We start from the raw sequence: 57,671 nt of genomic DNA on the forward strand, positions 1-57,671 counted from the left end.
TCAATAAATAAATGTCTATTTTTTTCCAAATCAAGAATCATTTCATTTTCGATTATTTTAACTAACGGCCTAGTTGAAACATTACCTTCTATAAATAAAACTTCAGCTTTTTCGCCATTAGATAGTCTAACTTTACTTCCCGTTGTAAATTGCGTAATAGCGTTGCTTAATGCTTGTAATATAGTTAAATCAAACTTTCCGAAATGATCCTGATGCATTTGCTCAATGACACGAAAAGGAGAATGTTTCTTCCGATACAAACGTTCCGATGTCATCGCATGGAATGTATCAGCCACTGCTATAATTTTAGCAAAGACATGTATCTTTGTATCTACATTCCCCATCGGATACCCGCTTCCATCTATTCTTTCATGATGCTGAAAAATTGCGAGTCTAGTTTCATTTTTTAATAAAGTATGTTCAGGAATCATTTCCAAGCTGTACCTAGTATGTTTTTTCACTTCATTAAATTCTTCCTCTGTTAATGGCTCTGTTTTATGCAATAATCGTTGTTCGATTTTAGCCATCCCAGCATCACTTAAACAGCCTGCCAACGCTACTTGAATTGTATCTCGATAGTTATAGTTCAATTTTTGAGCTATAAGAGCACTAATAATTGCTACAGCAATTGAATGCTGATATATATATTCTTTTTTATTCGATAAGTGATAAAGAGAAAATATTTCTGTTGAGCCATCCTTTAACTGTTCTAACAAGGGGAGAAGTATATTTCTAATATTCGCTATATTTACAGATAACCCAGATTGCCAAGAGATAAACTCCTTTTTGTACAATTGAACTGTATGTAAAAAAAGATCTATAAAATCACTTTTAATTTCTTTCTGGTCTTTATTATGAATAGATGTATTAGACTGGATCATCTTTGTACCATCTATTTGTGTGTTTTGAACGGGAATTTTCTCTACTAAGAAAGCTTTTAATATCTCGATATGTTCTTCTGCTAAAACTGTTTTTGCTGTAATAATTGGTCTATTAGTTCGCATATATATATCTTCTGCTAAAATACTTCCTGCCTTTAACTCTTCTACATTAACGATCATTTGAAATCACCTTTCAAAAACGGACTTTTTTACTATTTTAATGTATTTTTTTTGAAATGTAACCCATTTTATTCAGACTTTTCACCTAAATACTAAGAATTTCTTCACTTATTTACGGAAAATATAGAAGATGGAGGAATTAAATTTTCCTTACTTATAAAAAAGCTGTTTTCTAAAGGATTGTTGTTTTTTCAATAGAAAAAAAAGAATTAGTTGGAAAAATGGAGCAACCGGAATACACGAAGACTTATGCGGGATTAGCGAGACAGCCTAAGCCCCCGGAGGAGTGAAGCTGAGGAGGCTTAAGCTTAGCCCCACGGAAAGCGAAGGAGGCCACTGAAAAAGTCCTTTTTTCGTGCGAAATTAAGAGCAAGCATATTTGAAAGTGAAAATAAGGTTGGTTTGGAGAGGCGTCCGTTCGACTCCTATGGGAGCTGCGAGAAAGTCCGAGACCCCGCAGGAACGTAGTGACGAGGAGGCTTGGCGCTCGCCCCATGGAAAGCGAGCGGACGCCTCGGAAAACAAATCGATCATCTTATGTTTAAAAAGTGGCTATCGTCCATCATCATTAACTGGCCAGTTTTTCAGTGCCCTCAAGCGGAGTTTATTCCGGCTGCGGGTAATCGCAACAAACTTTACGAAAACAACCTAAAAAAAGATGCCTTTATGGTTTCCCTTAAAGACATCCTCAAAATATTATTCGTTTGAATCCGCGTCATTTTCTGAAGACTCTTGTTGCGTTTCTTCATACAGTTCTGCTTCTTCCTCTTCTTCTTTCTCAACGATAGCAACAGTAGCTACAAATTCATTTTCATTTTCGTTTAATTTGATTAATCGAACACCTTGAGTGCTTCTACCCATTGTAGAAATATCACTTACAGCCATTCTGATTAAAACACCACCTGTTGTGATAATCATTAAATCTTCTTCCCCATTAACTACCTTCATGGATACAAGATTTCCATTTTTATCGGTGATATTACATGTTTTAATCCCTTTTCCGCCTCTGCCTTGAACTCTGTATTCATCTATCGGCGTTCTTTTTCCGTACCCATATTGTGTGACAACTAGTATTTCTGAATTTTCTTCTAGAACTTCCATCCCTACCACTTCATCATCAGATGAAAGCGTAATTCCTTTTACCCCAGTTGCTGTTCTGCCCATAGAGCGTACATCTGTTTCTGGGAAACGAATAAGTAAACCCTTTTTCGTTCCAATTATCATTTCCTTTGAACCATCTGTTAAACGTACAGAGATTAACTCATCGCCCTCTCTTAAATTAACAGCGATCAATCCATTGTTTCGGATATTGGCAAAAGATGATAATGGAGAACGTTTAGATATCCCTTCTTTTGTAGTAAAGAATAGATACCAATCATCTACAAATTCAGAAACTGGTATGATGGCATTTACCCACTCGTCTTTTTCCACACCTAAAAGGTTAATAATTGGAATACCTTTTGCTGTTCGACTGAATTCTGGAATTTCATACCCTTTTAATCTGTATACTTTCCCTTTATTCGTAAAGAATAGAATAGTATCATGGGTAGATGTTGAGCTTAACTGTTCGACAAAATCGTCCTCATTCGTACCCATACCTTGAATTCCGCGTCCACCACGTCTTTGCGCTCGGTAAGTAGAAGCTGGTAGTCTCTTAATGTAGCCATTATGAGTTAAGGTAATAATAATATTTTCTTCAGGAATCAAATCTTCATCTTCGATATTTTCAATTCCGCCAGCAATAATTTCAGTACGACGATCGTCGTTAAAGCGCTCCTTCACTTCTAAAAGCTCTTCACGAATAATATCTAAGATTTTTTCATCATCTGCTAGAATAGCTTTTAATTCAGCGATTAACTTAACTAACTCTCGATATTCATCTTCAATTTTTTCTCTTTCTAATCCTGTTAATCTTTGTAAACGCATATCCAGAATAGCTTGAGCTTGTTTCTCAGAAAGATTAAAATTCGTCATTAATCCTTCACGTGCTATATCTGTTGTACGGGAACTACGGATTAAACTAATTACTTCGTCTAAATGATCTAGGGCAATACGAAGACCTTCGAGTATATGAGCTCTAGCTTCTGCTTTTCTTAATTCAAATTCTGTTCTTCTACGAATAATTACCTTTTGGTGATCAAGATAATGTACCAAACATTGTTTTAGATTAAGTACCTTTGGTTGGCCATCTACTAGTGCAAGTAGATTGATACCAAAACTTGTCTGCATTGCCGTATGCTTATATAGATTATTTAAGAGAACATTAGCATTTGCATCTTTCCGAACTTCAATTACAATACGCATTCCAGTACGGTCAGACTCATCTCGCAAATCAGTGATTCCATCAATTTTCTTATCACGGACCAGTTCTGCAATACGCTCTACTAGTCTTGCCTTATTGACTTGATAAGGAATTTCTTTAACGATAATAACTTCCTTACCACTAGGCTTCACTTCAATTTCAACCCTTGCTCTTAATATAATAGAGCCTCTACCAGTCTCATAGGCTTTTCTAATCCCGCTTCTCCCAACAATCATTCCATATGTAGGAAAATCTGGTCCTGGTATAATTTCCATTAATTCAGGAACAGTAATATCTGGGTTTTTACTTACAGCGAGAACCCCATCAATTACCTCACCTAATTGATGAGGAGGGATATTGGTAGCCATCCCAACCGCTATCCCGCTTGTACCATTTACAAGTAAATTAGGAAAACGAGAAGGTAAAACTACTGGTTCCTTTTCTTCGCCATCAAAGTTGGGTCTATAGTCAATCGTATCTTTATTAATATCGCGCAATAACTCCATCGCTATTTTAGACATTCTTGCTTCCGTATAACGCATTGCTGCAGCTGAATCACCATCAACAGATCCAAAGTTACCATGTCCGTCTACAAGCATATAACGATAGTTAAAATCTTGAGCCATACGAACCATTGTCTCATAAACAGCACTATCACCATGTGGATGGTACTTCCCGATAACTTCCCCTACGATACGTGCGGACTTCTTAAATGGTTTATCGGAATGCATTCCAAGATCATGCATTGCGTATAAAATACGTCTGTGTACAGGTTTTAATCCATCACGTACATCCGGAAGAGCACGCGAAACAATAACACTCATTGCATAATCTAAGAATGAATCTCGCATTTCTTTACTTATATTTCTATCTTTAATTTGAGAATTTGGCATATCAGCCATGGAAAGGAACCTCCTTAAGAAACAATTAGATAATCTTCTCTCTTACTAAACTAATACGAGAATAAATAAATCTAATCGAATTCCTTATGATTAATAGGAATAACTAACTTCTAAAGAAACACACAAGGTGCCAATCTAATCAGCACCAAATTTCTTTTCCTATCTTTTAAACATCTAGATTTTTTACATAGGTAGCATTTTCTTCGATAAAGTTTCTACGCGGCTCTACTTTATCACCCATTAGCATTTCAAACGTCTCATCTGCTTCAATGGCATCATCTAAACTTACCTGCAAGAGCACTCTTTTTTCGGGATCCATTGTTGTATCCCATAATTGCTCTGCATTCATTTCTCCTAATCCTTTATACCGTTGAATATTTGGCTTAGGATTAGCTGACAATGTAGCTAGCACTTCCTGTAATTGTTTATCACTATATGCATATTCAAGTTTTTTCCCTTGCTTAACGCTATATAAAGGCGGCTGCGCAATGTAGATATAACCAGCTTCTACTATTTTTCTCATATAGCGATAAAAGAAGGTTAACAATAATGTTCGAATATGAGCACCATCGACATCTGCATCTGTCATAATAACAATTTTATGATATCTCGCTTTTGAAATATCATAATCATCACCGATTCCAGTGCCAATTGCAGTAATCATTGAACGAACCTCGTTATTCGATAAGATTCGGTCTAGTCTTGCTTTTTCAACATTAAGAATTTTACCTCTTAATGGCAGAATTGCTTGGAAATGACGATCTCGTCCTGATTTTGCCGAACCACCTGCCGAGTCACCCTCTACAATAAATAGTTCACTAATCTTGGGATCCCTGGAAGAACAATCCGCTAATTTCCCTGGTAAGCTTGAAACTTCAAGAGCACTTTTTCGTCTTGTTAATTCTCTCGCTTTTTTCGCTGCAATTCTTGCTCTTAAAGCCATTTGCCCTTTATCTACAATCTTACGAGCTACAGTAGGATTTTCCAATAGGAATTTCTCTAGATGTTCGGAAAAAACTGTATCTGTTATCGCACGAACTTCCGAATTTCCTAATTTTGTTTTCGTTTGTCCTTCAAATTGCGGGTCTGGATGCTTAACGGAAACAATTGCAACAAGTCCTTCTCTAACATCTTCACCAGAAAGATTTGCATCTGATTCTTTTAGCAAATTATTTTTTCTTGAGTAATCATTAATAACACGAGTGAGAGCTGTCTTAAATCCAGACTCATGTGTTCCCCCTTCATGTGTATTAATATTATTCGCAAATGAATGAATGTTGCCTGTATAGCCGTCATTATATTGGAAAGAGATTTCAACAGTGATCCCATCTTTTTCTCCTTCAATATAAATCGGTTCTTCAAAAAGCACCTCTTTGTTACGGTTTAAGTGCTCAACGTATGATTTTATACCACCTTCATAATGGTACTCTTTTCTTTTTTCCATGCCTTCACGTGTATCCTCAATCGTGATGCGAATATTACGGTTTAAGAAAGCAAGCTCTCGGACGCGATTAGCTAAAGTTTCATAATCATACTCTAATGTTTCCTTGAAAATCTCATCATCTGGCTTAAAGTGTGTAGTAGTTCCCGTATTATCTGTTTCACCGATAATTTCTAAATCAGCAACTGGAACTCCTTTTTGATATTTTTGGTAATAGATATTTCCATCCCGATGAACAAAAACCTCTAGCTCGGTTGACAGAGCATTAACTACGGAAGCCCCTACACCATGAAGTCCACCAGATACTTTATAGCCCCCGCCACCAAATTTTCCTCCGGCATGAAGTACAGTCATAATTACTTCTACAGCTGGTCTTCCCATTTTCTCCTGAATACCAACTGGAATACCGCGTCCATTATCTTTAACAGTAATACTATTATCTTTTTCTATAATGATATTTATCTCATTACAAAAACCGGCTAAAGCTTCGTCAATGCTGTTATCAACGATTTCCCACACCAAATGATGCAAACCTCGTCCACTTGTTGACCCAATATACATCCCTGGTCTTTTTCTTACAGCCTCTAAGCCCTCTAAAACCTGTATCTGACTTTCATCATAAGATTGTTGTTCAACTGGATTTTGTTCCGTTGACATATTGATCACCTAACTTTCATTGACATCAAAAAATTTTTTATTTCATTTTGCATCCATTAGTATTCTTAAACCGTTAACTGGACTGTTCTCTTTTTTAACGTATTAGAAGCAATCGGCGAAAAATAGATAGTATCCTTCGTAATAACAATAGATTTATAAGATGAACTGTTCCCATTAATCATTGCTTTTTGCTGTTCTAAAAATTCTTTTGAAATAGGAGATGACTCTACTGTCTGTCTATCTAATATAGTTATAATTTCAAAAGTTCGCACAAGAATATTTTCCCCAATATGAACGTACACTCTTTCACCTCAAAGCTATTGAATCTTTTTTATTGTTCCTGATTCAACCTGAAAAGTAGCGGCTTCTTTTAATGTCTGATGGTCTATTCCATCGACATTTGTTGTTGTAACAAAGGTTTGGACTTTTCCTTGAATGGTATTTAATAAATGAGATTGACGGTAATCATCTAATTCAGACAAAACATCATCTAGAAGCAGGATTGGATATTCACGTATTTCTGAATAGATTAATTCAATCTCTGCCATTTTTATTGATAAAGCGGTCGTTCTTTGCTGTCCTTGTGAACCAAAGGTTTGTACATCTCTATTATTCACATAAAACATCATATCATCACGATGAGGACCAAATAAGGTCATTCCTCGATCGATTTCCCGTTTTTTCAGATTTTGGAATTTTTCTTCGTATATACCTTTCATTTTCGACAATTCCTGGTCTTCTGATACATCAACTGAAGGTTTATAGCGAATTTCCAGGGTTTCTAATCCACGAGATATCCCTTTATGAACTGGAACTGCCCACTTTTCCAGCAAATGCAGGAATTCAAAACGCTTTGCTACGATTTTAACGGCCATATCTATAAATTGTTCTGTTAAAATCTCAAGCATAGTATGATCGGTTTGCTTATTTGTTTGTAGTTGTTTTAGGTAGGTATTTCGCTGATGTAGAATTTTTTGATATTGTCCCATATCATGCAAATATACAGGGGATATTTGCCCTATCTCCATATCAATAAATCTTCTTCTTATTTGCGGGCTGCCTTTTACTAAATTTAAATCCTCAGGCGCAAACATAACTACGTTCATATTACCGATATATTGACTCAATTTTCGTTGCTCTATATGATTAAATTTTGCTTTTTTCCCTTTTTTAGCCACAACTAACTGCATGGGAATTTTCCCATGTGTTTTTACTAATCTACCTTCTATTTTAGCATACTCTTTATCCCAGCGAATAAGTTCTTTATCATTTGACGTACGATGAGACTTCGCCATAGCTAGAACATAGATAGATTCCATCACATTGGTTTTTCCTTGTGCATTTTCTCCTAAAATCACATTTACTTTATTTTCGAAAGAAATATCCAGTTCCTCATAATTCCGGTAATTTCTTAAAAGCAACTCATCAATATACATTTGGTTTCACCCTTTTATAAAACAGTGTACTTGCCAAATGAAGGAATATTTATTTCATCACCACTTCTTAACTTTCTGCCTCTGCGTTGATCTTGTTCCCCATTTACAAATACCTCGTATTCGCCTAGGAACCATTTCGCCATTCCACCTGATTGTATTAACTCTGCTACTTTTAGAAATTGACCTAACGTAATGTACTCCGTATCGATTTTAATTTGATTATTCATTTTTTCACTCTCTCAACTTTAATCGTATCTTTCTATTCTACTAAATAATTAATTGATACACAAAGAAAAGTGTAATATTTCTATAAATAAGTAAGTAATATTCAAAATGAGCACGTAAAAACATGATCATAAACCACTTATTAATCCTTTTGCATATTCATACATCTGGTATATATAAAGAAAATTGGGTGTTCATTAAATAGAACACCCAATACTTTTAATAGGTTCTTACTGGTAATATAAGCTGTAATGTGGAGTCATCATTTGTAGGATGAATAACGAATGGTCTCATTGCTCCAGTAAAGCTAATTTTAACTTCAGATCCTTCAAGAACTTTCAATGCATCCATCATAAATTTTGCACTGAAAGAAATTTTTAATTCTTCCCCACTAATAGACTCACTCACTAATTCTTCCATTACTTTTCCTATCTCAGGAGTAAAAGAAGAAATTTCTATCACATTTTCGCCCATTGTGGAAAATTTCACTACGTTATTTCGCCCTTCACGAGCTAATAGAGAGGCACGGTCAATTGATTGTAAAAACTCTTTCGAATTAACAACAATATCTGTTTTACTTTCGGTTGGAATTAAACGATTTGTATCAGGATAATTCCCTTCTAACAAACGAGAGAAAAATAGAATATGTTTTGTTTTGAATAAAATTTGATTCTCTGTAACGAAAATTTCTACAGGCTCATCATGATCATCCAAAATTCGATTTAGCTCATTTAAACTTTTACCCGGAATGACAATATTAAAGGACTGTTCTGCTGCCGCTTCTATTTTTGCTTTACGTAAAGCAAGTCGATGACTATCTGTTGCAATACAGATTAAATCATTGTTTTCTATCTTCCAGTTTACACCTGTCAACACCGGGCGTGTTTCTGAGGTGGACACTGCGAAAACAGTTTGTTTTATAATATTTTTTAATAAGTCTGTCGGCACTTTAATAGAATTTTGTTCCGAAATTTGTGGCAAATGCGGATACTCTTCTGAATCGAGTCCATTTAAATTAAATTCTGATTTTCCAGAACGAATGGTTGTTTGTAAGTTATCTACTACAATTTCAACTTGATTGGTAGGAAGCTTTTTAACAATTTCACTAAAAAATTTCGCTTGTAAAACAATAGAGCCAGTTTGTTGGATTTCTACTATTTCTTGATCATTTTCTTCTTTAGGAATAAAAGATTCGATAGAGATATCTGAGTCACTTCCAGTTAGTGTGACCCCTTCTTCACTTGCAACAATTTTAATTCCTGTAAGGATAGGGATAGTCGTTCTACTAGTGATTGCTTTCATTACATCTTGAACACTTTGAACAAGATGATCTTTTTGGATGATGAATTTCATTAATTGATCCTCCGATTTAATAAATTTTTAATGGCAGTTCTAAATGATTATTTTAATAATATATGTTTTAAAAAAATAGTAGTAATAGTAGTAGGTCCTGTTAGTATGTGGATAACTGTATTTAAGCAAGGAAACACAGTCTATCAACATGTGGATAGACTGTGTTTAAATTCATGCAAGTTATACACACTATTCTATCTAAACTTTTAAAAGTTCATTTATTTCTTTTAATTGTTTTTGAAGAAGTGAATCGGTTAAAAGCATTTTTGAGATTTTTTCATGGGCATGGATAACAGTAGTATGATCGCGACCACCAAATTCTTCTCCGATTTTTGGTAACGAGAAATCTGTTAACTCTCTTGATAAATACATGGCAATTTGTCTTGGAAATGCAATTGACTTTGTTCTTTTTTTGGCTTTAAAGTCGTCTAACTTTATATTAAAATGCTCACCTACTACTTTTTGAATATCATGAATGGTTATTACTCGTGGTTTAGAGCTTGGAACAATATCTTTTAATGCTTCCGCTGCTAAATCAGCATTAATATCTTTATTAATTAAAGAAGAATATGCCACTACTCGAATAAGTGCCCCTTCTAGCTCACGAATATTAGTATCAATCTGATTAGCAATATAAAGCATTACTTCATTTGGGATATCTAGTCCATCAGCTTTCGCTTTTTTTCTTAAAATAGCAATTCGTGTTTCTAAATCTGGTGGGGTAATATCTGTAATAAGTCCCCATTCAAAACGAGAACGCAATCGATCCTCTAGTGTTGGAATCTCTTTTGGAGGACGGTCACTAGAGATAATAATTTGCTTGCTTTCTTCATGTAAGGTATTAAACGTATGAAAAAACTCTTCTTGTGTTGATTCTTTTCCAGCAAGAAACTGAATATCATCTATTAAAAGAACATCTACATTTCTGTATTTATCACGGAATTCAGCACCCTTATTGTCACGGATACTATTAATAAACTCATTCGTGAATTTTTCAGAAGATAAATAAACGACCTTAGCAGATGGATTATGATCTAAAACATAATGACCGATTGCATGCATTAAGTGTGTCTTTCCTAAACCAACTCCTCCATAAATAAATAGAGGATTATATGCCTTTGCAGGTGCTTCGGCAACAGCAAGGGAAGCTGCATGGGCAAAGCGATTTCCAGAGCCAATGACAAAAGTATCAAAAGTATATTTAGAATTTAAGATGGTTTGTTCCGTAACTTCTTCTTCTTTTTTCTTTTGTTTGGTAGAAATTTGCTGATCAAATTCCTCTTCTATTTGATTTTGAGGAATAATAAATTTTACAAGGAGTTCTTCTCCAGTGATTTCATAAAGAATTTCAGCAATAAGTTGAGAGTATCTTTCTTCTAACCAATCCCGTGCAAATTCATTAGGTGCTGTAACAACTAGAAGATCTCCCTGCAAGGAATGAGCCTTTGTAGGTTTAAGCCATGTATCAAAACTAGGTTTGCTAATCTTTGTTTCGATTGTGCTTAATGCGTTATTCCAGAGATCCGTTATATTTTTCAAGTATCCTCGCCTCCTTTACTTAAAGTTAAATTTGCTTAGCGTTATTATTCATCTTAGTAAATTGATCTATCTTAAAAAAGTGCAGAAAAAGACATATTCCAATATAAAAAATGTAATCTATTAGCTGTTTTTTCGAAAAATGATCAAAAAACAAAAAAAGAGCTTTAAAGCCTTAAGATAAAACCTGATTAAAACTTGATTTTTACTAAAAGGAATAAACCAATCGGTGCGTAAGGTGCAGCAATGGCTAAACCAAGAACTAAAAATTTTTTTCTAAAGTACATATTAATGTAAGATGTTTTTCTTTATTCAAACGTCAAATTCCGATAGAAAGGAATCATAAAACACCGACTTTGGACAAAAATTTACAGCCTTGTTGATGCAAATATGCAAAAAAACAAGGAAATTGTCCTTTTCTTATGTGGAAAAATATATTATAAGGAAGATTAGTGGTATTTCGACAGTATCCACGGTTTGTGGAAAACTCTGTTCAGACACAAAGAATAAGATGTCCACAATTTATCCACAGATTGTGGATAATGTAGTTATACACAGATTTTATTCAGATGTGAAAACAAAACTATAATATCAAAAATTTATAAGAACTGCAATGCTTTTTAATATCTTATCCACAAGCTAATTAAGTTGTTAGTAATAAATGTCCACAAGGTATTAGTTTGTTGAAAAGTTGTAAATAACTATTGTGGAAAAAATATTCCCGTCGAAATTTATCCACAATAGTCGAAAAGATAGTAAAAAATACGTAAAGGAGATAGATAATAATTTTGTATAGTATCCAAATTGGTAAAAATTATTCGTTAAGAAAAAGAATAGTTGGGAAGGATATGAAGTAGAATAGAAAATTATGTGGTATACTATTTCAATGGCCTTAGATTATAGAGAGGGATATCACTAAAATTAAAGGTGATCCATAAAATAAGCGATAAATAAAATGAATAGTTGACAATTAATTACCTATGTTTATATAATTGTAAGGACTGTCTATAACAGCTATTCCTCAGGGAGGTGTCATATACAATGAAAAGAACTTATCAACCAAATAAACGTAAAAGAAGTAAAGTTCACGGATTCCGTAGCCGCATGAGCAGCTCAAATGGACGTAATGTCTTAGCGCGCCGTCGACGCAAAGGAAGAAAAGTATTATCAGCTTAGGCCACTGAAACGTCAGTGGTCTTTTTTCAATTAAAAGGCGAAGGGAATGATCTTAATAGAAGGACAGTCCCTTCCCTTTTTTACAATAGATTGGTTTACTTCACGTTAAGATGCCTATCTAATTTTCTATTAGGAGAGAATTAGGTAAGTTGGAGGAATTGAAGGAGTTATAAACGTTGAAAAAAGAATTTAGAATCAAAAAAAATAAAGAATTTCAGTCAGTTTTTAAAAAGGGGCAATCTTTCGCAAATCGACAGTTTGTTATTTATAAATTAGAAAAAGCGGAACAAGAGCATTTTCGAATAGGCCTGTCTGTCAGCAAAAAAATTGGTAATGCAGTGAAGCGAAACCAAATAAAGCGCTATGTAAGACAAGCATTCCTTGAATTGGAAGGGATGTTGGAAAATAAATATGATTATGTCATAATTGTAAGAAAGCCTGTTGCTGAGATGTCTTTTGAAGAGGTAAAAAAGAGTCTTGTCCATATTTTGAAAATAGCAAAAGTTCTTTCACGAAAGAATTAACGGGAAAATATTAGTTAAGCGTTTCCTACTATTCGTTTATCGGTTACAATACTTATAAAGTAATATTCGAAAATCATGTTATACAGGAGGATTTGCAGCTTGAATAAGAAATTTTTATTGATAGTTGGTCTGCTTTTTTTAATGACCATTTTAACAGGATGTACAGAGTTTAATCAACCAATAACTTCTGAAAGTGAAGGGTTCTGGAATGAGTATATCGTATATCCACTATCTCAACTGATTATTAAAACAGCAGCATTTGCTGGCGGAAGTTATGGTATCTCCATTATTATCGTAACGATTTTAGTTCGACTTGTTATTTTACCACTTATGATTAAGCAAACGAGAAACAGTAAGGCAATGCAGGCAATTCAACCACAGATGAAAGAACTGCAGCAAAAATACAGCTCTAAAGATCAAAAGACACAGCAAAAGCTTCAAGAAGAAACAATGAAGTTGTTCCAAGAAAATAAAGTTAATCCTTTGTCTGGATGTTTCCCTCTAATCGTTCAAATGCCTATTCTGATTGGATTCTATCATGCTATTTCTCGTACGAGAGAAATTGCTTCTCATGATTTCTTATGGTTCAGTTTAGGACAACCGGATCCAATCTATCTATTGCCGATTGTAGCTGGTGTAACAACATTTATTCAAACAAAATTATCAATGGCTGGTGCTCCGCCAAATCCACAAATGCAAATGATGGTTTGGATTATGCCGGTTATGATTTTAGTATTTGCTATTAATTTCCCTGCTGCATTATCTCTTTACTGGGTAGTAGGTAATATTTTTACCATTGTCCAAACTTATTTTATTAAAGGTCCTGAAATTAAAAATGTTGGCCAAACTAGCAAAGCAGGAGGAGCGAAGAAGTGAAGGAAGTTACTGCCGTAGGACAAACAGTCGACGCAGCAGTGGAGTCAGCTTTAGCTCAGCTTAAGACAACAAAGAATCAAGTTGAAATCATTGTTGTTGATGAAGGAAAAAAAGGATTTTTTGGTTTTGGTTCCAGATCTGCGAAAGTAACAGTAAAGAAAAAAGTAGATCCAGTTGAATCTGTTAAAATTTTTCTCCAAGATGTTAGTGAAAAAATGGGTGTCTCTATAGATATTCAAGTTAAACAAAGTGGAAGAAATATATTGTATGAATTATCTGGCGAAAAAATTGCTTTGTTAATCGGAAAAAGAGGGCAAACACTTAATTCTATTCAATATTTAGCACAATTAGTAATTAATAGAGAATCAAAAGAGTATTTTAAAGTAATGTTAGATGCTGAAGGATACCGTGACCGTAGAAAACAGGCGTTAATTCAGTTAGCAGAAAGAATAGCCTATAAAGCGGTTAAGATTGGAAAAGAAATACCGCTTGAACCGATGCCGGCAGATGAAAGAAAAACGATTCATACTGCCTTGGTTTCTTTTAAAGGGGTAAAAACCTATTCTTCCGGTGAAGATGCGAAAAGACATATTATTATCGCGCCATTAAAGGTAAAAAGATAGAACATAGAGATCGTCTCTGATAAAGAGATGGTCTCTTTTTTTTGTTTATATGGATCCATATAAACATTTTTTAGAAATATTATCTTTAGATAATATTTCTAATGGAGAGTAATTAATGAGTGAAAACAATCAAAATTTTATTCATTCATTGGAGTAAGGAGAGAGGTGATAGAACAGAATGGGAGAAACACATGCAAATAGTTGGAGTATAAGTTATTAGCTTTTGTAATTTTATTTTTCGTTTTATTGTTATTCACATGTGGATAAGATAGAATGGTATATAACGATAAAAGAGAATGTGGATAAGTGTGCGGATTTTTTTCTTTTTTTACATTTGTGGATATGTTAATCTAATCTATTGTAATCATGTCAAAGGTGAATACAAACTTTTAATATAGATATTATTTTTTGAATTGAGGTGAAAATAAGATGGAATTAGATACAATTGCTGCGATATCGACACCAATGGGAGAGGGAGCGATCGCAATTGTTCGAATGAGTGGTCCAGAAGCAATAAAAATTGCAGACAAGCTCTTTAAAAGTATAGGCAATAAAAAGTTAAGTGAGGTAGCAAGTCATACGATACATTATGGACATATTATCGATCCAACAACAGATGAGGTTGTGGAAGAAGTAATGGTATCGTTGATGAGGGGACCAAAAACTTTTACAAAAGAGGATGTAATTGAAATTAACTGTCATGGTGGACTCGCCTCTGTAAATCGATTATTGCAATTAACTACTTCCCATGGGGCAAGAATTGCAGAACCTGGCGAATTTACTAAAAGGGCTTTTTTAAATGGGCGCATTGATCTGTCACAAGCAGAAGCGGTAATGGATTTAATCAGAGCAAAAACAGATCGTGCGATGAATGTAGCACTTGGACAAATGGAAGGAAGACTATCAAAATTAATCCGACATTTGCGCCAAGAAATCTTAGAAACATTAGCCCAGGTAGAGGTTAATATTGATTATCCAGAATATGATGATGTGGAAGAGATGACGCAACAAGTAATGCTTGAGAAATCAAGATATATCAAAAAGGAGATTGAAAAACTTCTCCAGACATCACAGCAAGGCAAGATCCTTCGAGAAGGACTAGCGACCGTTATTGTAGGGAGACCAAATGTAGGGAAATCTTCTTTATTAAATAGTTTAGTGCAAGAAAATAAAGCAATTGTAACAGACATCCCAGGTACTACAAGAGATGTCATTGAAGAATACGTGAATGTACGCGGAGTTCCTCTACGTTTGCTTGATACAGCAGGGATTCGAGAAACGGAAGATATTGTAGAGCGAATAGGGGTAGAAAAATCGCGAAAAGTGTTACGAGAAGCAGATTTAATTTTACTTGTTTTAAATTATGCGGATGAATTGACGGAAGAAGATAAGAATATTTTTAAAGCGACAGAAGGCATGGACTTTATTGTTATCGTCAATAAAACAGATTTATCGCAAAAAATTGATTTAGAAAAAGTAAAAGAGCTTGCAGGTAATCGCAAAATCATTACGACTTCTTTAGTAGAAGAAAACGGTGTAGATCAATTAGAAGAGGCCATATCTAGTCTATTTTTTGAAGGTTCCATTGAAGCAAGTGATATGACATATGTTTCTAATTCAAGACATATTTCCTTATTGAACCAAGCATTAAGCGCAATAAGTGATGCAATTGAAGGAGCCGATAATGGAACACCAATTGATATTGTGCAAATTGATTTAACAAGAACGTGGGAAATACTTGGTGAAATTATTGGTGACAGCGTACACGAAAGCTTAATTAATCAGTTGTTCTCTCAGTTCTGTTTAGGAAAATAAACAAATTAGGATTATTGAATGGTAAACAGTAGCCTCGAAAAACAAGATAAAAGAAAGATTTAGAAAGAAGGAGGCATCATGATGCAGTACGAAGCTGGGAATTATGATGTGATTGTCATTGGTGCAGGTCATGCAGGTTGCGAAGCTGGACTTGCAGCAGCAAGATTAGGTGCCAAAACATTAATGTTAACAATAAATTTAGACATGGTTGCTTTTATGCCATGTAATCCTTCTGTCGGAGGACCGGCAAAAGGGATCGTCGTTAGAGAAATTGACGCACTTGGCGGCGAAATGGGTAAAAATATCGATAAAACATATATACAAATGAGAATGTTGAATACAGGAAAAGGTCCTGCAGTACGTGCACTAAGAGCTCAGGCAGATAAATACATGTATCAACATGAAATGAAGAAGACATTAGAAAATGAACCAAATCTAACATTAATTCAAGGAATGGTAGAAGAATTAATCGTAGAGGATCAAGTTGTAAAAGGAGTTATTACGAAAACAGGTGCTACGTATCGTGCAAAAACGATTGTTGTAACTACTGGTACGTATCTTCGTGGGGAAATTATTTTAGGCGAGCTTAAATATTCAAGTGGTCCCAATAATCAACAGCCATCTATTCGATTATCTGAGCATCTACAAGAACTAGGTTTTGATTTGGTACGATTTAAAACGGGAACTCCTCCGCGTGTAAACAGTCATTCTATTGACTACTCCAAGACAGAAATACAGCCTGGAGATGATGTCCCAAGAGCCTTTTCTTATGAAACAACAAAATTTATTACGGAGCAGCTTCCTTGTTGGTTAACCTATACGAATGAAAACACACATCAAATAATTGATGCGAATTTACACCGTTCTCCAATGTATTCTGGAATGATTAAAGGTACTGGACCTCGCTATTGTCCATCTATCGAAGATAAAGTGGTTCGATTCAATGATAAACCGAGACATCAAATTTTCTTAGAGCCAGAGGGCAAAAATACACAAGAAGTATATGTACAAGGACTGTCCACAAGCTTACCTGAGGATGTGCAACAAGAAATTTTAAGAACAATCCCGGGACTTGAAAATGTCCAAATGATGAGAGCTGGATATGCAATTGAGTATGATGCCATTGTACCAACACAATTATGGCCGACACTAGAAACAAAGAAAATTAAAAACCTTTACACTGCTGGGCAAATTAATGGCACCTCAGGTTATGAGGAAGCAGCAGGTCAAGGATTAATGGCTGGTATAAATGCAGGTTTAAATGCATTAGAAAAAGAAGAGGTTATTTTAAGTCGTTCTGATGCCTATATCGGCGTCTTAATCGATGACTTGGTTACAAAAGGCACAAACGAGCCTTATCGCCTTTTAACATCTAGAGCTGAATATCGTCTACTACTTCGTCATGATAATGCAGATTTACGTTTAACGGATATTGGACATAATATTGGTCTTATTTCAGAAGAGCGTTATGTGAAATTTTCTGAGAAAAAGCATTTAATTGAACAAGAAAAGCAACGTTTGAGCGAAGTAATGCTAAAGCCGAATGAGCAAGTTCAAAATGTCATTAAAGAGCAAGGTGGCAGTGAACTAAAAGATGGAATAAGAGCAGGAGATCTATTAAAACGACCTGAAATGAATTATAGCCATATTGAAATGCTTGCACCTAGCAAGGTAGAATTAACGGAAGATATTAAGGAGCAAGTAGAAATTCAAATTAAATATGAAGGTTATATTGAAAAATCATTACAGCAAGTAGAAAGACTTAAGAAAATGGAGAACAAGAAAATTCCTGAGAACATTGATTATGATGCTATCTCTAGTCTTGCAACGGAAGCAGTACAAAAATTAAAAAAAGTTCGTCCATTATCCATTGCACAGGCATCAAGAATATCTGGAGTAAATCCAGCAGATATATCCATTTTATTAGTTTATTTAGAACAAGGAAAAATTGCTCGTGTTTAATCTCTAGGTAGAAAGGGTTCATACATGAATACAGAAGAATTTATTCAAATGCTTGCTGATAAAGGAATTACTTTATCGGATAAGCAAATAAAACAGTTTGAGCTTTACTATGAGATATTGGTAGAGTGGAATGAAAAAATGAATTTAACAGCCATTACAGAAAAATCAGAAGTTTATTTGAAGCATTTTTATGATTCTATTACCGCTGGATTTTATTATAAGGAATTCCAAAGTGCTGCCCATCTATGTGATGTAGGTGCAGGAGCAGGTTTTCCGAGCATCCCTTTAAAAATTGCTTTTCCTGATTTAAAGGTAACGATTGTCGACTCTTTGAATAAAAGAATTCATTTTCTTGAGCATTTAGCATCTGTGTTAGAGTTAAAAGAGGTTAACTTTATTCATGATCGAGCAGAAACATTTGGCCAAAATAAAGAATATCGTGAATCCTTTGATATTGTTACTGCAAGAGCTGTAGCACGGCTCTCTGTTTTAAGTGAACTTTGTCTACCATTAGTAAAGGTTGGAGGTACTTTTGTTGCAATGAAAGCAGCGAGTGCCAAAGAAGAAATAGAGGCTGGAAAAAAGGCTGTAACGGTTTTAGGTGGAAAGGTTAATGCCATGCACTCCTTTTTATTGCCTATTGAAGAAAGTGAAAGAAATATCATCATAATAGCAAAAGAAAAGTCAACACCTAAAAAATATCCTAGAAAACCAGGCACTCCTAATAAGGAGCCTATTGAATAGGGGAAAACAGGGGCAATCTAGAGAGAGTATTTTCTGATATATTATTTTAACAGCTATTTCGTTTCGTTTGAAGATTTTTTCTGCCAGCCCTTTCAGATGTAGTATTCGAATGAAAGGGCTGGCATCCACTAGTTCGATGGAAAGAAAAATAATTAATTTAAAGAAAAAGAGAATGATATAATCATTCATAGAATTAAGACTATATCAAATATCATATCTACTATATAATATACCTATAAATTGTCATATTCTATGAAATTTCGAGAAGTTTCTTTCTATAAGTCAGATTCTTTGCAGGGATTAATGTTTCATATAGAGAATAATTAAATAGGGAGTTTTGTAAAGGTGGTGCAGGGTGATGAAGCCTTCTTTCTCACGATTTTTTGGACTTGGCGAAAAAGGAGATCAAATAGAAGATGCTAGTCAAATAAGTGCAGATGCTGCTCAAGAGGAGATCGAGAATATGGGAAGCAATGAAGAAGTTAGAAGAATCCCAATTAATCAGATTGTTCCTAACCGTTTTCAACCAAGAACGGTATTTGATGATGAAAAAATTGAAGAATTAGCTCGTACAATCCATACACATGGTATCATTCAGCCAATCGTAATAAGAGAATACGAGCAAGATAAATTTGAAATCATTGCTGGAGAACGAAGATGGAGAGCAATGAAAAAACTTGGTTGGGAAGAAGCACCAGCTATTATTAAAAATATGAGCGATACAGAAACTGCGTCTGTTGCACTTATTGAGAATCTCCAAAGAGAAGAGCTTTCTCCAATTGAAGAAGCAATGGCATATGGAAAATTATTAGAGTTGCACAATCTTACCCAAGAGGCACTTGCTCAAAGATTAGGTAAAGGACAGTCAACTGTTGCAAATAAATTAAGACTTCTTAAATTGCCAGACGAAATTCAAGAAGCTTTATTAAATAAAGAGATTTCTGAGCGCCATGCTCGTTCCATGATTCCTTTGAAGGAAAGAGAAAAGCAAATTCAACTACTACAAGAAATTATTGAAAAGAGCTTAAATGTAAAGCAAACAGAAGAACGTGTAGTGAAAATGCTTGAACAAAATAAGGAGAAACCAAAGCCAAAAAGAAAGGCTTTTAGCAAAGATATGCGGATAGCAGTAAATACCATCCGCCAATCACTAAATATGGTTTCTGACAGCGGAATTAATTTAAATGCCGAGGAAGAAGAGTTTGAAGATTTTTATCAATTTACGATTAAAATTCCGAAAAAGAAATAATACTTAATATTTATATATAGCATAATTATTATAGATGTAGGGCTCTGTTAAATCCCATTAGTTAAACAAATTTTTTAGTAGAATTATTATTTAACAGAGCATATTTTTTGTTGTGAGGATAATAGCCGATAATGCTGATTCTCACTTTTTTATTACAATTCTGTTCCTCAAAGGATAACCACAAGGATAAATTATAAACCTCATTGTTGATTAGTATGATTATTTTCTAAACATATCAAGTATAAAAATTCTCCATAAAATGCTTGAAATGATAGGCTTTTTTAACTTCCTTTATACTATATATTCATTATATTTTCCATTAGTAATCTAGATTAAAAGAAAAAATAACGATATTTCGAAGGTTTCGTGATAAAATAATATACGTGATTACAATAGGTAGGGAATTGACCATGTTGTAGTCTATTCATGTTTTTACTAATAAATTGTTTTATAGCTTGCTATAAACGGTTCAATTATTTTATATTAAGTAGCCATCTTGCGTCGATTATATTTCGTAGCTAGTATGGAATTAAAGGTAGGTGACATCATGGGTAAAATTATTACTGTTGCTAACCAAAAAGGTGGAGTTGGAAAAACAACTACATCAGTCAATCTTGGCTCTTGTTTAGCATATATCGGAAAAAGTGTGCTATTAGTAGATATTGATCCACAAGGAAATGCTACTAGTGGTGTAGGTATTGAAAAAGCTGATGTTGATCATTGTATCTATGATGTGTTAGTCGATGATCTTGAAGCAAGTATGGTGATAAAACAGACAAATGTTGAGAATTTGGATGTTATTCCTGCAACGATTCAGTTAGCTGGAGCAGAAATAGAACTTGTTTCTACTATTTCCAGAGAAGTGAGATTGAAAAGGGCATTAGATGAAGTCAAACAAAACTATGACTATGTTTTAATAGATTGTCCACCTTCTTTAGGATTATTAACGATTAACGCATTAACAGCATCAGATGCAGTATTGATACCAGTGCAATGTGAATATTACGCTTTAGAAGGATTAAGTCAATTATTAAATACTGTTCGACTTGTTCAAAAGCATTTAAATCATGACTTAGCAATTGAAGGTGTATTGCTAACAATGCTAGATGCTAGAACAAATTTAGGCCTGCAAGTTATTGAAGAAGTTAAAAAGTATTTCCAAGATAAAGTTTATAAAACAATTATCCCTAGAAATATTCGCTTATCAGAAGCACCGAGTCATGGCGAACCAATTATTATTTATGATCCAAAATCACGTGGTGCCGAAGTTTATTTGGACCTTGCGAAGGAAGTGGTTACTAGTGGCTAAAGGACTTGGAAAAGGATTAGATGCCTTCTTTCCTAAAATGGATGCAGAGAAGGAAGAAAATGTTCAAGAAATAAGCCTAAGTGAATTGCGACCGAATCCTTATCAGCCTAGAAAATTTTTTGATGAGGAAGCAATTGAAGAATTGAAGCTTTCTATCATCGAACATGGCATTCTTCAACCAATCATTGTGCGAAAAAGTATTAAAGGCTATGAAATAGTAGTAGGGGAACGCAGATATCGTGCAGCGAAAGAAGCTAAACTAGAAACAGTTCCAGCAGTTGTTCGCCAATTATCAGAACAGCAGATGATGGAATTAGCAGTACTCGAAAACCTTCAAAGAGAAGATTTATCACCTATTGAAGAAGGGCATGCCTATCAAACCTTAATGAAGAAATTAAAGCTTACACAAGAGGAACTAGCAAAACGTTTAGGGAAAAGTAGACCCCATATTGCTAACCATGTTCGATTATTATCTCTTCCAAAGGCTGTGCAAAACTATATTTCGGACGGTAAAATATCAATGGGACATGGAAGAGCTTTATTAGGATTGAAAAATAAAGATAAGCTTCCAGCGATTGTGGACAAAATTATAAAAGATGGATTAAATGTACGCCAGCTTGAACAATTAATCCAGCACTTAAATGAGAATGTTTCACGTGAAACACAGAAAGAAAAGCCACCTGTGAAAAATGTCTTTCTTAAAGAACAAGAGTCTTTTCTTCGAGAGAGATTTGGAACTACTGTTCATATTAAGCAAAAGAAAAACAAGGGGAAAATCGAAATCGAATTTTTCTCAGAGGAAGATTTATCAAGAATCCTTCAATTGTTTGAATTAGAAAATGAAGATTGAAAAATAGCCTACGAAAGGGAAGTTTACAAAATATTTGTGAACAATACCTTTTTTAGGCTATTTTTTATTAGAAAATATATTAAATTGTTTCTTCTTTCACCTGGTATTCCTGTAATTTCGCGGAATGCATATAGCGAAGACTCGTATGGTAAATACCCTTTGAAATAATTTTTGCCATGTTTAATACAAGGCTTAATCTAGTATTCTGAAGAACTAAAAATTCCATAAATCCACTAATATTAACGATTCCGGTAATATGAATATTCCCTACAGGGGGAAGCTCCTTTTTAACGCCACTTCCTGGTTTTACAGGACCATCTCCAATTTGGATTACTCCAACGCTTTTCATTCTACCTAGGCAGGCATCAATTCCAATAATATAAGGGTTTTGATGTTTTTCATGTATTTCCTTTAATTTATTCTCTAAATTAAGTGCATGAATTGGATCGTCTAATGTTCCATAAACATGAAAAGGAGAGATATTCTTTTCGCTTAACAATGTACCAATAAGCGGACCCAATGAATCTCCCGTAGAACGATCAGTTCCAATACAAATAAAGACAATTGGTTGTGCAGCTGAAACGGATGGTAAATGCTTAGATAATGAATCTGCAATCTTAAATGCTGCTAATTGTTCATCATGAGCTACTCTAATGGGAAGTTCATTCTTTTCAAAAAGGCTGGAATATAAGGTCATTGAATCTACTCCTTCATCATTTAGGATTCGATAAAATCTATAGGAGAAAGCAGTTATTATGTTTCGTTTAGATTCTGTTTAAGCCTATCAACTAAGATGGAAATCTATCGAACCATTAGTTGTTTTTAAGCATAGTTATTGTAGTATTCAGTATATGGAAAAGAGGCAAATTCTATACATGGACATAAAAATAAAGGACAAAAGAGCGATACAAGAAGAGTGTATGTCATTATAATAAGGGCAAAAGTCCTGTGTCTTTTAGGAAACTTACTACTACAAAGCATGTAGAAAAACTGTTAAAATAAACTTACCCAATATAAAGGGTCTTGAAGAGTAAAATAGAAAAATAGTTAGCATTATTTTTCTTTCCTTAAAAATAGGAAAGTACTATTTCTTTTCTTGTTTGTATGAACAGATGAAAAAAAGAAAATAATTTAGTAGAAGTTTAAATTTAGAGGTGCCTAGATGGATGAGAATATAAAAGAAAGTATAGATAATCTCATGAATGAGAATTTGTGGAGTAATCTTGGATTTGGAGCACTAAAGCTTATCCTTATTTTTCTAATTAGTGGCATCATCATTAGAATAGGGAAAGCGGCGGTAAGAAATATATTTAAAGTAAGAACCCACTCCGCATTACGAGTATCGGAAAGAAGAGAAGCAACATTAATTAAACTTTTAGAAAATACGATTACTTATGTGGTGTATTTTATTGCTATTATGATGGTGTTATCTGTTTTTAAGATTGATGTAAAAGCATTGTTAGCTGGGGCGGGAATTGTCGGTCTTGCTGTTGGGTTTGGCGCTCAAAGTCTTGTAAAAGACATTATTACTGGATTCTTTATTATCTTTGAAGATCAATTTTCTGTTGGTGACCAAGTACGCATCGGTACCTATGAGGGCGTTGTAGAAGAAATTGGCTTAAGAACAACAAAAATAAAAGGCTTTACTGGGGAAGTAAATATTATTCCAAACGGAAGCATTATTGAAGTAACTAATTTTTCCATCAATAATAGTAAAGCAATTGTTGATGTGAGTATTGCTTATCAAGGCGATATAAATCGAGCGGAAAAGGTAATACAGGAACTGATTGAAAAATTACCTGAGCAATACGAGGATATTGTTGGTGTTCCAGAATTGTTAGGAGTCCAAAATATTCAAGCGGCAGAAGTAACTATTCGTGTAGTAGCAGAAACATTGCCAATGAAGCATCATGCCATTGCGAGGATATTAAGAAAAGAAATAAAGAATGTTTTAGATGAAAATGGAATAGAAAGTCCTGTCCCAAAATTGGTCATGTATTCACAACCACAATAATATCTTCAAGGAGGCAATATGGAACAGAAAGAATTCGGTCTAAATGATGTAGTAGAGATGAAAAAAGCCCATCCTTGCGGTACAAATCGCTGGAAAATAATTCGGTTAGGAATGGACATTCGGATTAAGTGTGAAGGATGCGAGCACAGTGTCCTCATTCCAAGAAGAGAGTTTTCAAGAAAAATGAAAAAAGTTTTAGTGAAGCATGAACAAGAATAGATGGGAAAAGATTATCGTAGGAAAGAGGCTGGGACAAAACAAAATATATAATAGATAAAGACGAACAATCTCTAATTTAGTAGTGAAACCAACTCGTTCCATTACGCTACAGACACTCTATGCGCCGGGGAGCAACCTAAGCCTCCAGCCTGTGGGGTCTTAGGTTTTGCTCTACTTCCCGCAGGAGTTGAACGTCCTCCGCTCCATTTCACTCCGTTTTTAAAGGTTATTTCGTTCTATCATTTTTTTAAAAGAAAATATAATTAGTAGGAAATACAAAGCAGACGGAATACACGTAGACTCCTGTGGGATTAGCGAGACAGTCTGAGACCCCGGAGGCCGAGGAGGCTCAAGCGTTGTCCACGGAAAGCGAAGTGTATTCCGGCTGCGGGTAATCGCAACAAACTTTACGAAAATAGCCTAAAATGAATAAAACCCCAAACAATTATACGAACTTTTCTTAGCATGTACGTATAATCGTTCGGGGTTATTTGGTTGAAAATACTTATGTCCCAGCTTCTTTTAAGTGGAGGGAGAAGGAAGACTACTTGTCTTTTTCCCTCGTTAAAACTATAATTGTTAGAGGTTTATAATAATAATGAAATTACTTTCTATTTTGTACGATAGAAGAAGAAAGTTTATATAAGGGAGTGGCATAATGGCGTTAACTGCTGGAATAGTGGGTTTACCTAATGTTGGTAAATCTACATTATTTAATGCAATTACACAAGCTGGTGCAGAATCAGCAAACTATCCGTTCTGTACGATTGATCCAAACGTCGGAATAGTAGAAGTACCAGATCAACGTTTAACAAAGTTAACAGAGTTAGTACAACCGAAAAAAACAGTACCTACAACTTTTGAATTTACAGATATTGCCGGAATTGTAAAAGGGGCAAGTAAAGGGGAAGGCCTTGGTAATAAATTCTTATCTCATATTCGTGAAGTAGATGCTATTTGCCAAGTAGTACGTTGTTTTGCAGATGATAATATTACGCATGTATCTGGAAAAGTGGATCCTATTTCTGATATAGAAACAATCAATTTAGAGCTGATTCTGGCTGATTTAGAGTCTGTAGAAAAAAGAATTGGCCGAGTTGGTAAAATGGCGAAGCAAAAAGATAAAGAAGCTGTTGCGGAATTAGAAGTGTTAGAATTATTAAAAGCTGCTTTTGAAGAGGAAAAACCTGCTAGAACAGTAGAATTTACAGATGAACAGGCGAAAATTGCTAAAGGACTGCATCTTTTAACTATTAAACCTGTATTGTACGTAGCAAATGTAGGCGAAGATGAAATCGCCGATGCAGCGAATAATGAATATGTGAAGCTCGTGAAAGCATTTGCTGCAAATGAAAATGCAGAAGTAATTGTCATTTGTGCAAAAATCGAAGAAGAAATTGCAGAGCTTGAAGGGGAAGAAAAGGAAATGTTCCTTCAAGAGCTTGGAATCGAAGAGTCTGGTTTAGATCAGCTAATTCGTGCTGCTTACCATCTTCTTGGACTTGCAACATACTTTACTGCTGGTGTACAAGAAGTACGTGCTTGGACATTTGTACAAGGAATGAAAGCACCACAATGTGCAGGGATTATTCATTCAGATTTCGAAAGAGGCTTCATCCGTGCGGAAACTGTTTCTTATGATGATTTATTAGCAAGTGGAAATATGGTTGCTGCTAAGGAAGCTGGGAAAGTCCGTTTAGAAGGAAAAGAATATGTAGTTAGAGACGGTGACATTATTCATTTCCGTTTCAACGTATAATTCAATAAGTAAGAAAAGATCACTCATAAAAAGATTAATGCAGCTCTTTCTATTTCAATTGAAAAAGAGGCTGGCTAATCTTTTTTGGGTGGTTTTTTTATTTTATAGGGGGAGGTCGGATAGGATGTTTCTAAAGTTCTATCATTTTAAAAAAGGAAGTGGAAAGAAATAAATGTACATTCTTTTTACATTTATTTAAAATTCCCCAAGTATTGCAGTGGTAAAATTAAATTAACTTAAAACAGCATGATAAAAAGGGAGTGAGGTTTTTGAAAATCGCGATTTTTTCAGACACTTATTTTCCTCAAGTGAATGGTGTTGCACAAACATTAAAGAGACTAACTAATCATTTGGAAAAAAAGCAAATATCCTATCAAGTATATTCTCCAGAAAACAAAACTTCTTCTACATATCCTAATATCAACCAATTTCCGAGCCTTCCATTTTTTCTTTATCCGGAGTGTCGAACTGTAATAGCTAATCCTAAGAAAATAGAAAAAAATTTAAACCAGTTTAAACCAGATCTTATTCATCTAGCAACACCATATATGATGGGGTTATATGGGATGTTTGCTGCCAAAAAGTTAGATATCCCTGTTGTATCCTCTTACCATACTAATTTTGATCAATATCTTAAATATTACCATGCCTCCTTGTTAGAGCCATTTTTATGGAAATATTTAAAATGGTTCCACCAATCAACCGAAAAAATATTTGTTCCAAGCAAAGACACACAAAGAAAATTAGAATCGTTACATTTTAGTGACTTAAAGGTTTGGGGGAGGGGAATTGATTCCAAGTTATTTAAGCCTAATACAGAAGCTAAAGAACAAATTAAGAAAAAATATCGAATCAAAGAAAAACATATTTTATTGTATGTAGGCAGATTAGCTCCAGAGAAAGACCTAGACACATTAAATAAGATCATTAATAGGACCTCTAATATAAATAATTCTGTCCATTGGTTAATAGTGGGGGATGGACCAAATAAGGAGGCTTGGAGAGAAAAGGAACAAGAGCAAAAAAACATTACCTTGACCGGTTATATAAAGGGGGAAGAATTGGCAATGATATATGCAGGAGCAGACCTTTTTGTTTTCCCATCTTATACAGAAACCTTCGGCAATGTCGTGTTAGAAGCTATGTCTAGCGGAACGCCAGCAATTGTTGCCAATGCCGGTGGGGTAAAGGATTTTGTCATTAATAAGGTAAATGGAAAAATATGCGAAAAACAAAATGCTGAGAGCTTTGTTCAAGCTATTAGCGAATTATTAGAGGATGAAATGATGCGATTACGGATGGGGATAGAAGCTAGAAACTATGCGTTAACGCAATCATGGGATACTATTTTTGAAGGACTATTAAGTGATTACTATGAAGTGATATATTCTCGTCAAAAGCTAAATGAAAAGTATGCTTAAAAGTAAGTATACTCATATCTTAGATAGTTTACAGGAGTATGCAAAATAAATAAGAATCGACTATTTTTAGTACATTGCTATTTATTATGAAGTATGCTATACTTTTACATTGTGAGTAATGTATAGTTGCTCCTTGCCCAATAACGGGCCGTCTAGACCAAAAGGAGGTGAAAGTGATGAAAAAGTACGAAATTATGTACATCATCCGTCCAAATATTGAAGATGAGGCTAAGAAAGCTCTTGTTGAGCGTTTCAACGCTATCCTTACAGATAATGGAGCGGAATTAGCAGAAGCAAAAGAGTGGGGTAAACGTCGTCTTGCATATGAAATCAATGATTTCCGCGATGGTTACTATCAATTAGTAAAAATTAACGCTGCACCTGTAGCGGTTGAAGAATTCTCTCGTTTAGCTAAGATCAACGAAGATATCATTCGCCACATCGTAGTTAAAGAAGAAGCAAAATAATATATAAATAGTGTTTCACGTGAAACATTTAAAATGGAAGGGAGTTGAAACTGATGATGAATCGGGTAGTTCTTGTTGGCCGTCTAACGAAGGATCCAGATCTACGTTATACACCGAGTGGAGTTGCTGTTGCATCTTTCACACTTGCAGTAAACCGTACGTTTACAAACCAGCAAGGAGAAAGAGAAGCGGACTTTATTAACTGTGTTATTTGGAGAAAACCAGCAGAAAACGTAGCTAATTTCTTGAAAAAAGGAAGTTTAGCAGGTGTTGATGGTCGTATTCAAACTCGTAGCTATGATGGACAAGACGGAAAACGCGTGTATGTAACAGAAGTATTAGCAGAAAGTGTTCAGTTCTTAGAACCTAGAAACAGCTCTGGTAATAATAGAAGTGACAACATGAATTATGGGGCACCAAGAGAACAAGATAATCCTTTTGGAGGATCAAATAATTATCAGAATCAGCGACCTCAAACAAATAGAAACAATCAAGATTATACAAGAGTGGATGAAGATCCATTTGCAAATAGCGGACAAATCGATATTTCAGATGACGATTTACCATTCTAAAAACTAGTTTTGATAATAAAAAGGAGGTTAATCTCATGGCAATGGGTGGACGCAGAGGTGGCCGTGCTAAGCGTCGTAAAGTATGTTACTTTACAGCTAACGGTATCACTAACATCGATTATAAAGATGTAGACTTACTTAAAAAATTCATCTCAGAACGCGGTAAAATTTTACCTCGTCGTGTAACTGGTACAAGCGCTAAATACCAACGTAAATTAACGATTGCTATTAAACGTGCACGTACTATGGCTTTACTACCATACGTAAGTGGAGAATAATTAGCCTATAAAAAACCCTATTAGACTTTTGTTTAATAGGGTTTTTGTATTATATTAAAGGGGAAATAGTCTATATATGTACTATTTCTATATCACTCCCTTATTTGTATCATCTAAGGATTATGTGAAGTTTCTTCTTTTCTATAAACATAAATGTTTTTCTTCCTACTCCTCTTATTTCTTCTAATTAACTTCATTGAAGAAGAGAAGGAATGGTAGTAAAATACTAGTTAAGGGTGTAAACCCCTTCCTCATAAAAACTATTTCGAAAAATGGGTAAAAGGCCAATCAAGTTTTAGAAAGCGAATGTTCTAAGGTTACAGAAGTTTGCGAATAAAAAAATTGAAAATTGAAATGTATTTCATCTCTTATTTTAAGTAACAGATAGGGGGATAGACCTTTTTATATTTTAATTTAGTTTTATGGGGTATAATATTATCAGGTTTAATGAATACATAGTAAGGATTATTTGAAAATCTCACGAGTTTTAGGAGGAGAAAAATTGCCTACTTTTTTAGAGAAAGGGTCCATACGGTATCCATTAATATGCTTAATAGGTATTACCACTATCATGCTTGGAATCCTCTCTTTTTATAACTGGGTATTTTCCTTAATTGGGTTATTCCTTTTTGCAATTCCTTTTTATTTTATTTTACGAATGGATAGTCGTCAAAAAAAGGAAACAGAAGAGTATATAACCACTCTCTCTTACCGCGTTAAAAAAGTGGGGGAAGAGGCATTAATGGAAATGCCAATAGGAATTATGCTTATAAATGATGATTATTATATTGAATGGACAAATCCCTTTTTAGCATCTTGTTTTACAGAGGATACACTTGTAGGAAGATCTTTGTATGATGTTTCTCCATCGATTATTCCTTTAATTAAGCAAGAAGTAGAAACGGAAATCATTACATTGCATGAAAGAAAGTTCCGTGTTATTCATAAAGTGGAAGAGCGCTTATTATACTTTTTTGATGTTACAGAACAAACAGAGATCGAGAAGCTTTATGAAGATGAACGTACTGCCATTGCAATTATCTTTTTAGACAATTATGATGATTTAACACAAGGTATGGATGATCAAGCAAGAAGTAGCATTAATAATAGTGTTACAGCAATTTTAAATAAATGGGCTACAGATAATGGCGTCTTATTAAAACGGATTTCTTCTGATCGGTTCATTGCTATTTTTAATGAACATATTCTACAAAGCTTGGAAAAAGGGAAATTCACCATACTAGACGATGTTCGAGAATTAACTACAAAACAGAATGTTCCTTTAACACTAAGTATTGGAGTTGGAGCTGGTGTTTCCTCTTTACCAGAACTAGGGAATATTGCTCAATCTAGTCTTGATTTAGCCTTAGGAAGAGGCGGAGATCAGGTTGCGATTAAGCAACCGAATGGTAAAGTAAAGTTTTATGGAGGCAAAACTAATCCCGTAGAAAAGCGAACAAGAGTAAGAGCAAGGGTCATTTCCCATGCTTTAAAGGAATTAGTGTTAGAAAGTGATAAAGTTATCATAATGGGGCATAAGAATCCTGATATGGATGCAATTGGTGCAGCAATTGGGATACATAAAGTAGCTCAAATGAATCAAAAGGAAGCATATATAGTAATAAACTTTCAAGAAATAGATACAGCTGTTAGAAGATTGATGGAAGAAATTAAAAGGCAAGAGTCTCTGTTTACAAAGTTTATCACGCCTGATCAAGCTTTAGAAATAGCAACTGGCGATACTTTACTAGTAGTGGTAGACACACATAAGCCTTCTTTAGTGATTGAAGAGCACTTATTAAATAAAATAGAAGATGTAGTAGTAATTGACCATCACCGTCGTGGTGAGGAATTTATTGAAAATCCGCTGCTTGTCTATATGGAACCATATGCTTCTTCAACGGCAGAACTTGTTACAGAATTACTAGAATATCAGCCGAAAAGTGTTAAAATTGAAATGTTGGAAGCAACGGCCCTTTTAGCTGGGATCATTGTTGATACGAAAAGCTTTACTCTTAGAACAGGAGCACGGACATTCGATGCAGCTTCTTATTTGCGAGGACAGGGCGCAGATACAGTACTTGTACAAAAATTCCTAAAAGAAGACATTGAAAACTATGTTAAAAGAGCGAAAATTATCGAAAATGTGCAATTCTATAAAGAAGGAATTGCAATAGCCATAGCGAAGGAAGAAGAAGCTGTCGATGGCGTGTTAATTGCACAGACGGCTGACACTCTATTAACAATGGATGGTATTATTGCCTCCTTTGTAATAGCGCCTAGAGGGGAAACGATGATTGGGATAAGTGCTCGTTCTTTAGGAGAAATTAATGTTCAAATTATTATGGAAAGTCTACATGGTGGTGGCCATTTAACAAATGCAGCTACACAGCTTTCAAATATGCCAATGGAAGAAGTAGAGGCAAGGCTAAAATTAGCAATTGATGAGTATTTTGAAGGGAGAAGAAAAGAATGAAAGTAATTTTTCTAAAAGATGTAAAAGGTAAGGGAAAAAAAGGAGAAGTTAAAAACGTTGCTGATGGTTATGCACATAACTTTCTTTTAAAACAAGGCTTAGCTGTAGAAGCTAATGCTTCAGCGGTTAGCACGTTAAATGCTCAAAAGAAAAAAGAAGAGAAACAAGCAATTGAAGAGCTAAATCAAGCAAAAGAATTAAAAGAAAAGCTAGAAAAAGTAACTGTTGAGCTGCATGCAAAATCTGGTGAGGGCGGCAGATTGTTTGGATCGATTACAAGCAAGCAGATTGCAGATGAATTAAATAAAAAACATCAAATCAAAATTGATAAAAGAAAAATTGAGTTAAATGATGCAATTCGTTCACTAGGAGTTACAAAGGTTCCAGTGAAGCTTCACCATGAAGTGTCAGCAACATTAAATGTACATGTGAAAGAATTAAGCTAATATTGGAAGTTCCATTTAGCGCTAAACATGTTAAAATAGAATAAGCTTAAGAAAATGTGATGCAGGTTTAACTGGTCACATTTTTTGTTTGACTGTTTTTAATAGGAAACTAGAAAAAAGAGAAAAGGCACAGCTGATACGAAAACACCTTTCTTCAAATGGAAGGACTTTTTGCATAGATTGTTGCTTTTTTAACCTAGGCTATGTTATTAATCATATCCTCTCATTTTAAGGAGGTTTTATAGATTGACCGAAATCTTAAATGATCGAATGCCCCCTCAAAATATTGAGGCAGAACAAGCTGTATTAGGGGCTATATTTCTTGAACCACAAAGCTTAACATTAGCTTCTGAAATTCTGATACCAGAAGATTTTTATAGAGGTGCACATCAAAGAATCTATTCGACAATGCTTAAATTAAGTGATGAAGGAAAAGCAGTCGATTTAATTACAGTAACATCCGAATTAGCCACAACTAATAACTTAGAGGATACGGGCGGAGTTAGCTATTTAAGTGAGCTAGCGGCTTCTGTGCCGACCGCTGCCAATATAGAGTACTATGCAAAGATCGTAGAAGAAAAGTCTTTGCTTCGCCGATTGATTCGAACAGCAACAAACATCGCACAGGATGGATATTCACGTGAAGATGAAGTAGAAGCTTTATTAAGTGAAGCAGAAAAGAATATTTTAGAAGTAGCGCAACGGAAAAATGCTGGAGCATTTCATAATATTAAAGATGTTCTTGTTCGGACATATGATAATATTGAAGAAATGCATAATCGCAAAGGCGATATAACCGGGATAGCAACAGGATTTGCTGAACTTGATAAAATGACAGCTGGATTTCAGCGAAATGACTTAATTATTGTTGGAGCAAGACCATCGGTTGGTAAAACAGCCTTTGCCTTAAATATCGCTCAGAATGTTGCTGTAAAAACAGGCGAAAATGTAGCGATTTTTAGTTTGGAGATGGGGGCAGAGCAGCTTGTAATGCGTATGCTTTGCGCAGAAGGGAATATAGATGCCCAGCGTTTACGTACTGGATCATTGACAGACGAGGACTGGGGCAAGCTTACAATGGCAATGGGAAGCTTATCCAATGCTGGTATTTTCATTGATGATACACCAGGGGTAAAGATTACCGATATAAGAGCGAAATGCCGCCGTTTAAAACAGGAACATGGCTTAGGAATGATATTAATTGATTACCTACAGCTAATCTTGGGAAGTGGACGAGCAGGTGAAAATAGACAGCAAGAGGTATCGGAAATTTCTCGTTCTTTAAAACAGCTTGCTCGTGAGCTTCAAGTACCTGTAATTGCCTTGTCACAGCTCTCACGTGGTGTAGAACAAAGACAAGATAAGCGCCCGATGATGTCCGATATCAGGGAATCAGGAAGTATTGAGCAGGATGCAGATATTGTAGCCTTCTTATACCGTGATGACTACTATGATAAGGAATCAGAAAGTAAGAATATTATCGAAATCATTATTGCTAAACAGCGTAACGGTCCAACTGGAACTGTACAGCTAGCCTTTGTAAAGGAATACAATAAATTCGTAAACCTAGAACGGCGTTTTGAAGATGGAGCGATGCCAACTGGAGCATAGCAAAAAAAGATTAGTAGATTTCAAACTACTAATCTTTTTTTATGCTATTTTTAGATGGATAAAAAGCGTTAGTAAAAGTAAATACTACTAATTTAGGTCAAATAATCTATCTAATTTTACGAACATAACATTAATTAAATAAAAAGATTGTTCGTGTTTGATTGACTTTTATGTTAAAAAGTTGGTAAAATAGGAATGTTTGATTAAGGATATAATAAAAAGATATAGAAACCTGTGGAGGTGCTCTAGGATATGTCATCAGTAGTGGTGGTAGGAACGCAATGGGGAGACGAAGGAAAAGGTAAGATTACCGATTTCCTATCTGAAAATGCAGAAGTGATTGCACGTTACCAGGGTGGTAACAATGCAGGTCACACAATTAAGTTTAATGGCGAAACATATAAATTACACTTAATTCCATCTGGGATATTTTATAAAGAAAAAATTAGTGTTGTTGGAAACGGAATGGTTGTTGATCCAAAGGCAATCATTGAAGAATTAAAATACTTACATGATCGTAATGTCAATACAGATAACTTAAGAATTAGTAATCGTGCCCATGTCATTCTTCCATATCATTTAAAATTAGATGAAGTAGAGGAAGAAAGCAAAGGTGCTAATAAAATTGGTACAACGAAAAAAGGAATTGGGCCAGCTTATATGGATAAAGCTGCACGTATTGGTATCCGTATTGCTGATTTATTAGATAGAGAAGTATTTGAAGAAAAACTTGCAAGAAACTTAGTTGAAAAAAATCGTCTATTAGAGCGTATTTATGAAACGGAAGGCTTTAAATTAGAAGATATTTTAAATGAGTATTATGAGTATGGGCAACAAATTAAGAAATATGTTTGTGACACTTCTGTTGTTCTAAATGATGCTTTAGATGAAGGTCGCAGAGTTCTTTTTGAAGGTGCTCAAGGGGTAATGCTTGATATTGACCAAGGTACTTATCCGTTTGTTACTTCTTCTAACCCAGTCGCTGGAGGCGTAACAATTGGTTCTGGTGTAGGTCCAACGAAAATTAAACATGTAGTTGGTGTATCAAAGGCGTATACAACAAGAGTTGGTGACGGTCCTTTCCCAACAGAATTAAATAATGATATTGGACATCAAATTAGAGAAGTTGGTCGTGAATATGGAACAACTACTGGTAGACCACGTCGTGTTGGGTGGTTTGACAGTGTAGTTGTTCGCCATGCTCGTCGTGTTAGCGGTATTACAGATCTTTCTTTAAATTCTATTGATGTTTTAACAGGAATTGAAACATTAAAAATTTGTGTTGCTTATAAATATAAAGGTGAAGTGATGGAGGAGTTCCCAGCAAGCCTTAAAGTACTTGCAGAATGTGAACCAGTATATGAAGAGCTACCAGGCTGGACAGAAGATATTACTGGCTGTAAAACACTAAGTGAGCTTCCTGCTAATGCACGTCATTATTTAGAAAGAGTTGCACAGTTGACAGGTATTCCATTGTCTATTTTCTCTGTAGGTCCAGACCGTACACAAACAAATGTTGTACACAGCCCATGGAGACAAAACTAATCATCATAATAAAGGCCGTTCTTAGAACGGCCTTTAATTAAGCAGATATTTGATTATGTAAGAACCTTGAGATTTTCGTTTGAAAAAGAGGTAACTGGGTATTATTAAATTTTAAATAATTTCGTATGATTTTTAGTTTATTTAAAATCGAGAGCGTAATGGCACGAACTACTTTATAAGAAAAAAGTATGTAAAAATAGTCATTTTAAAAGGAAAAGTAGTTAAAGACAAAATAAAAAATATTTTTTAAAAAACTTTAAAAAAAAGTATTGCTTTTTATTTTGTTAATATGATAATATAAAAAGCGTCGCAAATGACAAAAACAAACGAGACAGCTCATCTTATATGAGCCATTAGCTCAGTCGGTAGAGCATCTGACTTTTAATCAGAGGGTCGGAGGTTCGAATCCTCCATGGCTCACCATTATAGATATCAATCACGGCCCATTGGTCAAGCGGTTAAGACACCGCCCTTTCACGGCGGTAACACGGGTTCGAATCCCGTATGGGTCATAATATCTTAGTAAAGATATTTCATAGTATAAAATGGTCCGGTAGTTCAGTTGGTTAGAATGCCTGCCTGTCACGCAGGAGGTCGCGGGTTCGAGTCCCGTCCGGACCGCCATTTTTTCTTCCTATGCATTTGCATATTTAATATATATTTTTTATCTAATACATATCGAAGACAAGTAAGAAATCCGACTTTTGCTTAAGTAATTAGAGCTAGTAAGCATTTGTCACAATAGTTTGGCTCAGTAGCTCAGTCGGTAGAGCAAAGGACTGAAAATCCTTGTGTCGGCGGTTCGATTCCGTCCTGAGCCACCTTAATTTTTCATCACAACGAAATAATCGTTGTTTTTTTTATGCCCTATTATTTCCCTGTAAATAACCTTCTATAGAATCGCTTCTATTACAAAATTCCACTAAACATGAAAATTAAGCAACAATTTTATTACAATATAATAGCAAATCGTCTTTCCTTGTATATGTATGTTAAAGTAAATGTATATGTCTTCTTCCTTATGAGTTATGTGAATAAGTAGAAATTGAAGAGCCTATTTAACTTTTAAGAAGATAGAGTAAGTAGAGGCCTATTATAGATAAAAAAAGACAAGGTAATCCATTCTTTGCAGAAGGATAGCCTTGCCAAAATTAAGGGAAAATGAAACTCATCTATATAGACGATTGTCTAGCATAAAAGGTTTCAAAAAAATGGCTATCTACCGCTTTATTTTTTTCCTATAATAAAATAAAGGGCTATCCAATAGTTTGCGATAGGAAAGAAGACATATATAGCAGCCTAGTATGCCTCACAGCGGATAGATAATAATTAAAAATAACAATCCTCCCTAAGAGGGTTTATAATCCAGTATGGAAGGAATGATTCAGTGGGCTAATAGAAAAGCTTCACTGTCTTTTTTATTTGGAGCAGTTTTAGATGGGAAGGGGATAATTATGAAAGACTCTGATTTAGACCCGAGACTATTTAATTCATCTTTAAAGGATATTCTGACTGCTTGTTAATGGGGAATAAGCTTATAATAGAAAAAAAGTGATTATATAAATTTAAAATGGTAAAGTAGACAGTAGAAGTAAACAATAAAAGTATGATATATGACGATAGATAAACTTGATATAAGGAGATTAACTGAATGAATAAAAAGATTTTAGTTGTAGATGATGAAAAACCAATTGCTGATATTTTGCAGTTTAATTTAAAGAAAGAGGGCTTTGAGGTTTATTGTGCTTATGATGGCAATGAGGCTTTGGAAAAGGTGGAAGAGATTCAGCCAGATTTAGTATTGCTAGATATCATGTTGCCGCAAAGAGATGGAATGGAAGTATGCCGTGAAGTCAGAAAGAAATATGAAATGCCGATCATTATGTTAACGGCTAAGGATTCAGAGATAGATAAGGTATTAGGCTTAGAATTAGGAGCAGATGATTACGTAACAAAGCCTTTTAGCACGAGAGAACTGATTGCACGTGTAAAGGCAAATCTTAGACGACATCAGCAAGTTTCTTCTGCTGCAGAAGAAGAGAAAGAATCTAATGAAATTGAGGTTGGTTCACTCATTATTCATCCAGATGCTTATATCGTATCGAAAAGAGGAGAAATGATTGAACTGACTCATCGTGAGTTCGAATTACTATATTATTTAGCAAAACATATCGGACAAGTTATGACAAGAGAGCACTTGCTTCAGACTGTATGGGGTTATGATTATTATGGGGATGTACGCACAGTAGACGTAACCGTAAGAAGGCTAAGAGAGAAAATTGAGGATAATCCTAGTCACCCAACTTGGATCGTGACAAGAAGAGGCGTTGGCTATTACTTAAGAAATCCTGAGCAGGAGTAAATGTATTAATGAAAAAAGTAAGTTTTTTTCGTTCCATTCATTTAAAACTTGTATTAGTTATTGTTTTGCTTATTCTCATTTCTATCCAGATTATCGGCGTCTATTTTGTAAAGACATTGCAGACAACGCTATTGGACAGTTTTAAAATATCAATTCAAGAAAAAGTCAATATTTTATCGATTTATTTAGAAGAGCAGCTTGTAAAGGAAAGAGTTGTGGAAAAGGGCGATGCCACGTTAGAAGATGATATAAAAAGAATTCTAAGTGATAATAATTCATCTGATATTAAAGAAATCAGGGTTGTTGATAGTAATGGCATTATAGTTGGAACTTCTGATCCGGAAAATCAACATTTAGTTGGGCAAAAAATGGTCGATATTTCGGTAAGACGGGTTCTCTCTAATTCTTCACAACCAGATAATCCGATCAAGCAGAAAAATGGAGAAAAAATCTATGAGTTGATTACGCCTATAAAAACAAATGGTGATGAAACAGTCGGAGCCATTTATTTAGTGGGCAAAATTGAAAATGTATATAAACAAATTGATAAGATTAATCAAATCTTTCAAAAAGGAACCATTATCACGTTAGTTGTTACCGCCATTTTAGGAGTGCTATTAGCAAGAACAATTACAAAGCCAATATCCGATATGCAAAAGCATGCTTTCGCCTTATCAAAGGGGAATTTCTCTCGAAAGGTTAAAGTGTATGGGTTTGATGAAATTGGTCAGCTGGCAATCACTTTTAATAATTTGACAAAGAAGCTTCAAGAATCACAGGCAACAACAGAAAGTGAAAGAAGAAAACTCTCTTCTGTTTTAGCCTATATGACAGATGGGGTCATTGCGACAGATAGAAGAGGGCGAATTATCCTTATTAATGAACCAGCTGCAAAGATGCTAGATGTTTCACGTGAAACAGTACTTTCTGAGCCGATTATTAATCTTCTTGATCTAAAAGAAAAATATACATTTGAGGAGTTATTAGAGGAAAGAGAATCGGTTATTTTGGATTATAGTACCCATTATGAGCCCTATATATTACGGGCAAATTTTTCCGTTATCCAAAAAGAGACAGGATTTGTGAATGGTTTAATTACAGTTCTCCATGATATTACCGAACAAGAAAAAATTGATATGGAAAGAAAAGAATTTGTAGCGAATGTTTCCCATGAATTGCGGACACCATTAACGACGATGCGCAGTTATGTGGAGGCATTATATGATGGCGCATGGAAAGATGAAGAATTAGCTCCAAAATTCTTGAATGTTACGCAAAATGAAACAGAGCGTATGATACGTCTTGTAAATGATTTATTACAGCTTTCCAAATTAGATAGCCGTGATTATCAGCTAAATAAAGAACTGGTTGACTTTATCGTATTTTATAATCGCATTATCGATCGTTTTGAATTGACAAAACAACAAAATGTTATCTTTTTAAGAAAATTACCGAAGAAAGCAGCATTTGTGGAAATTGATGAAGATAAATTGACACAAGTACTAGATAATATCATTTCTAATGCACTGAAGTATTCTCCTGAAGGTGGGAAAATCACTTTTTCTATAAAGGAGCAGGAGCAGCAAATTATTGTAAGTGTATCCGATAATGGTGTTGGTATTCCAAAAGAAAATATCGATAAAATATTTGATCGTTTCTATCGTGTCGATAAAGCGAGAACACGTAAGCTTGGTGGAACAGGACTTGGTCTGGCCATCGCAAAAGAAATGGTAGAAGCACATGGGGGAAGAATTTGGGCATCCAGTAAGGAAGGAAAAGGAACAAAAATATCTTTCACCCTACCGTATATTCAATCTGAAGAGGATGATTGGGGATGAAATATGAAAGTGTAAAAAGCGGCATATTAGTCTTTCTCGTTGCATTAAGTGTGTTATTATATTATCTCCTTTGGACAGACCAAGTTGGAGAATTTGATGCGATTGGTAATAGTAGCTCGACTATGGCACAAGAGAAATTAGGGGATAAAAAGGAAGTAAGTGAAGTAGTAAAACCAGACGAAATTTACCAACACATCGATGGCATACATTATGGTACAATTTCAAAGGTCGAAATAGATGCTATTATCAATAAGCTTAAAGAGTTTGAATATGCAGACTTTTGCAATGTGACTTCAAGTGTTGATGGTATAGCCAATTTCTTAGAAGAACAGGATAATAGTTTAGAAATAAGATTTCCGGGACAAGTCCCTTTTCGTATTTATAAAGATATTTTAAGCATAGACCAAGATAATTCCTTTGATTTTGATACCATTTTGTTTTCTTATAAGGATGGAACTGTTTATTTTCTGTCTAAAGAAACAGAGAAAGTATATGAAACAACGATACATGCAAAAGATTTAGAACAGCTTAATAAATTGAAAGAAAATGTGTATGCGGAAAAAACAGTGTATTCCACTTATTTCTCCTATAAACCAAATAATCAGTATTTAATCTACTTGCCAAATGGGAAGAAGGAAGTAAATAAATACAAGTATTTTACGCGACAAATTGAGTCTATTCGTATGAAGAGAGCGTTATTTACTGATCCAAGTATTGCGCAAAAAGAAATTCTAACGAATTGGGAAGAGTATACAGATGATTCGGGGTTATTACGAATATATAAAGATACCCATATTGTTAGCTTCTTTAAACCTTCAGGCATTTCGAATGAAATGACTCAAAATCATATTATTAATAATAGCATCGAGCTGATTAATCAGCGAGGTGGCTGGATTAATGACTATCTCTATGTCGGTCGAGATGAAGATAGAAAAATCACTTTTCGTTTATATAATACAAATGGAATGCCTGTATTTAATTTAAAAACGGAAATATCCGATATTCGATTATACTGGGAAAATAATAAGGCAAAGCGCCTTTTAACAAGTAATTTAGTTATTATCAGCACAACTACTCCGTTTGATTTTTCGAAAGAGAATGTCTCATCAGGAGAAGAGGTTTTACAATATCTTCAAAGTAATAAAAAGTTGAAGACAGAAAAACTCCAGAATATTGTGATCGGATACGATATGCAGGTCGATTCGCAAAATATCGTTTCTTTACAGCCAACCTGGTTTTACCAATATGATCATAAATGGTATACCTTATATTCGGAAGGAACAGGGGGCAACTTAGATGGACTGGAGTAAGATAAAGACCATATTTATTATTGCCTTTTTATTATTAGACGTATATTTAATTTATGAATACGTAAAGATCAAGGAATACCAGCGTGCTGATGACTCTACAACAGAGCCACCAACACAAACACTTTCACGATTAGATATTAAATACGATAAAGAGAAACTGCCCGTAAATAATCAAAAGGATCAATATTTATCAGCAAAGTCGAAGAAATTTACGGATGATGAGATTAAAAAGCTGGAAAAAGGTCTATTAAGTGGACAAGAAATTATAGTAAGAGATAGTATATACCTTCAGGCGGTTTTAGTAGAACCGATTAGTATTAAAGAAGAGTTTAGTCCAGATGATTTAACGGATTTCCTTCTTAATTCTGTGCTTAACGGTGCAGAGTATCACTTTTGGGAAAAGAAAGGAAATACCATAAAGTATTATCAGCAGCATTCTGGAAAAACATTGTATCGAAACCCTAAAGCAGAGCTTACCTTTAATGTAAATGAAGAGAACAAAATTGTTTCCTATAACCAGACGTATTTGGAAAACATTAAAGAAATGGATGAAGAAGAGCTCATTATCCAGCCCCTAGAGGTGATTCTTAACCTATTTAAAAATAATTTCATCGAAAGTAATTCGTATGTAAGTTTTGTAGAGTTAGGCTATTATACACAGCTTGATACTTCTGCACAGCTGCTTGCACCTACGTGGAAAGTGACCGTGGATGAAGAAGATTTTTATGTGAATGCACTAGATGGACAAGTTATTCAGCCAGAAACAGAGGAAATGAAAGTGGAGTGAGAGAAAATGCGTTTTAGTGTTCTCGCAAGTGGCAGTACTGGAAATGCCATTTTTGTTGAATCAGGAGAACATTCCTTTTTAGTCGATGCAGGATTAAGCGGAAAGCAAATGGAAGGCTTATTTCAGGGCATTGAACGAAAAATGAGTGATTTAACAGGCATATTAGTGACACATGAGCATAGTGACCATATAAAAGGGGTAGGGATTGTAGCAAGAAAATATAAATTACCTATCTATGCGAATGAAAAAACATGGAAAGCAATGGATCCTTTAATTGGAGAAATTCCGATCGAACAGAAATTTCATTTTGATATGGAAACAGTAAAGACATTTGGTGATTTATCGATTGAATCCTTTGGTGTATCTCATGATGCAGCAGAGCCAATGTTTTATGTTTTCCATGAAGGTGGAAAAAAGCTCGTTCTTATCACAGATACCGGTTATGTAAGTGATCGCATGAAAGGGATTATTTCCAATGCAGATTCGTATGTGTTTGAAAGCAATCATGATGTGCAGATGCTCCGGATGGGTAAGTATCCATGGAATATTAAAAGACGTATTTTAAGTGATGTAGGGCATGTCTGTAATGAGGATGCGGCGATCGCAATGAGCGAAGTTATTGGGGATCGCACAAAGCATATCTATCTCGCTCATTTGAGCTTAGATAATAATATGAAGGACTTAGCGAGGATGTCGGTTGGGCAGACGTTAGAAAGTCGTGGAGTTGGTTTGGGTGAACAGGTTCATTTATTTGATACCGATCCAAGAATACCGACCAAATTAATGGCGATATAAAAGGAAGAAAAAAAGCGGATATTTAGTTATTCGCTTTTTTTACTGGGAAGAACTGAAAGTATGTCAGGAATGCTTTTGGGCATTATATAGAGAAACTTATTTAAGTATTTCGTTTGTTTTTTTGAAAAAAAGGAAAAATAATAAGGATATAGGTTAGGAATTATTTTAGATAAATGTTTTCGGAAAGGAATGAAGCTTGTGGTATATGATTATGGTAATCGGGGAGATGGACCAAAGAGAGGCTCAAGAAAGGGATATTTCTTCTCTGGATTTATTGGTGCGATTATTGGTGCAGTACTGGTATTATTACTAAGTCCACGTTTGATGGATTTAGCAATTTTTCCGGGTAATGAGGATACAGGAAGTTTAGTAAGTAATTCTGAGGGGGTAAAAACACAGAATGTTTCGTTGAACGTGGAAACAGATGTAACGAAGGCAGTGGATAAAGCTGCAGATTCGGTTGTCGGTATTACTAATCTACAGTCCTCTAATTTCTGGGCCGACGAAACGACCGCAGAAGAAGCTGGTACAGGTTCTGGCGTTATATATAAGAAAAGTGGCGGGAAAGCATTTATTGTTACAAATAACCACGTGGTACAAGGGGCAACAGAGCTTGAGGTCACGTTATCAAATGGCAAGAAGATCAGTGCTGAGCTAATTGGTGCTGATATTTGGACCGATTTAGCAGTAGTGGAAGTAGACGCAAGTGAAATCACCAAAGTTGCCGAGTTTGGGAACTCGGATACGTTAAAAGCAGGTGAGCCGGTCATTGCAATTGGAAACCCTCTAGGCCTAACATTTTCAGGATCTGTGACACAAGGGATTATATCTGGGTTACAGAGAACCATCCCTGTCGATATAAATGAAGATGGTACACCTGATTGGCAATCGGAAGTTATTCAAACCGATGCAGCAATTAATCCTGGAAATAGCGGTGGTGCCCTTGTTAATATTGAAGGACAGCTTATTGGCATTAACAGCATGAAGATTGCTGAATCTGCTGTAGAGGGAATTGGACTTGCAATTCCCATTAATTCAGCGATTCCGATTATTGAGGACTTAGAGCAGCATGGTGAAGTGCAACGCCCATATATGGGGGTAGAGCTACAATCGGTAAGTGATATTCCAGGCTATTATCAGCAAGAAGCATTAAAGTTACCGAATGATGTAACGACAGGTGTAGCGATAAAAGATGTTTCACCAAACTCTCCAGCGCAAAAAGCTGGATTAAAAGAACTAGATGTTATTGTGGAACTAGATGGAGAAGAAATAGTCGATTTAATTGCTTTAAGAAAGCATTTATATACAGAAAAGAAAATCGGCGATAAGATGGATGTGAAATATTATCGAAACGGAAAGCTAGAAACAACAGAGCTTACGTTATCGGAAGATCAAATGTAATATGAAGAAGTAGAGCGAAGCATTTTTTAGTGCCGCTCTACTTTTTTTTTGTGTACGAATTTTTTAGACGGGGATACTATAGCTAAATAGAATGTACTCGATGAAAAAATTGTTTCAAAAAATAATGAAGTGCTTGTGGGTAAGGCTTTATAGGAAAAAGCAGAGGAATTTCGTTAGAGTGGTTGCAGTTTTTGGGTAGAATGATAAGATGGAGTGTGGATAACTAAAATTCAAATCAAGGAAAAATATTATCCACAATTATTTTTAGAAAAATGAAAATAGCAAGAGGCAAAAGGAGAAGAAAAAATGATTTATAGTTGTGCTGAACACGTTGATATAGCAATAGATTCCGTTGTAAATGAGTATGAAACATTTCCGATTTTGGAACAAATTTCAGAGGAAGAAAAGTTATCAACAACCTGTGAATATTGTAAAAATAACGCCATATATATGGTGGCGAACAAGTGATTCCATACTATATGTGGATTAAAAATGTGGATATGTGGATAAGTTCTGTGGATATCTTGTTTGTAAAGTGAGGAAAGCGTGTGAATATCTCAATTATTACAGTTGGAAAATTAAAAGAAAAATATTTAAAGCTTGGAATCGAAGAATATACAAAAAGGCTTTCAAGCTATTCTAAAATAGAAATCATCGAGGTGCCAGACGAAAAAGCACCCGAAATTTTAAGTGATGCAGAGATGCTTCAAGTGAAGAAAAAAGAAGGAGAACGAATCCTTACCAAAGTTCCAACTGATGCACATGTTATTGCACTAGCGATAGAGGGCAAGCAAAAATCTTCAGAGGAATTAGCAGATACAATCGATAAATTAGGTACATATGGGAAGAGTAAGGTTACTTTTATTATTGGTGGATCGTTGGGGCTTAGTGACGAGGTATTGAAGCGAGCGGATGATAAGTTGTCGTTTAGTAAGATGACATTTCCCCATCAGTTGATGCGGTTGATTTTGGTGGAGCAGGTTTATCGGGCGTTTCGGATTAATCGGGGGGAACCGTATCATAAATAGAGGCAAAAAAAGTTGTAAATAAGGTGGCATTTTGTCGTTTAGATCAGGATTTGAAGTCGAACTTTCCTCTGAATCAAGATACAGTATGTGGATGAGTGTAAAGGTCTTGGACAGATTAACTTCGGAAAAGTCAAAATCTAGTTCAATTTTATCCACAGTTCTAGAACGACCATTAGAATGCTTAATCGTTATGTTATTTAGTAAGAGCTGAAAGAGTTGCTTCTTTTTTTCTCGCGAAGACTGTTTGAAAATTCCTAAGAACTTTTCTAATAAATGACGAATAACATCTGGTGGAATTACCTTTGAGTCTGATGAACTTAGTTGAATGCTAAGTTCATTTTTCTTTTGCTCTAACCCCTTTTTTTCTATGGAAAGCTTTTGTAAACGTTCTTGTAAAATTGCAGTTGGGAAAAGATTCTGTTCAAATGCTTCCATGTACTTTTCTTGCATGGTATTAACTTTTATTAGCTGCTGTACAAACTTTTCTAATTCGTGCTGGTTGTGTATAGTCGATTGAACTGTTTTCTTATTTAGAGACTCAATTGTATTGATATAGAGTTTGGAATCGGCTAAGAAATCTTTTAAACGGTTAATTACAGATTCTTCTGCTTCATAAGCTCGAATTGAATTAGCTTTACAGGCAGAAGATCCTTTATTATGAAAATTACTACAGACGTAGTAACGGTGTTTATATTTTGACCCATCTTTTCGAACAGAAGTAGTAATTGAAGGTACCATTCCTTGGCCACAATCAGGACATCGAAGAATACTACTTAATAGAAAAGGTTCGTTTGATTGACGTTGCTTAAAGGATTTACTTTGTCTACGTGCTTGGATAACACTCCAAAGCTCGTTGGTAATAATGGGTTCGTGTTTTCCGTCTACAATAATTGGGTTTGGGTTTTTCCCTTTCCTCCGTCGTTTATCCCAATTTTCCACTTGTAACCATCTTATCTTTCCTATATAAACTAGATTGTCTAAAATTGTTGCTATACCGTTGATTGAAAAGTGTCTATCGTGCTTTGTCTTATAGCCGGCTTTGTTAAGAAAATTAGCTATTGCCTTTAAGCCTTTACCTTCTGAATACTTTTCGAAGATTAAAGTTACAATTGCTGCTTCTTTCTGGTTTATCAATAGTTCTTTCTCTACTGAATCATAGCCAAATACAAGACCTCCATTCCATGAACCTTCTTTTGCTCTTTGTGTCATTCCAAGCTTTACGTTTTCTGATAGGGCATTACGTTCCATTTCGGCGATAGAAGCCATAAGTTGAACGACTAAACGGCCTATGGGACTACCAGTGTCAAAGTTCTCTGAGTAAGAAATAAACTTCACGTCGTTTTCTTCAAATTGATCTAGTAAAATGAGGGTGTCTAACATATTACGGGAGAGGCGTGATATCTTCCAAACTAATACTGCTTGAAATTTCCCCTTATCTATATCAGCTACAAGTCTTTGCATTGCAGGGCGGCCTTTAATAGATTTTCCACTTATTCCTTCATCCACATATTCATTTGAAATCTCCCAACCATAAAGATTTGCGTATTGACGAAGGGTTTGAAGTTGAGCTGATATACTGTAACCTTCTGATGCTTGTTCTTCAGTACTTACACGTGCATAAATAGCAACTTTCTTTATCTCCATCTAATTACCTCCTTTGAATTAATCATACAATGGAAAATAAAAAAGGAGAAAGGACAGTTTGCCTTTTTCCTAATCTAATGATAAGTCATTTTGGTTGAAGTTATAAATTATGTCTTTTATTTTACGATCCTTGGTGCTATCACCTTTAAGAACATGAACTTCCTTAATGATATAATTTAACAGTAATTTTCTCTCTTCGTTAGGAAGTATTTCATAAAAATCACTAAATCTTTTGACACAAAAAGTAATAACATCCTTGGATGTATGACTTTCTTAAAATTTATCTGTTTTGTAAGTTCTTCTAAGACTATATTATTTTTATTTAATTCTTCTTGATGAGACAAAAGTTTACTTTTTAATAATTCCTTGTCTAAACAGGCTGTTGGATCATCCATTAAATCAATAACTGTATTCATCCTTTTTTTGCCAAGTTCTATTTGATTTTCTATTCTTTCTACCTCTTTATAAACTGGTTCAAGTTCAAAAGATAATAATGATTTAGTTGCAGATTCAATATAAGGTGAAAGGTCGAAGCCTTGTAAAAAGCTAAAGAGTTCATTTAAAACGAACTCTTCTGCATATTCTTTTTTTACAAGATTGGATGAACTGGTTGAAGCAACTAACACATAATGTTGAGATTGTTCATCATGTTGGAAATCAGCATTATAACTTGCATACAAGGCTTGTAAAGTAGAATCTTTATATATTTCTATTAATTTGGCAATATCTTTTGTTTTTAACGCTATTAGGAGTTCAGGCACAAATTTCATTACAATTCCATGATGTCTATGTTATTTTTACAATTTGAAATTCGATTCACAAGTTGGGATTGATGGTCCATTTTTTCATTAATAAATGTAACTTTTATTTTATTTCCTTTTTCAACATGTCTATCTAAGAAGTGATAGAATGAGTATTCATCTGAATAAGGTAAAACGACTTCTTTTCGATCTTTATTTTTAAATATATTGTTTTTCTGTGTAAAAAGCTTTGGATTAATTAGCATTTTTATTCACTCCCATTTTACATCGTTGAGTTGTTATAAACTTGGCGAAAGGGGAAATACTTATCTTCTATTTTACTACAACAGTTTGATAACCACAATTTGGATTAGGGGAAATTATCCAGTTATGCACAGAATTTCTAAATTGTTTATAATAGAAATATGTTTTCCACAAAATGAACATCTCTTTGTGTATAATAAAGAGTGAATGGAGAGAAAATATATTTCACCAAAAGGCGAATATATGGCTCTAAGCTCTGGAAGAGGTTAAGCTGGCAAGGCTATGACTGTGTTGTTACTCTAAGTACTTTTCAGTAATAGGGAAATAGTTTTAAAATGTTAAAAAATAGAATTTACTCATTTAGAATGCTATCTTCATGGGTGAAAGCATTTAAGTTCTTATTGGGGGAGTTAAAATGTACAAGCATATAATTTGGGATTTTGATGGTACGCTTTTTGATACGTACCCAGTGATGGCAAAAATATTTAAGGAAGTACTTAAAGAACATGAAGTAGAAGAGCCTTTAGAAGAAATCATGAAACAATTGAAGGTATCTGCATCATCTGCATTAAAATACTATGAAAAAAAGTATTTAATAGACAAAGAGTTTATAATAAAATATAAAAAACGAAAAAAAGAGGCGGAATTAGAATTATCTAAACCATTTGAAGGAATTGAAGATATTTGTAAATACATTCATTCGACTAATAGAAGAAATTATTTACTTACGCATCGAGGGGAATCTTCAATTAGATTATTGAAAAATTACGGTTTATATGGTTATTTTGCTGATTTTATTACATCTGTACAAGGTTTTGAGAGAAAACCAAGCCCGGATGGAATTAATTATCTTATAAATAAATATAATATAATTCACTCAGAAGCTATAATGATAGGAGATAGAGATTTAGATTTATTATCTGGGAAAAATGCAGGGATAAGTGCTTGTTATTTTACTGAAGGAAACGATAAAAATAATAATGCTGATTTCATAATTAATAACTTTCAGCAATTGTACTTTATTGTATAAATTTTTATAGACTGTGAAACACGGATCAATTAGAGAGAGCATGAATTTATTTAATTTAGGAATGATATTCTATTCTTCAATATCTTAGGCTAGGGCATTTATTTCTGTTTCTAACTTAGATAGATGCTCTTTCTATTGAAGAGGTATAAAGATATACATAATTTAGACTCAAGATATGGCTGCGAATAGAGCGTTTTTTATGGTTTACGAGTTTCTGTTGCTTTCAATTTTCAATAGCTTTTCCACCAGCCCTCAGTAATGTACCACTTTTACAAAACCTTACGGCTGACTTCTGAACAGACTTCTTTTTTGTTATCCTCAAGAATATTTGCAAGGACTTTAAGTACTTTAACACGTGAGTAACTATGAAAACCTTATTGCTTTTCTTTATTTAGGAGGGCTAGAACTTTATAATACTAAAGGGTCTATAGTCAAAAAAATACCTTATCTTATTTAAAACCAGCTTTTTCTATTTTGACCTTATTCAGTAGAGTATGCGATAGGCACGAAACAGAACCCACCTGATATCAGGTGGGTTTCAAGTGGTTAATACAAAAAAATCTTACTTTCTTACAAAATAAAAGTTGTTAAACTAATACTAGTTCGAGTAAAATTTCTAAAAAAATTTATTAGAAACATAATAACAAAAGGTTCTACAAACAAAGATTATGTCTGTAAGCGTCAAACTCTTCCCACATGTTTATATATAATAATCTTTGAGATAATCTTTTCAAATACTATAAATTTGAGGAGGTTTTTTCATGACTAAAAGCCGCAATCTAGCATTACGGAAAGAATGGGAAGAGAGAATTGCCGCCCACAAAGCAAGTGGTCAATCCCAGGCTAAATGGTGTGAGGCTAATGGTGTAAGTTATCATCAATTTGGATATTGGAAAAAAAGAATTAAAGATCAACATAAGGAGAAAGAGAATAATTCGTGGGTTTCAGTAATCATAGAAGAAACTAAACCAACACAATGCAGTTCTTTAATGATCAAGGTCGGCACTGTTTCTATCGAAGTAAATCCTGGCTTTGATCCTACACTTCTTACAAATGTCATAAAGGTATTGAAAGAGAATGTTGAATGAAGTTACTGTTGATCGCGTTTATCTCGCACGTGGAGTCACGGATATGAGAAAATCGATTGATGGATTAGCTGTACTTGTTCAAGAAGCCTTTGATCTAGATCCTTTTTCTCCTAATCTATTTGTATTTTGTAATAGAAAGCGAGATAAAATGAAAATTTTATATTGGGATAAAAATGGATTTTGGCTCTATTACCGTCGACTTGAAAAGGGACAATTCCAATGGCCATCAGATGACAATGGTTCTACTCCTTTAATAATAACTAGGCGACAACTAAATTGGTTACTAGATGGGTTATCCTTGGAACAAAAACATGCCCATCCTGTCGTAACTGCAAGAACCGTTATTTAAATAATGAAAAATCGAAAATTTGTCTATCTTGTTGTATAATAAATTCATGAAAAAGACAGCGAAATTATCTACCAAAACTCCTACAACTGAAGAACTTCTAAAACGCTTAGAAATGCTGGAAAAGCAAAATGCAGAATTAGAGGCGAAGCTCAAAGAAAAAAACGAATTAGAAGCCAAATTAAAATGGCTTGAAGAACAGCTTCGTCTTCTGCAACATAAAAGATTCGGCGTATCAAGCGAAAAAACTCTCCCTGGTCAATTGGAACTTTTTAATGAGATCGAAAAGGAATCAAATTCTGAGTTACCAGAACCTGTTTTAGAATCTATTTCCTTTCAGCGTCGTCGTAAAAAACGTGGTCAACGTGAAGCGATGTTAGAAAACCTGCCTGTGGAAACGATTGAATATCGTTTGCCAACTGAGGAACAGGTCTGTTCGTGTTGCGGTGGAGCATTACATGAAATGAGTACAGACATTCGACAAGAGCTAGTTTATATTCCTGCGGAATTGAAAGTGAAAAAACATGTTAAGTATGTTTATTCTTGTCGCCATTGTGAGCATGAGGAGATTCATACACCTATTAAAACAGCACCTACGCCCAAACCGGCTATACCGGGAAGCCTAGCATCTCCTTCTATCTTGGCACATATTATGACTCAAAAATATGTAGATGGTCTTCCTTTATATCGTCAAGAACAACAATTTAATAGGATGGGTATTAATCTGTCTCGTCAAACTTTTGCCAACTGGATGATTATTGGTACGGATCGGTGGTTAAGTGTACTATATAATCGGATGCATTCCCTTTTATTAAAGCTGGATTTATTGATGGCTGATGAAACTACTCTCCAAGTTCTACACGAACCTGGCAGACCAGCCACATCTAAATCTTATTTATGGTTATATCGCACAGGAAAAGAAGGACCACCCATTATTCTTTATGATTACCAGGAAACAAGGGCAGGAGAAAATCCGAAGAACTTCCTGAATGGTTTTAAAGGATACTTACAAGTTGATGGTTATGCCGGGTACCATAAGGTACCCGATGTAACACTGGTAGGCTGTTGGGGTCATGCCCGTAGAATGTACACGGATGCACTAAAATCCATGCCAGCAAATAGCACAAAACCAGTTACAGCAACAGAAGGTCTAAATTTCTGTAATCAACTTTTTGCGATTGAACGTAAATTAAAAGAACTTGATCCAAAAGATCGTTATGATGAACGTCTTAAGCAAAGTAAACCAGTACTAGACGCTTATTTGTCATGGCTTAAAATACAAGAACAAAAAGTTTTACCAAAGAGTGCACTTGGAAAAGCTATTGCATACAGTCTAAATCAATGGGATAAGTTAGTGGCCTATTTAGAGGATGGACGTTTGGAGATAGATAATAATCGAAGCGAACGCTCCATTAAACCAGTAATTATTGGAAGGAAAAATTGGTTATTCGCAAATACACCGCAGGGTGCACGAGCAAGTGCCATTATATACAGCATTGTGGAGACAGCCAAAGCAAATGGATTAAATCCATTTTACTACCTTCGCTATCTGTTTGAGCAGCTTCCCAATATTGATTTGACAGATGATAAAGCCTTAGATCAATTGCTTCCTTGGTCATCATCAACTCCTGTAAATTGTATAGTCTTTAATAAGTTATCTAAATAATACTATAGGCTCCCATCTTGATAAAGGTGGGAGTTATTTGACGCTTACTTACCTCTAGTCTCCGTTCTGCTCTCTTATAATGGAAAGACAATGCAATTAAATGATGTTCTTTTAGATACTGGATGTTTGTTCCACAACTATTTTCGATACTGATGAAGTAGAAGCAATTGGCCTAATTATTGACCGAGCTAATGGCAGACCAAGAAGGATGTATGGAGTTGGAGGAGAAAGTGAACTCTGCTATGAACAAATTGTATCTGATTTAATAATCAATCACCATTTGTTCGATGCCTTTCAATTACAGTTAGGAATAACCAAAGAAACCTATGGATTTAATGGCATTCTTGGAATAGATTTTATGATTGAATCTGGTGTGATAATAGATTTAAAGGAGATGATAGTGAAGTAAGCATTTTGTATCTCCGCTAGAGGATTCACTTGGAATCAATCCTCTTAACCCCTGAAGTGCTTGGATAATAGGGGCATGTACTCCTTCTGTCTAACACCGCTTCTCCCGCAGGAGTCTCATGCCTTCCACTTCAATCAACAAAATGCAAAAAAATCAACATTCAGCTTTAGCATAGCCTATTTGAAAAAGAACGAAGGCAGGGCTGCAGGAAAAAACCTATTAAGGGTATCTGAATAGGTTTTCTCTATTATTATTTTTGTGTGTCTGCATAGACTGCCATGGCATCGCGCATGAATGCCGCTAAGCCTTCAACGAATCCATCAATGCTTTTCGTGAATCGCTCGTCATTTACATACATTTGCTCTAAACCTTTGAAGGCCTCAAGGGAGTAGTTCCCCATTTTGTTTAAGAACTGATACCACTCATGAATCCCTTCTTGAGCCTTTTGGAATCAAGTGAAAGATGGCGAAGAGAGGCGAGGTTACGATAGATTTCGTTGAATTTTTCTTGATCGAAGGCAGTCATGTTTTTCGCTTTTTCATTTGCCTCATCGACTGCTTTATTACCTCATTGTTTTCTTGCTTCTTGTCGGTCAAATAATGGGCTATCAATAATTTCTTTGATTTTCTTAAAGGGAAGCCAAGTTCTTTAAAAAATAAGCCTGCAGGGGGTCTCAGGCTGTCTCGCTAATTCCCGTAGCGCAATGGAATGAATTAGTTTTTACACTTGAATATATTTAAAAATATAAATAATCAGTATATGAAAGTAACCTTTATTTAAGAGCTAAATTAGAGATTGTTTGTCTTTACAGATTAACTATTTAGCTTTGTCCCAGCCTTATATCATAACATTTCCTTCATGGAGAATTCCTTACTGATAATTAATAATCGCGGGGCTGGGATCCAATTTTAAGACCTCTTCGGGACTTAGCACAGGTTTGTCTTTGTTATAAAAGATTTTAAATCCACCGTATTGCACTGCTTCGTTGCGCACGAATTTGCGGTAGAGTGCCATTTTAGTATTAGAATCGCCCCAACCGTCATAGTTCAAGGCAACTTCTACATTTTCGGTTGGTTGGATGGCTTCTTTGTTCGTTAATGCTTCGTCCATAAATTGATGGACAAGGACAATTTTATCTGGTAAATCATTTTCTTTTACCATTTCTGTTAAGTACTGTACCGCTTCTTGCACTTCAGCTCCGTCTACTTGACCAAGATTGACACCTGGAGTTTGTCCTTCTTTTACATGAAATTCTGTATCAATAGCTAGGTGGACATGCGGGAGCCTCAGCCATTTTTCGAGTAATTTCACTTGATTTAGGACTGAATCTGTTCCGAGTTGGACATCCAGCATAAGTAGTGCGTCGTTTTCCTCCGCGAGTGTGGCATATTCGTCAATCTGCTCTGGTTGAGTTGGATGATAGTACTTCCCTTCAGTCCCAGGTTCACGCTGTGCTACGGTAGAAATAAGCTCAATCATTGGCACGGCAGGACGCGAAGGATCTGCATCTGAATATGCTTGTGTTTGCTCTTTTAATTTTGCCATTAATTCATCTGGTTCCATTTCTCCCAATATTCCCATGTTGGAAGAGTTTGGATGTCCATAATAGGCTATGAGTCGATGATTCTTTAATGGGCCATCGGATTGATCATCGGCCCCTTTTACTAATGTTTCTCCAAGTGGGACCATCCTAGTGCGATCCTCCCCGCGAGCTTCTTCACTCGGCATTTTCTCTATCTCCTCTTCAACTACCTTTTCGTTTAGGGGAGAAGCATTTTCTGATGGTTTCATCGGTTTGTAGGATGGAGGCGGATTCTCTTCTTCCGTTGCTTTCTTATCTTCCTTCACGTCAGCAGCATCCTCTTTTTGCACTTGTTCTTCATCATGTTGTTCACTCTCTTTACTAGTCGTAGTGTTTTCCGAACAAGCGACGAGGAAAAAAACAAGGAATACTCCTGAGAATAGCAAGGCTAGTTTTTTCATGTTGTTCACTTCCTTATGTATGGATTTCCTTCTGCCTATTATTCTAGGTGTATTCCCTATATGTAATAAAGTTAACAGGGAGTACCTAATATTTTCATAGTAATTTGAGAGTTTGGTTAATAGATGCTCACTGTTCTCCAAGGCGTAACCTGTTTGTTTGCGAATTCTCTAACCTAAAATGACTTTCTCCACACCAAAGCTCATTCTAGAAACAAACTAAAATTGCAAAATAGTAATATAGAAATGGGAATTCTAACACCTAATCAAGAAATTATTTTAGCACTCTCAAAAGCAATACGAGACTTTAAGAAGATGGAAAAAGTTTAGAAATTATATCCTAGTAAGTTGACTATATTTATACCAACCAAACGTGGTATATTAGTTTTACCACAAATAGAATGGGACCAAATCATAATTAAAAGAAACTATGTCATAATAATATAATAATCAAAAACCCTTGGAGGCAAATATGCTATCATTTGAAGAAAAGCTAAAAATCATAGAGTCGTTCCCTCAATTGGAACGAAAGAATGTTTCATTAAAACGTGTTAATTTTCATTTTGAGGAGAGTGGAAGCGACAAAAAGAATGTAGTGTATCACTTACATCCGAATGGAAATGGATTTGTTTATGCGGATAAGCTAGATGAGTATGATACAGATGATAGAGGTCTGGTGAATATTCGAGATTTTTCAAAGGAAGAACTAAGAGATATTATTGAAAAATCTATTCAATCATTAACACCTAATGCACTAGAAGAAGAGACGCTGGATGAAGAAGCGGCGGAAGAAGAAAAATGGCTTGATGCTGACAAAAATACGCTCCTCCTTCTACAAGAAGAAGGTTTTTGGAATATATATGCTGGCGATAATCTAGAAAATAGTTTTTCAAGCTATGAAGAAGCTTGTGACTACCTAAAAGAAGAGGGCTTTAACAAAATTTAAAATGAGAATATGTAAAAAAGGTAGCCATACTCCTAATTATGAGTATGGCCTTTTGAGATTTTATAAAAAATAGAATCACTCAAGACTTATCTAAGAAAAAAGGAGAGAAGGAACTTGAGCCAAAATAATTTAGTGTTATATACATTCAATTATGCGGAAGAAGAAGAGCAGTTATGTAAATTGGAGGTTCGTTCCCTATTTCGTGCTAACTTACATGCCTTTGTATTAGAGAGCAGCATAAATATAGACCCAAGTAGGAGTCCCTTTATAAAAGAGAAAATAGAAGTTCTCCTTATATGCGATACTTTAGAAGATTTATTACAAGAGGTTCAGGTAATGCCTTCATTGAGTAATACTTTTAAGGTAATCGGCATTAATTATCGAGATAGCGATCAGCGAGATCAGATGGAATTTGAAGAAAGAAAAGCGATTGCTAGACAAGTTGGAACCTTGATTCCAGGTGTAGCGAATCTTCATCATCCTGAGGTAGTATTCGCCATTACCAAGTTAAAAGGAAAATGGTATTTCGGATTCTATTCGGAGAATCAAGGCATTTGGCATATTCATCAACAAAAGCCTCATAACTATTCAACGGCATTAACTACTCGAGTGGCCCGAGCACTAGTCAATATTGCGGTTCCAGAATTAGCAGGCGTTACGGTAATTGATCCTTGCTGTGGCATCGGGACAGTATTGGTAGAGGCTTTATCAATGGGAATTAATATAACAGGTAGTGACTACAATCCTTTAGTAATGAAGGGGATTCGGAATAATCTCGCTCATTTTGGCCTTTCTGGACCAGTACTTTTAAGAGATATCAGAGACATAACGGAAATGTATGATGTGGCCATTATAGACATGCCTTATAACCTTTGCTCAGTCGTTTCGGATAAGGAAAAATTAGAAATGCTCCAATGTGCACGTCGCTTTACTAAAAAAATGGTTGTCGTGACGACAGAAGATATAGATGGAATACTTAATGAAGTGGGGTTTGAAATAGTAGATCGGTGTGAAGTTAAAAAGGGTAAGTTTATACGCCAAATAATCGTTTGTTGTTAATGCATGTGAGTGAATGGTAGAAATTTTCCGCTTAGAAGGGGGAGAATTCTATTAAGAGATAAAGCGCAGAATAAAATGCCCCTTTTACAAAAATACCAGCCATTCGTAAGTTAGAAAGCAGGGAAAAAGGAATTAGCGATTTCAATCTCCATAGATTTTTTGTTAAAATACTTGTGAAAAGAATAGTTATATGATAATTTTGTGCCCAGGAGGATCTATTCATGGCAACAATTAACGAAATAGCTGAAAGGGCAAGTGTTTCACGCACAACCGTTTCAAGGGTTATAAATAATTCTGGTTATGTAAGTGAGGATGCAAAAAGAAGAGTATTAAAGGCAATTGAAGAGACTGGATATATCCCTAGTGAGTATGCGAAATCTTTACGGACGAAAAAGACAAAAGTTATCGGTGTCATTCTTCCTAAAATTAGCACGGAAACATCGAGTCGTCTTGTAAAGGGATTGGATGAAGTGTTTGCAAAAGAGGGTTATCAAATTCTTTTAACCAACACAAATCTGAATCCTGAAAAGGAAATCGAGTATTTAAGGCTATTGAAAAGCAGACATGTTGATGGAATAATCTTATCTGCGACTATTATCAACCAGCCATTAGTAGAGGAAATTAGTCAGTTGAATATCCCATTTGTGACAGTGGGGCAACAAATCTCGGGAATTTCTAATGTGCTTTTTGATGATTATCAAGCTTCCAAAGAGTTGGTTTATTTAATGATAAAAAAAGGGTATAATCAAATTGCTTTTATTGGCGTAGACGAAGAGGACCGTTCCGTGGGCTACTTAAGGAAAGCTGGTTACTTGGATGCAATGAAAGAAAATAATTTACCTATAGAGGATAGCTGGGTTCAAAAAGGAATATTTGATGTGGATTCTGGTTATCATTGTATGAGCCGAATCATGAAATTGTCTAAGCAAATGCCTGTTGCAGTTCTTGCTGTAACAGATCGGCTTGCAATTGGAGCTATGCAATATATTAAAGATGCAGGACTATCTATTCCAGATGAAATGGCAGTAGCAGGAATGGGAGCGTCAGAGCTATCTCGGTTTATTTCTCCTGCTTTAACTACGATTGATTTTTCAATAGAGGAGGTAGGGAGCGAAGCAGCAGGTCTGTTATTAGAACAAATTAATGACGGAAATACCCAGGGAAAAAACAGGAAAATAAAATATAGACTTATTGAACGTTCCAGTATATAATTACAGTGTAATCGATTTCATATAAGCTTTTTGATTACACTTTATTTTTATAATATGTGTAATCGATTCCACACAGTTGAACTTTCGAAAAAAATATCTTTTTTACGCTTTGTGTAATCGATTCCAGAAAAACTGATTTTTGAATTAATTATTTTTTTAGCAAATGTGTAATCGATTCCACACACAAAAAAAATAGGGGTGATTAAAATGACAGAAAATCGCAAAATCGCACAAGATGTGATTGAGGCTGTTGGTGGCAAGGATAATATTCAATCGGTAGCACATTGTGCAACAAGACTAAGACTCATGGTCATTGATAAAGAAAAAATCAATCAGGAACAGGTAGAACAAATCAGCAAAGTAAAAGGAGCGTTCTATAATTCTGGTCAATATCAGATTATTTTTGGCACAGGAACAGTAAATAAAATATACGAAGAGGTAATTAACTTAGGGCTTCATACAAAGTCTGCCTCGGATCAGAAAAAGGAAGCAGTAAAAAGCGGAACGAAATTTCAAAGAGCTATCCGTACATTCGGAGACGTGTTCGTACCAATTATTCCCGTTTTAGTTGCAACAGGATTGTTTATGGGTATCCGTGGCTTGGTAATGCAAGATCAAATATTAGCGCTCTTTGGAATGAAGCCGGAAGATATATCAGAAAACTTCTTGCTATTTACACAGATATTAACCGATACAGCGTTTATTTTCCTGCCAGCACTTGTTGCCTGGTCCACGTTTAGAGTATTTGGAGGAACTCCAATTATAGGGTTGATTCTTGGTCTTATGCTTGTATCACCTTCTTTGCCAAATGCTTATGATGTTGCAGGCGGCAGTGTGGAAGCACTTCGCTTCTTCGACTTTATTCCAGTAGTTGGTTATCAAGGTTCTGTGATTCCAGCATTTATCGCCGGTATTATT

At 35.0% G+C, this 57,671-nt stretch carries 50 protein-coding genes, 4 tRNA genes and 2 pseudogenes (2 of these 56 running past the window's edge); 42 read left to right on the forward strand and 14 right to left on the reverse strand.

The window, feature by feature from the left end; all coding sequences use genetic code 11:
* The 8 genes from NST60_RS11260 to dnaA form a co-directional block, all read right to left on the reverse strand.
* Window positions 1-1,061 carry the 5' portion of an HD-GYP domain-containing protein gene (locus NST60_RS11260; RefSeq protein WP_341098779.1) on the reverse strand. The gene continues 19 nt to the left of window position 1, outside the view, so the window shows 1,061 of its 1,080 coding nt (coding positions 1-1,061); its start codon is at window positions 1,059-1,061; the stop codon falls past the left edge of the window.
* Between the two features lie 696 nt (window positions 1,062-1,757).
* Window positions 1,758-4,265, reverse strand: a complete 2,508-nt coding sequence (gene gyrA / locus NST60_RS11265; protein WP_341098780.1) for a DNA gyrase subunit A — start codon at window positions 4,263-4,265, stop codon at window positions 1,758-1,760.
* A 166-nt stretch (window positions 4,266-4,431) separates the two neighbouring features.
* Window positions 4,432-6,363 carry a DNA topoisomerase (ATP-hydrolyzing) subunit B gene (gyrB, locus tag NST60_RS11270; RefSeq protein WP_341098781.1) on the reverse strand — a complete coding sequence of 644 codons (1,932 nt, stop codon included), beginning with the start codon at window positions 6,361-6,363 and terminating at the stop codon, window positions 4,432-4,434.
* A 65-nt stretch (window positions 6,364-6,428) separates the two neighbouring features.
* Window positions 6,429-6,665: an extracellular matrix regulator RemB gene (gene remB / locus NST60_RS11275; protein ID WP_341098782.1), complete on the reverse strand. Its 237-nt coding sequence runs from the start codon at window positions 6,663-6,665 to the stop codon at window positions 6,429-6,431.
* A 15-nt stretch (window positions 6,666-6,680) separates the two neighbouring features.
* Window positions 6,681-7,799 carry a DNA replication/repair protein RecF gene (gene recF / locus NST60_RS11280; protein ID WP_341098783.1) on the reverse strand — a complete coding sequence of 373 codons (1,119 nt, stop codon included), beginning with the start codon at window positions 7,797-7,799 and terminating at the stop codon, window positions 6,681-6,683.
* Between the two features lie 14 nt (window positions 7,800-7,813).
* Window positions 7,814-8,026 carry a S4 domain-containing protein YaaA gene (gene yaaA, locus NST60_RS11285; RefSeq protein WP_016201467.1) on the reverse strand — a complete coding sequence of 71 codons (213 nt, stop codon included), beginning with the start codon at window positions 8,024-8,026 and terminating at the stop codon, window positions 7,814-7,816.
* Between the two features lie 217 nt (window positions 8,027-8,243).
* Window positions 8,244-9,377, reverse strand: coding sequence for a DNA polymerase III subunit beta (gene dnaN, locus NST60_RS11290; protein ID WP_212120992.1), 1,134 nt, complete (start codon window positions 9,375-9,377; stop codon window positions 8,244-8,246).
* 198 nt (window positions 9,378-9,575) lie between these two features.
* Entirely contained in the window at window positions 9,576-10,916 is a 1,341-nt protein-coding gene (dnaA, locus tag NST60_RS11295; protein ID WP_341098784.1) for a chromosomal replication initiator protein DnaA, read from the reverse strand.
* 1,038 nt (window positions 10,917-11,954) lie between these two features.
* Here dnaA and rpmH point away from each other — a divergent pair.
* From rpmH to NST60_RS11345, 10 genes are all read left to right on the forward strand, one after another.
* Window positions 11,955-12,089: a 50S ribosomal protein L34 gene (rpmH, locus tag NST60_RS11300; RefSeq protein WP_016201470.1), complete on the forward strand. Its 135-nt coding sequence runs from the start codon at window positions 11,955-11,957 to the stop codon at window positions 12,087-12,089.
* A gap of 176 nt (window positions 12,090-12,265) precedes the next feature.
* Entirely contained in the window at window positions 12,266-12,613 is a 348-nt protein-coding gene (gene rnpA / locus NST60_RS11305; RefSeq protein ID WP_016201471.1) for a ribonuclease P protein component, read from the forward strand.
* A 141-nt stretch (window positions 12,614-12,754) separates the two neighbouring features.
* Window positions 12,755-13,489, forward strand: a complete 735-nt coding sequence (gene spoIIIJ, locus NST60_RS11310; protein ID WP_445304409.1) for a YidC family membrane integrase SpoIIIJ — start codon at window positions 12,755-12,757, stop codon at window positions 13,487-13,489.
* Entirely contained in the window at window positions 13,486-14,112 is a 627-nt protein-coding gene (jag, locus tag NST60_RS11315; protein ID WP_341098786.1) for an RNA-binding cell elongation regulator Jag/EloR, read from the forward strand. The genes spoIIIJ and jag overlap by 4 nt, the downstream gene beginning before the upstream one ends.
* A gap of 429 nt (window positions 14,113-14,541) precedes the next feature.
* Complete coding sequence (gene mnmE, locus NST60_RS11320; protein WP_341098787.1) at window positions 14,542-15,927, forward strand: tRNA uridine-5-carboxymethylaminomethyl(34) synthesis GTPase MnmE; 1,386 nt, start codon at window positions 14,542-14,544, stop codon at window positions 15,925-15,927.
* An 81-nt stretch (window positions 15,928-16,008) separates the two neighbouring features.
* The gene (mnmG, locus tag NST60_RS11325) at window positions 16,009-17,889 is read left to right on the forward strand and encodes a tRNA uridine-5-carboxymethylaminomethyl(34) synthesis enzyme MnmG (protein WP_341099831.1); all 1,881 of its coding nucleotides are present in this window, start codon (window positions 16,009-16,011) and stop codon (window positions 17,887-17,889) included.
* Window positions 17,890-17,913: 24 nt separating this feature from the next.
* Entirely contained in the window at window positions 17,914-18,633 is a 720-nt protein-coding gene (gene rsmG, locus NST60_RS11330; protein ID WP_341098788.1) for a 16S rRNA (guanine(527)-N(7))-methyltransferase RsmG, read from the forward strand.
* A 358-nt stretch (window positions 18,634-18,991) separates the two neighbouring features.
* Window positions 18,992-19,882 (forward strand): nucleoid occlusion protein, encoded by an 891-nt coding sequence (noc, locus tag NST60_RS11335; protein WP_341098789.1) that lies wholly within the window; start codon window positions 18,992-18,994, stop codon window positions 19,880-19,882.
* 547 nt (window positions 19,883-20,429) lie between these two features.
* Window positions 20,430-21,191: a ParA family protein gene (locus NST60_RS11340; RefSeq protein WP_016201479.1), complete on the forward strand. Its 762-nt coding sequence runs from the start codon at window positions 20,430-20,432 to the stop codon at window positions 21,189-21,191.
* Window positions 21,184-22,041 carry a ParB/RepB/Spo0J family partition protein gene (locus tag NST60_RS11345; protein WP_341098790.1) on the forward strand — a complete coding sequence of 286 codons (858 nt, stop codon included), beginning with the start codon at window positions 21,184-21,186 and terminating at the stop codon, window positions 22,039-22,041. Before NST60_RS11340 ends, NST60_RS11345 begins: the two co-directional genes overlap by 8 nt.
* Window positions 22,042-22,120: 79 nt before the next feature.
* On the opposite strand, the gene yyaC is transcribed toward NST60_RS11345, so the two are convergent.
* On the reverse strand, window positions 22,121-22,738 hold the full coding sequence (gene yyaC / locus NST60_RS11350; protein ID WP_341098791.1) for a spore protease YyaC: 618 nt from the start codon (window positions 22,736-22,738) through the stop codon (window positions 22,121-22,123).
* A 465-nt stretch (window positions 22,739-23,203) separates the two neighbouring features.
* On the opposite strand from yyaC, the gene NST60_RS11355 reads away from it, so the two are divergent.
* The 23 genes from NST60_RS11355 to rlmH all read left to right on the forward strand — a co-directional run bounded on the left by NST60_RS11355 (window position 23,204) and on the right by rlmH (window position 44,370).
* Window positions 23,204-24,055, forward strand: a complete 852-nt coding sequence (locus NST60_RS11355) for a mechanosensitive ion channel family protein (protein ID WP_341098792.1) — start codon at window positions 23,204-23,206, stop codon at window positions 24,053-24,055.
* An 18-nt stretch (window positions 24,056-24,073) separates the two neighbouring features.
* Window positions 24,074-24,274 (forward strand): DUF951 domain-containing protein, encoded by a 201-nt coding sequence (locus NST60_RS11360; RefSeq protein WP_016201483.1) that lies wholly within the window; start codon window positions 24,074-24,076, stop codon window positions 24,272-24,274.
* Between the two features lie 658 nt (window positions 24,275-24,932).
* Window positions 24,933-26,033 carry a redox-regulated ATPase YchF gene (gene ychF / locus NST60_RS11365; RefSeq protein ID WP_341098793.1) on the forward strand — a complete coding sequence of 367 codons (1,101 nt, stop codon included), beginning with the start codon at window positions 24,933-24,935 and terminating at the stop codon, window positions 26,031-26,033.
* A gap of 269 nt (window positions 26,034-26,302) precedes the next feature.
* Window positions 26,303-27,454 (forward strand): glycosyltransferase family 4 protein, encoded by a 1,152-nt coding sequence (locus NST60_RS11370; RefSeq protein ID WP_341098794.1) that lies wholly within the window; start codon window positions 26,303-26,305, stop codon window positions 27,452-27,454.
* Window positions 27,455-27,630: 176 nt separating this feature from the next.
* Window positions 27,631-27,921: a 30S ribosomal protein S6 gene (rpsF, locus tag NST60_RS11375; RefSeq protein WP_016201486.1), complete on the forward strand. Its 291-nt coding sequence runs from the start codon at window positions 27,631-27,633 to the stop codon at window positions 27,919-27,921.
* Window positions 27,922-27,974: 53 nt separating this feature from the next.
* Window positions 27,975-28,493: a single-stranded DNA-binding protein gene (gene ssb, locus NST60_RS11380; protein WP_016201487.1), complete on the forward strand. Its 519-nt coding sequence runs from the start codon at window positions 27,975-27,977 to the stop codon at window positions 28,491-28,493.
* A gap of 41 nt (window positions 28,494-28,534) precedes the next feature.
* Window positions 28,535-28,771 carry a 30S ribosomal protein S18 gene (gene rpsR, locus NST60_RS11385; protein WP_016201488.1) on the forward strand — a complete coding sequence of 79 codons (237 nt, stop codon included), beginning with the start codon at window positions 28,535-28,537 and terminating at the stop codon, window positions 28,769-28,771.
* Window positions 28,772-29,273: 502 nt separating this feature from the next.
* Complete coding sequence (locus NST60_RS11390; RefSeq protein ID WP_101729005.1) at window positions 29,274-31,247, forward strand: DHH family phosphoesterase; 1,974 nt, start codon at window positions 29,274-29,276, stop codon at window positions 31,245-31,247.
* Window positions 31,244-31,693, forward strand: coding sequence for a 50S ribosomal protein L9 (rplI, locus tag NST60_RS11395; RefSeq protein ID WP_101729004.1), 450 nt, complete (start codon window positions 31,244-31,246; stop codon window positions 31,691-31,693). Before NST60_RS11390 ends, rplI begins: the two co-directional genes overlap by 4 nt.
* Before the next feature lie 246 nt (window positions 31,694-31,939).
* On the forward strand, window positions 31,940-33,304 hold the full coding sequence (gene dnaB, locus NST60_RS11400) for a replicative DNA helicase (protein WP_016201491.1): 1,365 nt from the start codon (window positions 31,940-31,942) through the stop codon (window positions 33,302-33,304).
* A gap of 252 nt (window positions 33,305-33,556) precedes the next feature.
* Window positions 33,557-34,849: an adenylosuccinate synthase gene (locus NST60_RS11405; RefSeq protein WP_016201492.1), complete on the forward strand. Its 1,293-nt coding sequence runs from the start codon at window positions 33,557-33,559 to the stop codon at window positions 34,847-34,849.
* Window positions 34,850-35,196: 347 nt separating this feature from the next.
* Window positions 35,197-35,272: transfer RNA gene (locus NST60_RS11410), tRNA-Lys, on the forward strand.
* A gap of 17 nt (window positions 35,273-35,289) precedes the next feature.
* Window positions 35,290-35,361 (forward strand) — tRNA-Glu (locus NST60_RS11415).
* A gap of 35 nt (window positions 35,362-35,396) precedes the next feature.
* Window positions 35,397-35,473, forward strand: a tRNA-Asp gene (locus NST60_RS11420).
* 124 nt (window positions 35,474-35,597) lie between these two features.
* Window positions 35,598-35,670: transfer RNA gene (locus tag NST60_RS11425), tRNA-Phe, on the forward strand.
* Between the two features lie 830 nt (window positions 35,671-36,500).
* A complete protein-coding gene (yycF, locus tag NST60_RS11430) occupies window positions 36,501-37,211 on the forward strand; it encodes a response regulator YycF (RefSeq protein ID WP_016201493.1) in 711 nt (236 codons plus the stop codon).
* A gap of 8 nt (window positions 37,212-37,219) precedes the next feature.
* Entirely contained in the window at window positions 37,220-39,049 is a 1,830-nt protein-coding gene (walK, locus tag NST60_RS11435) for a cell wall metabolism sensor histidine kinase WalK (RefSeq protein ID WP_016201494.1), read from the forward strand.
* Window positions 39,046-40,359 carry a YycH family regulatory protein gene (locus tag NST60_RS11440; protein ID WP_341098795.1) on the forward strand — a complete coding sequence of 438 codons (1,314 nt, stop codon included), beginning with the start codon at window positions 39,046-39,048 and terminating at the stop codon, window positions 40,357-40,359. Before walK ends, NST60_RS11440 begins: the two co-directional genes overlap by 4 nt.
* Window positions 40,346-41,146: a two-component system regulatory protein YycI gene (locus NST60_RS11445; protein ID WP_341098796.1), complete on the forward strand. Its 801-nt coding sequence runs from the start codon at window positions 40,346-40,348 to the stop codon at window positions 41,144-41,146. Before NST60_RS11440 ends, NST60_RS11445 begins: the two co-directional genes overlap by 14 nt.
* A 6-nt stretch (window positions 41,147-41,152) precedes the next feature.
* Complete coding sequence (locus NST60_RS11450; protein WP_016201497.1) at window positions 41,153-41,941, forward strand: MBL fold metallo-hydrolase; 789 nt, start codon at window positions 41,153-41,155, stop codon at window positions 41,939-41,941.
* Window positions 41,942-42,130: 189 nt separating this feature from the next.
* On the forward strand, window positions 42,131-43,342 hold the full coding sequence (locus NST60_RS11455; protein WP_341098797.1) for a S1C family serine protease: 1,212 nt from the start codon (window positions 42,131-42,133) through the stop codon (window positions 43,340-43,342).
* 306 nt (window positions 43,343-43,648) lie between these two features.
* The gene (locus NST60_RS11460) at window positions 43,649-43,810 is read left to right on the forward strand and encodes a CxxH/CxxC protein (protein WP_016201499.1); all 162 of its coding nucleotides are present in this window, start codon (window positions 43,649-43,651) and stop codon (window positions 43,808-43,810) included.
* Window positions 43,811-43,890: 80 nt separating this feature from the next.
* Complete coding sequence (gene rlmH / locus NST60_RS11465) at window positions 43,891-44,370, forward strand: 23S rRNA (pseudouridine(1915)-N(3))-methyltransferase RlmH (protein WP_341098798.1); 480 nt, start codon at window positions 43,891-43,893, stop codon at window positions 44,368-44,370.
* Window positions 44,371-44,961: 591 nt separating this feature from the next.
* On the opposite strand, the pseudogene NST60_RS11470 reads toward rlmH, so the two are convergent.
* The 3 genes and pseudogenes from NST60_RS11470 to NST60_RS11480 form a co-directional block, all read right to left on the reverse strand.
* Window positions 44,962-46,014, reverse strand: a pseudogene (locus NST60_RS11470) (recombinase family protein); the annotation flags it as partial.
* A 176-nt stretch (window positions 46,015-46,190) separates the two neighbouring features.
* A complete protein-coding gene (locus tag NST60_RS11475) occupies window positions 46,191-46,784 on the reverse strand; it encodes a hypothetical protein (RefSeq protein ID WP_341098799.1) in 594 nt (197 codons plus the stop codon).
* A complete protein-coding gene (locus tag NST60_RS11480; RefSeq protein ID WP_341098800.1) occupies window positions 46,784-47,020 on the reverse strand; it encodes a hypothetical protein in 237 nt (78 codons plus the stop codon). Before NST60_RS11480 ends, NST60_RS11475 begins: the two co-directional genes overlap by 1 nt.
* Before the next feature lie 413 nt (window positions 47,021-47,433).
* Between NST60_RS11480 and NST60_RS11485 the strand changes: the two genes are divergently transcribed.
* From NST60_RS11485 to NST60_RS11505, 5 genes are all read left to right on the forward strand, one after another.
* A complete protein-coding gene (locus NST60_RS11485; RefSeq protein ID WP_341098801.1) occupies window positions 47,434-48,048 on the forward strand; it encodes an HAD-IA family hydrolase in 615 nt (204 codons plus the stop codon).
* Between the two features lie 761 nt (window positions 48,049-48,809).
* On the forward strand, window positions 48,810-49,136 hold the full coding sequence (tnpA, locus tag NST60_RS11490) for an IS66 family insertion sequence element accessory protein TnpA (RefSeq protein WP_341098001.1): 327 nt from the start codon (window positions 48,810-48,812) through the stop codon (window positions 49,134-49,136).
* The gene (gene tnpB / locus NST60_RS11495) at window positions 49,126-49,485 is read left to right on the forward strand and encodes an IS66 family insertion sequence element accessory protein TnpB (protein WP_341098000.1); all 360 of its coding nucleotides are present in this window, start codon (window positions 49,126-49,128) and stop codon (window positions 49,483-49,485) included. The genes tnpA and tnpB overlap by 11 nt, the downstream gene beginning before the upstream one ends.
* A 112-nt stretch (window positions 49,486-49,597) precedes the next feature.
* On the forward strand, window positions 49,598-51,148 hold the full coding sequence (tnpC, locus tag NST60_RS11500) for an IS66 family transposase (protein WP_341099768.1): 1,551 nt from the start codon (window positions 49,598-49,600) through the stop codon (window positions 51,146-51,148).
* Between the two features lie 208 nt (window positions 51,149-51,356).
* Window positions 51,357-51,557, forward strand: coding sequence for a hypothetical protein (locus NST60_RS11505; protein ID WP_341098802.1), 201 nt, complete (start codon window positions 51,357-51,359; stop codon window positions 51,555-51,557).
* A 250-nt stretch (window positions 51,558-51,807) separates the two neighbouring features.
* Here NST60_RS11505 and NST60_RS11510 read toward each other — a convergent pair.
* Window positions 51,808-52,216, reverse strand: a pseudogene (locus NST60_RS11510) (MerR family transcriptional regulator); the annotation flags it as partial.
* Between the two features lie 211 nt (window positions 52,217-52,427).
* Window positions 52,428-53,540, reverse strand: a complete 1,113-nt coding sequence (locus tag NST60_RS11515; RefSeq protein ID WP_341098803.1) for a hypothetical protein — start codon at window positions 53,538-53,540, stop codon at window positions 52,428-52,430.
* A gap of 469 nt (window positions 53,541-54,009) precedes the next feature.
* Here NST60_RS11515 and NST60_RS11520 point away from each other — a divergent pair, with 469 nt between their 5' ends.
* The 4 genes from NST60_RS11520 to NST60_RS11535 form a co-directional block, all read left to right on the forward strand.
* Entirely contained in the window at window positions 54,010-54,483 is a 474-nt protein-coding gene (locus NST60_RS11520) for a hypothetical protein (RefSeq protein ID WP_341098804.1), read from the forward strand.
* Window positions 54,484-54,597: 114 nt separating this feature from the next.
* A complete protein-coding gene (locus tag NST60_RS11525) occupies window positions 54,598-55,542 on the forward strand; it encodes a TRM11 family SAM-dependent methyltransferase (protein ID WP_341098805.1) in 945 nt (314 codons plus the stop codon).
* Window positions 55,543-55,763: 221 nt separating this feature from the next.
* Window positions 55,764-56,753, forward strand: coding sequence for a LacI family DNA-binding transcriptional regulator (locus NST60_RS11530; RefSeq protein WP_341098806.1), 990 nt, complete (start codon window positions 55,764-55,766; stop codon window positions 56,751-56,753).
* Window positions 56,754-56,960: 207 nt separating this feature from the next.
* Window positions 56,961-57,671 carry the 5' portion of a sucrose-specific PTS transporter subunit IIBC gene (locus tag NST60_RS11535; RefSeq protein ID WP_341098807.1) on the forward strand. 684 nt of this gene lie beyond the right edge of the window, so 711 of the gene's 1,395 nt are visible here — the first part of the coding sequence; its start codon is at window positions 56,961-56,963; the stop codon falls past the right edge of the window.

The sequence above is a fragment of the Niallia sp. FSL W8-1348 genome (assembly GCF_038006745.1).
GTDB lineage: Bacteria > Bacillota > Bacilli > Bacillales > Cytobacillaceae > Niallia > Niallia alba.

Excerpts from the sequence above, each read along its gene's own strand:
- NST60_RS11450 (WP_016201497.1), top strand. The coding sequence starts at position 41,153 with ATGCGTTTTAGTGTTCTCGCAAGTGGCAGTACTGGAAATGCCATTTTT.
- NST60_RS11475 (WP_341098799.1), bottom strand. The coding sequence starts at position 46,784 with ATGAAATTTGTGCCTGAACTCCTAATAGCGTTAAAAACAAAAGATATT.
- NST60_RS11340 (WP_016201479.1), top strand. The coding sequence starts at position 20,430 with ATGGGTAAAATTATTACTGTTGCTAACCAAAAAGGTGGAGTTGGAAAA.
- NST60_RS11360 (WP_016201483.1), top strand. The coding sequence starts at position 24,074 with ATGGAACAGAAAGAATTCGGTCTAAATGATGTAGTAGAGATGAAAAAA.
- NST60_RS11445 (WP_341098796.1), top strand. The coding sequence starts at position 40,346 with ATGGACTGGAGTAAGATAAAGACCATATTTATTATTGCCTTTTTATTA.
- tnpC (WP_341099768.1), top strand. The coding sequence starts at position 49,598 with ATGCTGGAAAAGCAAAATGCAGAATTAGAGGCGAAGCTCAAAGAAAAA.
- rpmH (WP_016201470.1), top strand. The coding sequence starts at position 11,955 with ATGAAAAGAACTTATCAACCAAATAAACGTAAAAGAAGTAAAGTTCAC.
- yycF (WP_016201493.1), top strand. The coding sequence starts at position 36,501 with ATGAATAAAAAGATTTTAGTTGTAGATGATGAAAAACCAATTGCTGAT.
- NST60_RS11480 (WP_341098800.1), bottom strand. The coding sequence starts at position 47,020 with ATGCTAATTAATCCAAAGCTTTTTACACAGAAAAACAATATATTTAAA.
- recF (WP_341098783.1), bottom strand. The coding sequence starts at position 7,799 with ATGTATATTGATGAGTTGCTTTTAAGAAATTACCGGAATTATGAGGAA.
- NST60_RS11455 (WP_341098797.1), top strand. The coding sequence starts at position 42,131 with ATGAAGCTTGTGGTATATGATTATGGTAATCGGGGAGATGGACCAAAG.
- noc (WP_341098789.1), top strand. The coding sequence starts at position 18,992 with ATGAAGCCTTCTTTCTCACGATTTTTTGGACTTGGCGAAAAAGGAGAT.
- mnmG (WP_341099831.1), top strand. The coding sequence starts at position 16,009 with ATGCAGTACGAAGCTGGGAATTATGATGTGATTGTCATTGGTGCAGGT.
- tnpB (WP_341098000.1), top strand. The coding sequence starts at position 49,126 with ATGTTGAATGAAGTTACTGTTGATCGCGTTTATCTCGCACGTGGAGTC.
- yyaC (WP_341098791.1), bottom strand. The coding sequence starts at position 22,738 with ATGACCTTATATTCCAGCCTTTTTGAAAAGAATGAACTTCCCATTAGA.
- spoIIIJ (WP_445304409.1), top strand. The coding sequence starts at position 12,755 with ATGACCATTTTAACAGGATGTACAGAGTTTAATCAACCAATAACTTCT.
- NST60_RS11405 (WP_016201492.1), top strand. The coding sequence starts at position 33,557 with ATGTCATCAGTAGTGGTGGTAGGAACGCAATGGGGAGACGAAGGAAAA.
- gyrA (WP_341098780.1), bottom strand. The coding sequence starts at position 4,265 with ATGGCTGATATGCCAAATTCTCAAATTAAAGATAGAAATATAAGTAAA.
- ychF (WP_341098793.1), top strand. The coding sequence starts at position 24,933 with ATGGCGTTAACTGCTGGAATAGTGGGTTTACCTAATGTTGGTAAATCT.
- NST60_RS11440 (WP_341098795.1), top strand. The coding sequence starts at position 39,046 with ATGAAATATGAAAGTGTAAAAAGCGGCATATTAGTCTTTCTCGTTGCA.
- NST60_RS11505 (WP_341098802.1), top strand. The coding sequence starts at position 51,357 with ATGTATGGAGTTGGAGGAGAAAGTGAACTCTGCTATGAACAAATTGTA.
- walK (WP_016201494.1), top strand. The coding sequence starts at position 37,220 with ATGAAAAAAGTAAGTTTTTTTCGTTCCATTCATTTAAAACTTGTATTA.
- rpsR (WP_016201488.1), top strand. The coding sequence starts at position 28,535 with ATGGGTGGACGCAGAGGTGGCCGTGCTAAGCGTCGTAAAGTATGTTAC.
- gyrB (WP_341098781.1), bottom strand. The coding sequence starts at position 6,363 with ATGTCAACGGAACAAAATCCAGTTGAACAACAATCTTATGATGAAAGT.
- mnmE (WP_341098787.1), top strand. The coding sequence starts at position 14,542 with ATGGAATTAGATACAATTGCTGCGATATCGACACCAATGGGAGAGGGA.
- NST60_RS11485 (WP_341098801.1), top strand. The coding sequence starts at position 47,434 with ATGTACAAGCATATAATTTGGGATTTTGATGGTACGCTTTTTGATACG.
- dnaN (WP_212120992.1), bottom strand. The coding sequence starts at position 9,377 with ATGAAATTCATCATCCAAAAAGATCATCTTGTTCAAAGTGTTCAAGAT.
- tnpA (WP_341098001.1), top strand. The coding sequence starts at position 48,810 with ATGACTAAAAGCCGCAATCTAGCATTACGGAAAGAATGGGAAGAGAGA.
- rpsF (WP_016201486.1), top strand. The coding sequence starts at position 27,631 with ATGAAAAAGTACGAAATTATGTACATCATCCGTCCAAATATTGAAGAT.
- NST60_RS11530 (WP_341098806.1), top strand. The coding sequence starts at position 55,764 with ATGGCAACAATTAACGAAATAGCTGAAAGGGCAAGTGTTTCACGCACA.
- rplI (WP_101729004.1), top strand. The coding sequence starts at position 31,244 with ATGAAAGTAATTTTTCTAAAAGATGTAAAAGGTAAGGGAAAAAAAGGA.
- NST60_RS11515 (WP_341098803.1), bottom strand. The coding sequence starts at position 53,540 with ATGAAAAAACTAGCCTTGCTATTCTCAGGAGTATTCCTTGTTTTTTTC.
- NST60_RS11520 (WP_341098804.1), top strand. The coding sequence starts at position 54,010 with ATGCTATCATTTGAAGAAAAGCTAAAAATCATAGAGTCGTTCCCTCAA.
- NST60_RS11460 (WP_016201499.1), top strand. The coding sequence starts at position 43,649 with ATGATTTATAGTTGTGCTGAACACGTTGATATAGCAATAGATTCCGTT.
- yaaA (WP_016201467.1), bottom strand. The coding sequence starts at position 8,026 with ATGAATAATCAAATTAAAATCGATACGGAGTACATTACGTTAGGTCAA.
- ssb (WP_016201487.1), top strand. The coding sequence starts at position 27,975 with ATGATGAATCGGGTAGTTCTTGTTGGCCGTCTAACGAAGGATCCAGAT.
- NST60_RS11355 (WP_341098792.1), top strand. The coding sequence starts at position 23,204 with ATGGATGAGAATATAAAAGAAAGTATAGATAATCTCATGAATGAGAAT.
- rsmG (WP_341098788.1), top strand. The coding sequence starts at position 17,914 with ATGAATACAGAAGAATTTATTCAAATGCTTGCTGATAAAGGAATTACT.